We start from the raw sequence: 57,671 nt of genomic DNA, 5'->3' as shown, positions 1-57,671 counted from the left end.
AAGGACGTGAGGATGACATGTATCTTCTCCTGCGGGTTGAAACACCAGTGGTGTCCCCATCGTGCGACGACAGAACAGTGCGTGAACGAGGAAACTGTAGGTAAAAACTGTAGGCAATGGAACCTTTTTAAGGGCTTTACCGTATTTACTGTAACAATGCGAAATGTTGTGGTGCACTGAGCTGTATCGAGAAATCAGAAAACAGGGGTAGTCGATCACCGAGATACCCCCGTTGTCGTTAGTTACTCAACCGGAAGAACATGATGGCCGTGCCGATCGGTGGTAAGAGCCAGCGAGGAAATGTACTGCTTCTCACCTGTAGAAGAAGGAACAGCGGACGCGAGAACATCGGGACGTTCAACCATTTCTCCAGTGACGCAGCATCGGAAGAGCTCGTCCGACGGATTTCCGTGATCATCGAAAAGAGGGGAGTCCACGCCATCGTCGGTTCTACGAAGATAAAACTGTCCACGGGTGATGATGGCAATCAGTGGCGTTGCGACGACGGCAATGGCGGCTGCGAGGAGTGCCGAGTAAGGCTGAATGGTCGTGCCGAGCACGCCGAAATACGCAGCTATCGAGGTGATGGCAGAGAGTAATAGTGCCCCGATTCCCACAGGGTTGATCGGGAAGATCATTCCGCGCCGATATTCTGGATAACGGGGAGAAATGCCGAGTACATACTTATTTATTGCAATGTCAGAGGCCACCGTGAAAATCCATGCGATAGCGACATTGGAATAAAACCCAAGAATGGAGTTCAACATGGAGAACATATTGAATTCCATGAGAGACAGTGCAATACCGACATTGACAAAGACGAAAACGATCCTGCCTGGATAGCGACGAGTTAAGCGCGTATATGCATTGGTCCACGCCAGTGAACCGCTATATGCATTTGTGACGTTAATTTTGATTTGGCTCATGACGACGAGGATCACAGCTAGTGTGATAGCCAGCCAGGTTGGCATCATATTCGTGTACATGGCGAAGAATTGATGGACGGGCTCGCTGGCCGTTCCAGGAGAGTCATTGAGGACAGCCATGACGTACACTGCGAGGAAAACGCCGATGATTTGCTTGGTGGCTCCGAAGATAACCCAGCCGGGTCCTGAGAGGATGACCGCGGTCCACCATTTGCGTTTGTTTTCCGGGGTTTTGGGTGGCATAAAACGGATGTAATCGATGTTTTCGGCAATTTGTGCCGTCAGTGAGAGGCACACGCCGGCAGCCAACATCATGGACGCGAAATTCGCATGGCCGGGCCCATTTCCCGCGTAGTGAGCAAAAGTATGGACACTCGATGGATGCTGAATAATCAGAACGATGAGGGGCAGCACCATCATCACAATCCACAATGGATTTGTTGCTTTCTGAATCCTTGATAAGGACTTCATCCCGTACATAACCAGTGGGATGACGATCAACGAAGAGACCAAATACCCGGCCCATAGGGGGATGCCAAGACCCATTTTGAGTCCTTGCCCCATAATTGAACCTTCAGTAGCGAAGAAAATAAACGTGAACGAAGCGAAGATGATATTCGTGACGACCGAACCGTAATAGCCGAACCCGCTTCCACGGGTAATGAGGTCAAGGTCGAGATTGTATTTAGCCGCATAGACGGCGAGGGGAAAACTCGACAGAAAGATTAATATCGCTGCGATAAGAATTCCGCCGACTGCGTTCACTGTTCCGTGCGCAATTCCAATCCCGGCCCCGATAGAGAAATCAGCAAGATACGCGATGCCACCAAGTGCCGACGCTGCGACTGCCGATGTTGCCCAAGTCCGATAGTGCCGTGGTGCGAACCGGAGGGGATAGTCGTCGCCGAAATTGGATTGGGACTGGTGTGGCGTGGGAGTGCTCTGGTCGTTTTTCAAGCTCTGAGATTCATTGACCGGTGTCGCTGCGGGATTAACCGGGGGAGTGTCTGTCATCGTCATAGACACGTAAATTATGGGGTCAATGTCACGAATACGCTCCCGCTGTATGAATATTAGGTGACCTAGGTAAACAACGCGTTACCGCGCGGAAATGATCACCAGCGACCGGTGGGATAAAGACGTGTAAAGAATTAGTACTTCCGCAACCGTGGTGCTGGGGTTGAAAGAAGGGTTTCTCGCGCCGCGGTCCACACCCTGTCGCGAGCGATTTGTGCCTCATTAGCAGTGGCAGCAAGGATACGCACCCAGATCCCCGATTCGTAGGGAAGAGTAGATGTAGCCCACCGAACTGATGCCGGGAAATCGGAGTCCGGCAAGCGTCGGAGCACGCCGAGAAGTGTTTGAGCAGATTTCGACGAAGGCGCAACCATCCAGACATTTGACCATGCTCCGTAGTCGCGCATACCGAGCAGTCGACTGCCCGTACGCGGACGCAATAGCCCGCGATCGATAACGAGAGGCCTGCAGTCAGATTCCCCTAATCGCCCCAAGTCACGTAGTTGGCCGGCTCGCGGTTGGTCGATTCGTGTTTCCATGGACAACGCGTTGTAGCGGTGCCACTCACCGCGTCCCAGTCTCCCAGCCGCAATACAATCGCTGACGATGGCGCAGCTTTCGTGAGCAGCGGTTACTCTCATAGACAGATGAGCGCGCGAGCCCCCATAGGGGATCACGGGGTCAGGCATATATTCGACAGTGCTCCCCGGGCCAACAGTCAGGCTGACGTGTTGTATCGCTAGCCCCACATCCATTCGGTGTATAGGCGTCGCCGCCTGAGTGGTGATAAGAGCCGACGCTGGTCGTGTTTCGCCGACGCGAATATCAACAAGATGTCGATCATTGTGAGCAAGCCCGGCACCAGTGGTCATGATGTAGAGCAGTGGTGTGCCAGGCTGGTGCGGGTCCGTGTACAGCGGTCGCATGAGAGCAAGCGGAGCTTTCGCGATTTTTTCCACGACGACCGATCTACCCACCACGGACGTATCCCCAGGTGAGTCCACTCTGGCATACAGAAAACCGACTTTGCCAGGTGAACCGACCGGGAGTGGTCTGTGGTCACCGGATTGTGGCTGGCTGCGAAGCTCCCCGGCGATCCTTGGGGGGATGGGAAGCTCAGTCGCCGTGTCGTAGAGGGAGGCAAAGGTGGGGGAGGACGCGTTGCTTTCCACTGGGATCTGGGGTGTCACGCCCTACCCCTGGTGAGCTTTTCGCTGTGTCTCCACAAACTCAGCAAGCTCGGTGAGCCCGTCACACGTTAACGCGTTCGTCGGTAACACGGGGAGACCACCGCGCACCTCTTTCGCGTCAGCGACCATCTTGTCCAGATCACAACGGACATAGGGTGCAATATCTGTCTTGTTGATAATGAGGAGATCCGATTCCGTGACGCCCGGGCCCCGTTTCCGAGGCATTTTGTCACCTTCCGCAGTGTCAAGAATAAACACATATGTTTCCACGAGCGCCGGTGAAAAAGTAAGCGTTAAATTATCCCCGCCGGATTCGAACAACAAGGTATCGATATCGGGGAAACGCTCCACCATCTCCGCTGCCGCCATCAAATTCATTGTCGGATCGTCACGAACAGCCGTGTGTGGGCAGGACCCTGTTTCTACACCGACGATTCGCGCCGGGTCGATGATTCCATCTAATTCTCGACGGATGTGGTTCGCATCTTCTTGGGTGTAGATATCATTCGTGATGATTCCCACGCTATGACCATGCTCGATCAACGTGGGCACTAGGGCCTCGATAATTGCCGTCTTTCCTGAGCCGACTGGACCGCCAAAGCCGATGCGATAAATCGAATGTTGTTTTTGTCCTGGTCCGTTATGTGACATGGCGAAATCCTCACATTTCGTACTAGTAATGATTAATTAATGAATAGTCGTGCGGGGGCGGATTCATGTGCCGCACACGCAACATCCAAAGCAGGGCTTAATGTTCCTATATCGTCAATGGACGAATCACAACACCTATGTGCACATTCAGCGATGTCTGATCCCAGCTCACTCACGACCTGTTGCGCACTGATATGGTCAGCCACGCTTAAACGAACCGCCGCGGAACAGGCTCCAGCAGCGAAAGAAAATAGTTCACAGGACACAGCCATTTCCTGAGACAATCCGTTGTGATGATGAATGGCTCCAGCGACGATTGCCTGGTTACCTATTATATTTCCTTTGCGTACGTCGCTGATCAGTGTTCCTAGCGGTGTGTCTTCAGCGGGGTGCAACACATCGTCGGCCATCGACAATAGTTGTTTACCGACGCGCATACTTCCGCGTCGTGCATTGTCGCTGGGTTTTGTTGCCAGCAGAACTTCGTCGATCATTCGAAGTGTTGTTCCCGTTGCGGAGTGCGATGGGGTATTGGCGGTCATGATGACCGACGTAGGCTGCCGCCACTCCTGAGCCCAGTTCCACGCCAGGGCCGTCGCAATTCCGTCGGTAGGGGTGACGACGTCGGTTATAAGCTCGCGAACCGTCTCTGTGAGAGAGGGCCTGTCTAGCCAATGGCACTGAGATAGCCCTTCTAGCCCGTGCGAGAGCGTGTACATTCCCGAAGGGAACGCCGTGTCTGTCCATTGGAGGGCTGATAGGAACGCAGAAAACATGGATTGTTGTCTAGAACTATCAGTGCTGTTTATAGTCGCGTTGAGATTACTGGAAGAAGACATTGTTCAAAGCCGTCACCGGTGTGTCGTATTAAAACAAGTAGTGCAGTTGAGCTAAGGGAAGTTTGTCCGCGGGCGCTATGGTTAGCGGTTCGCCGTCTGCCCGAACCTCGTACGTATCGGGATCCACGGTTATCTTCGGTAGCCCGTGGTTTCTCACCATGTCTTTCTTTCCGATGTGTCGACAACCGTGAACGGGTAAAACTGTGCTAGTGAGACCCAGCTTCTCGGGCACACCGTTTTTAATAGCCTCGGAAGACATGAACGTGATCCGGCTGTGGGGAAGTGCGTGACCGCGATTGCCAAACATGGGTCGATACACCACCGGTTCCGGGGTTGGAAGAGAAGCATTGGGATCGCCCATTAAGGACCAGCAAATATGACCACTGCGAATAACGAGCTGGGGCTTTGCAGCAACCGACGCCACCGGCCACAAGACAATATCGGCGACTTTTCCGACTTCCAATGACCCGATGTAGTCGTTGACACCGGCGGCGATCGCGGGGTTGCACGTCACTTTAGCGACGTAGCGAAGAACCCGGTGGTTGTCATTACGCGACATGGACGTGGCGTCGGCCTCGGAGTCTGATGACTCAGTTGACGCTGATCGCTCAAAAGCTGGTTCCAGATCCTCGGGGAGGGGGCCGAGCTCTGCTTTGCAATGGTGTGCAGTTTGGAAAGCACGGGTCCAGGTTTCTCCAACACGGCCCATTGCTTGCGAATCCGAACTGAAAATTGAGATGACTCCTCGATCGTGAAGAACCGTCTCAGCAGCGATAGTTTCGGGTCTGACGCGAGACTCCGCGAAAGATACGTCTTCTGGAATGTCATGAGACAGATGGTGACAAACCATCACCATGTCGAGGAGCTCTTCGGCGCTATTGACCGTGTAGGGGAGAGTAGGGTTCGTTGACGCGGGGAGCACTGAGGGCATCCCCGTCACGCGGAGGATATCTGGTGCGTGGCCCCCACCAGCGCCTTCGGAGTGGAAGGTGTGAATGGTCCGGTCCCCAATGGCATCGCGTGTGTCCTCAAAGAAACCGCTTTCGTTCAGCGTGTCAGTATGGATTGCAAGCTGAACATCATGCTCGTCGCAAACGTTGAGAGCATTGTCGATCACTGCTGGTGTTGCTCCCCAGTCTTCATGAATTTTTAATCCTGCAGCCCCCGCTGCAATTTGTGACTCTAAAGCCTCGGGAAGTGATCCTGATCCCTTGCCAAGCACTCCTATATTGACCGGTATATCGTCGGCAGCTCGCAGCATCATGCTAATAGAACTCTCTCCCGGTGTGCAGGTAGTCCCTTTTGTTCCTTCTGCAGGCCCCGTTCCACCGCCGAAAAAGGTCGTAATTCCGTTTGATAATCCTTCTTCGGCTTGCTGAGGAGAAATAAAATGGATATGCGAATCAATCCCGCCGGCCGTTACAATTCGGTTTTCACCTGCGATAACTTCAGTGTTGGGTCCAATGATCAGTTGAGGGTCAACACCATCCTGGGTATGCGGGTTACCCGCCTTGCCAATTCCGACAATATGGCCATTTTTGATTCCGATATCGGCCTTAATGATCCCCGTCATCGCATCAACGATAAGTGCACTCGTAATTACTGTGTCGACGGATTCCGCATCAGGCGCTTGAGGGTCTTGCGCCATCCCATCACGAATAGCTTTGCCACCGCCATACACCGATTCGTCCCCATACGATTGCGAATTAGCATCAGCAGTTAATTCGATAATGAGGTTGGTGTCGGCAAGCTGAATGCGGTCGCCCATCGTCGGGCCATAAATGGAACCATATTCCGCTCTGGAAATGGAGTACGGACCCCGGTCGGCAGGCAAATGATCATCAGGTATAGATTCCGTTTTAAAACCGCGCTTCTGTGCGCGCTGGAAACCTCGCTCACGAATGGCAGGATCGTCGAGAGCGCCCTCCACCAAAGCACTAAAACCATGCAGGATTCTGCGCCCGCCGAAATCAACTAATTGCACTTCTTTCGAATCGCCAGGTTCGAATCGTACAGCTAATCCCGCTGGAATATTGAGGTGCATACCCCATGCCCGATGACGATCGAAGAGTAGCTCGCGATTCGCTTCGAAGAAGTGGAAATGGCTTCCCACTTGTACGGCCCGGTCCCCGGTATTGGTGACGCTTAGTGTTATTGTCCTTTTACCAGGGTTAATAGTGATTGTTCCGTCGTCGTAGATATATCTGTTTGCAGTGCTCATGATGTCCTCGTGATCGAGTGGTGGTTTATTGGTCTAATGGCCGTGAGATGAGTCCTCTTCGTGTTCGTGGAAGTAGTTGTGTGAGTGATCGTGAGCATGGGATTGCTCGACATGATGATGGTGGGCATGTCCATGGGAATGTGTGTGGGAGTGTGTATGGGGGTGAGAGTGGGTGTGTGAATGGTTGTGGCTGTGCGGATGACTATGTGAGGGGTTATGCCCACCCTCGGCATCATCCTCATCATGGGCATGGCTGTGGGCGAAGCCCGAATCGTGATCAGCCCACAGTGCTGCTTCCAACCCCACGACGGGGACGAACTGGTCGCTCTGGCGTGATGATGGATCGTTCAAATTTTGATTGCCACCAGTGTTATGAGTTGCATAGTTCTCTGCCGAGGAATTAAATACGTCGGCAGCAGCGTCGCGAGCACGAGCAACATTTGTCTCAATCAGCACTGCGAGTGCCGACGGCGACCATAACGCGACCTCGTGATAGCTTGGTCCATCGGCCCAATAACCATCCTTATTCGGCGGCAGAAGGTCTGCCCTAAGAATGACGATTCGCTCCATGTCGGACTCGTTCGTCTGGTCGTTTATCTGGTCTTCGAGGAGAATTTCCGCTCGGTGAATAGCCTCAGAAAGGCTCGGAGCTGCTCCATCAAAGGCCACAGAAGTCTCAGAATTGCTGTACTGCCATGCCAGCCGGGCATCACGGAACAGATCAGCGTCGAAAAAAGGATCTAAAGCCACTGAAACGACGACGTACGAATGTGCTGGATGGGAGCGCATGTTTGTCCGTAAAGCCGATACGCGTGTCGTTGAGTTCCCGATCGGTCCAGAAATAATCACTCGCGCCGAGGGCCGGCTGCGTTTCCACCATTGGATCGCTTGTGCTAATGCCGTAATACTATGGAGGTCTCGTCCCGCAGTCATAGGAATGATGACAGTGGGAAGCTGGTTGTCGGGTGAGGTCGACGATGATTGGCCCCCCTCGTCTGAAGGATTCTCGTGATGCGCGGCGGTGAGGGCTTGCACTAGTTCATTTGTTGAGTGAGCGAGAACAATCGGCTCGAGATTTTTACCGCGTGGTATCGAACCCTGGGCCACTGAGGCCGGTTCCGCTGCACCACTTTCAGTTACATCGACCAGACGGAACCGACGGAGGCGGGTGGTTGCTTCGCGAATGAGTTCGTCATTGTGGGCTTCGGTGCCACAAAAAAGAATGATCATCAGTAGTTCCCGGCGCGTTTAGTGTCGGATGGGGTCGTGGACGGAGACGAGTTTTGTTCCATCCGGAAAAGTGGCTTCTACCTGGACTAGCGAGACCATGTTTGGGACTTCGTCCAGTACGTCGTCGGCAGTGAGGACCGTCGTCCCGATGTGCATTGCTTCGGCTACGCTCTTCCCATCGCGTGCTGCTTCTATGACGGCGTCAGAAATTAAAGCAATCGCTTCAGGGTGGTTGAGTTTGACACCCCGTTCCCGTCGACGTTGAGCCACTTGAGCTGCAAGAAATACTAATAATTTATCTGTCTCACGAGGAGAGAGATTCATTGGTATGGCTCCTTACGTGCACAACAAATCTCTGGGTGTGGTGTGCACAACCCTGGCCTGGCATGATGGTCGCCCCTCACTCTGCCATCATGTGAAGAATGAATCGTTGATTGTATGTTGCGAGTATGTAAATCTTTATCGAAGAGCTGGATTGTATTTCAGTGAATTACGACGATACGTCAATTCCCCAGCGATACGAACTGAATCAGCCAGTCGACCTTCCTCGCGTAATTGGCTGAGCCTTGTTGACATGCGCTGCTGGATATTTTCCGGCGAAATGGTGTTCAGATATACCTTGGTCGATCCCTCGAAACCGGCGAGATTTGATGCTCGCCATTTGATCATTACTCGCCACGGCATAGGGATATCGAGGTCAATTGGTTTGTGGTGCCATTCCTCATTACACGGAACATCTGAGCCTGTCGCCGCGTGGCACGCGTGAATGAGGTCGCTCATGTCCCGCATCTCTTCTTCGCTGAGCTTCCACGGTTCACAGGTGGCTGATCGAGAGTAAATCTCGATAGTCGGGTAGCGGTGCCCAAACCCAGCGAACGCGATGGCGTGGGTGTTCTCGGCAATGACCAAGTTGTGATAGCCGGCATAATCAACGGCCCATTCGTTGTACATATTGGGGTTGGAGCGTAGCCGCGCGATCTCGAGTTCGGCCTGTGCTCCTCGCTCGTCGATAGCGACGAGTTGCTTGTGTAAGTGGTCAAAACTTGCTCCGGCCGGCTTCAGCCAGTTTTGGAATACGGCTACATATCGTGCGTAGCGGTTGCGTGTATAGAGATCACGCATTGCGTCGGCGGTGAAGTTGATGAATTGGTAGTGCTCTTCAGGCGTTAACGTGCCACTGGAAGCGAGTTGTCGGCTCGTTGTGGCGTCGTCCGTGTAGTGTCGACGAGCCACGATGACGTCGTGTCCACCGGCAAAGTAGGCAGGTGCACGCTTGAGAAGCTCGGTTTCCGGTGTGTCCTTAATTTCCGATTCAGGTGTTCCGGCAGAGCGGAGGCGAGTCGCGATAATGTTTAGCACATGTTGCCTTCCGGCAGGTGCGCTGAGGTAATCGTTCATGTGGGTTGAGGTTTCTGGATCCATCGCGAATCCGTGGTTCGCCCGCCAGTATTCATATCCGAGAATCTCGAAAAGATTGGGAACACGCCTGAATTCGGCGACTGTGTCATCCAGTTGCCTCTCTTTTAACCGGTAGAGGGTTGCCCACTTGTTGTCGTTGACGACAACTCGCGCTTTCTCCGGAGGAGTTTCTCTGTATCGGGCGGAACAAAAAGCACACGCGTGGTCGCGGTCGTACGCAGTGACTGGGTGCTCTTCTGGGGTCGGGTGCGCGATTGGTCGGTTCCCGCGCCCAGGTACCGTCCACACTTCGGTTCCTGTAAATGGGTTGACCTGCTTGATGGTTCCATCGGCAAGTGTTGTTAGAGGTGCGAGAGGCAGGGCGACAGGAGTACTCACGAGCGAAAACCTTAGCGGGTGGAGAGCACGATCGCGACCTTGGTTCCCCGGCAACGTGGCGAAGCGATTTCGGCACTCACGGGTGCGTCGGTGTTTAATGAGCACGGTTGCTAAAACATTGTTGGCCAGTGTTGGTCATTTCTTGTTTCGCCGGAAATAAGAAGAAGATAAGAAAACGGCACAAGACACAAAGGGCGATGGATAGTGGATACTGATGGTCAGCAGCTTATGCCCCACGAGCGTGACCCCCACATGGGGATTGATGCGGATGCTGTTTTACGTGTGGGTGAGATCTTGCTCTCTGCTGGAACCGACGTCTATCGAGTTATTAGGGCGATGAAACGCACGGCCCGTTCTTTGGGCTTCGATCGGTTTGATGCGTCGATCACGATGTCGAGTATCCGTTTTACCGGACGACGAGGAAATAACTTTCGAACGGAGATCAGCACACTCGATAAGTATGGCGTCGATTCTTCCCTGATTGAAGCTGTTGAAGATCTAACTCACCACCTTCCCTCGGAGATTACGGCAGAGTGGGTTCACGAAAGACTCGACAGGATAGAAAATAATCGACGAGCCAGGTGGGGCCGAGTCGCGCTGGCCTGTGCTGCAGCGGTTGCATGTTCGGCATTCGCGATTTTGAATCGGTTTAGTTTCGATTCAGCCGTAGCAGTTGCTTTTAGCGCCTTATGTGGTCAAACCGTAAGGATGTATTTTGCTCGTAAGCATTTCAATCAATTAGGGACAACAGCGGTTTCCGGGATAGTGGCGTGCCTGGTTTATTTCGGTTTGAGTCAGCTCTTCTTCGTGACTCCCTGGGGACGGTCAGAACAGACGCTTGGTCAGGGCTACGTGGCTGCTATGTTGTTCTTGATTCCAGGCTTTCCGCTATTTACCGCATTGGTTGACCTGGCTAGGTTAGATATCGCCGCGGGGCTGGAGCGTTTTGTTTATGCGTTCGAGATCATTGTTTCAGCAACGATGGCGGCGTGGATTGTCTCTGCATGCACCGGTCTTGAGCCATCGGTGCCAGCTCAAAGTGGGTCGACTGAGTGGTCATGGCTCATAGTCGCCGGAATAGCAAGCATTTGTGGTGTCGCAGGCTTCGCCATGCTTTTTAATTCATCACGACGAATGATTGCCATTGCGGCTGTCGTAGGTGCTATTGCGAACGTCGTGAAATTCATTTGTCTATTCGTAGGGATTCCAACGCAGGTTGCGGGATTAATTGGGGGACTATGTGTTGGTTTAATAGCTAATTTAATTCGCGATCGTTCGTACATTCCACGTATAACAGTGACGATCCCCGCAGTTGTTATTATGATTCCGGGGACAGAAATGTTCCGTGGAATTTATTACCTTAATTACGGGAATATTAACGACGCGCTCACCCACACGGTGACTGCATCGTTACAGGTCTTTGCGATTGCTGCGGGTTTGGTTATTGCGCGGCTCGCTGCCGACGATTCGTGGGCACGGCACAGGTACATCGATTTCGCGCGTCGCCCAGATCATTCGGCTGACTAAACACATGGAGCCATGGCGGACGACGACGCCATGGCAAGCTATGACGACATGGCACTAGAGGCAACGCAGATAGCGGGGGTGGATTGTCCTAATCGGAGGGGAGATGGTGCGCGAACGGTGACGGTTGTGGTAGCGCAGGTTGTAAAGCTGTTGATCTTTGTCATTTTTAATAACTATCGTGCCAGATGTTCTGTGATTTCTTTTCTGTAGTGGTACTATTTCGAAATTAGCCGTCCCTTGGAACCCCTGAAAGAAGTAAAATGAAGTCTCCGAAGAGGATTATTGGCTCTCTTACTATGGCTGTGTGTACAGCAGTGATGGGAGCGGTAGCATCGACACCAACAGCTAATGCCCTTGAACAGGGGGATAAGTACGTGGCTTTGGGGGATTCGTATGCGTCGGTAGGGTCATTGACTACTCCGCAGCTCAAGAGTCCGGGTTGTGTGGCGTCTACTGATAATTACGCTCACAAATTGGCCCAGCAGCGTGGGCTCCAATTGGATGACGCAACATGCGCCTGGGCATTTACTTTTAATTATGGGCTACCTCAAAATCATGCTTTGCCGTTTTCAGCGCTGACAGGTCAGCGTGCGCATGTGACGTCCGATACTAAGTTAGTGACTCTTACCCTTGGGGGTAACGACGCCGGTACGGCATTTGCCTTCCCAGCATGCTTCTCACGAGCCGTTACCGGGGTAGGAGTGGATTGTCGAACTAGCACCCAGGCCACTATGAAACAGTCGATTTATGGTCCTGGCCTTGACGGTCGTACTCTGTTGCAGCGTGAAGTTGCCATTATCAACGACATCAAGCACCGCGCCCCGAATGCAGAAGTAGTTGTAGCGGGATACATGAACGCTGCGAAACCAGACACGTGGTGCCCCAACGATGGTGTTCTCACCCGCGATGAGCGTGCTTACATCGCAGAGACCATCGACGAGGTGAATAACGTCATGCAAGAAGCTGCTCAGCAAACAGGTGTGAAGTATGTTGCACCTCCCAATGAGGAAAAGGGTTGGTGCGATGGCAGCATTGGTACTCAGTCAAGCAACTCTCTGCTCGGATTTACCGATAACACCCTGCCAATACATCCAACAGCTGCTGGACAGCAGCGTATGGCTGATGCCATCTCCGCTCAGGTCTAGCTCTGCTTAGGAGTAAAACCAGAGGGGGCATGACCCTTTGATCTCTCAGGCCGGCACCCACTCTGGGACTCAGTTCACAGCAGGGTGGGTGTCGATTGAGAGGATTAAAATTCCCATTCTGACCGGCCGATTTCTTTGTTGAAGTAGGGTCCCGTATACTTCTTCCTCGTGTTCGTCGGAGACGGTAGCAATCGCATCCGCCGGACTTTAGCCCCGGTAGCCCAATTGGCAGAGGCAACGGATTCAAAACCCGTCCAGTGTGAGTTCGAGTCTCACCCGGGGCACCAGTCTTTTTAGCCGTTTGATCAGCGGTTTTATATTGAAAAATTGGTTGAGATGGCTGTGGCCGCACGATCTTCGCCTTCGAGTTTATAGTTTTCTGAGATCGTCCAGAGCCAAAATAGAGCCACAGGAAGATCCGGCAATTCTAGCTACTGCTAACAAGCGAATTCTTCATCAGAGAATCTGGGAGTTCTGTTCACTGCTGTGGTGCCCCGAATAGTAGCTGCCGTAGCCTCAGCCCCGCGTTGGATCAGTAGCGCACAATTCAGTTCCATTTCGTACGATGGGACCATGAACAATGAGTTGCCTTGGGTCGTTTCCGTTCAGGAACTGCACAAGCTTCAGCACGACTCCGCGGCCCACGAGAATCAGCGGAAGGCCCGTCGAGAGGCCACTCGTCGGAAATCAGAGTGGATCGAGCGCGCTTTGGCTAATTCAGAAGACCTCTCCGGAGCAGAACGCCGTCGTCTCGAGCAATACCTTTGCGATGAGGATGAGGCGAAAGATTTACACCGATCACAACCCTTGGCCTCAAGTCCCGTGGTTGTTGCTGATGTGAGGTGGTACCTCGATGGGCGTTCAGGATATGACGCGTATAGAAAAGGGCATATTCCACATTCAGTATTCATTGACTTAGATAGCATGCTCGCCGGACCAGCTTCGGAAGAAGAAGGAAGACACCCACTGCCTTTGGAGGAGAGTTTTGCTGCGGCTATGGAAGTCAGTGGAATTGCCGACGATACCGTCGTTGTCGCATACGATGATTCAGGCGGAGCATCTGCGTCGAGATTAGTCTGGCTCCTACGGGCCAGTGGACACCGAGCCGCTGTCTTGGACGGAGGTCTCAATGCATGGACCGAGTACGGTGAACAGGCGGTTAAGATCGGCGAGACCGAGCAGAGGAGCGGACAATTGCCTGAACACGTCCTTGATTATGGTGATGATGTGACTGAGCCTGAGGAAGCGGGGGCTTTTACCGCAGAGTCTTTCAATGCCGAATGGATTGTTTCCATTGATGAGGCGGCAGCGTCCGCGAGGGAGGGAGTCGTTATTGATGCCCGCGCGCCTGAACGCTACCGAGGGGATAATGAACCGATGGATAGTCGCGCAGGGCATATTCCCGGGGCTGTCAACCTTTTTCACGGTGACCTTGTTGACGATAAAGGATATTTCCTTGACCCAGGCCACGTGGTGTCTCGTCTTTATGATGCTGGTATCGACAAGTGGGAGGGTCAATCGTTGGCGGAGTCGCCCATTGTGTACTGCGGATCCGGAGTCACCGCCACTCATGAGATTGTGGCGTTGGCTCATGCGGGGATTCAGGCTCGGTTATATCCCGGATCGTGGTCTCAGTACTCGGCAACCGATCGGCCGATCGCACAGGGGACTGCGCGGTAAGGATCTACGCGTACGTCGTCGCATGTAAAACCGCCGCGTTTCACGTCGTATTTTAAGAAGAATAACCACCGACCAGCCAGAGAAAATAAGAGTGAAGGAGTCTTAGTCCATGGTGTCTGCCAACGAGGTTGAGGATACGAAGAAGAAGTTGCTTCTTCTCGACGGTCACTCTCTGGCTTTCCGTGCCTTTTACGCGTTACCGGCCGACAAATTTACTGATTCGTCAGGTCAGCACACGAACGCTGTATATGGTTTTATATCCATGCTGGTGACCCTTCTTGAACAAGAAAAGCCTAGTCATATCGCTGCAGCTTTTGACCTGGCTGGTCCCACTTTTCGATCTGAAAAATTCGCCGACTATAAAGCCCAACGTCCGGAAACACCGCCCGAGTTTAAGGGGCAAATCGAGCTTATTCGTCAGTCATTACAAACGTTTGGGATCACTACGGTCGATTACAAGCGATACGAAGCCGATGACGTCATTGCGACGCTTGCTACACAGGGACACAAGCAGGGTTTTGATACCTATATCTGCACCGGTGACCGGGATTCACTGCAACTCGTTACCGATGATGTCACGGTGCTCTACACGCTCCGCGGCGTCAGCAATCTCGCTCGGTTTACTCCCGAAGCTGTTGAAGAAAAGTACGGTGTAACTCCGACACAATATCCGGACCTTGCAGCCTTACGGGGCGATACCTCTGACAATATGCCAGGAGTTCCAGGGGTAGGGCCTAAGACAGCCCAAAAATGGATAAATAAATACGGATCGCTTAATAACTTAATTGACAATATTGACGACATTGGTGGAAAAGTCGGAGATGCACTTCGGCGGGACATTGACACTGTAATCCAAGCCCGCGAGCTTACCGAGATGGTCCGTGACCTCCCCATCAATTGCAGTCCCGAGGACTGCGTAATTCGGCCGCCGGCGAGGAATGACGTGAACGACTTCTTCGATGGTCTTCAGTTCGGCACCAACCTCCGGGAGAGGGTGTTTTCCGTCATTCCGACACAAGGTGGATCAGCGGAGGGTGACAACCGCCATGAGCGAATGTCCTATGAACGTGTAGGTCTGCAAAAAGGGGAGATCCGTCAGTGGTTGGAGAAAGGTACCGATCACCAACCCGCAGGGGTCGCAGCGTGGGGAAGCAAGCTCCCATCTTCGCCAGACATGAAGGCCCTAGCTATCACACAGGGGAAACAAACGGCGATCGTCAACATGAGTCGGATAACGGATGATGACCGCGACGCACTGAAGGAATGGCTTCAGGATCCCGACCGTCCAATCGTGGTACACGATGGCAAGGGTCTTCTTCACATGTTAAGTAGCGAAGGGTTTACCGCTTCGAACATTGAACATGACACGAGGCTCGCCTCGTACTTAATTCGTCCTGACTTAGCGAGCTTCGATCTTCAGAGTGTTGTGCGACGCCATCTTGGACGAGACCTCTATGACAACGACGTCGTGTCATGGGAGGAAGAACACCGTTCCGGACGGCAAATGTCGTTAGAAGTGGAGGAACTGTCAGAGGGTGAGGACGACCGATCAGTTACCGGGATTTCGTGGCCTGAGTGGGCTAAGTTGGCCGATAATGCGGAAGCCCCTCTAGAGCTTGCCGTGGAACTGGCAAAGAAGCTCGATGATGCTGGCTTGTACTCGATTTACGAAAACCTTGAGATCCGACTCGTCCCTATCTTGTTCGGCATGGAGCATGCTGGAATTAAGGTCAACAGAGAGCGCATGACAGCGTTGAGGGATTCGACAGCCGAAAAATTGGCTAAAGAAGTTGAGGAAGCCCGTGCTCTTGTCGACATGCCTAAATTAAATCTAGGAAGTCCGAAACAATTACAAGAGGTTCTCTTCGGTAAATTGGAACTGCCTAAGACGAAGAAAACAAAGACGGGTTATTCGACAGCAGCGAAAGCCATCGAACAACTAGCTGAGAAGCACCCGCACCCGTTCCTCGACCATCTTCTGGCGCATCGGGAATATCAGAAAAGGGTTAGCACTCTCGATGGGTTAATTAAAGCGATTGCGTCGGATGAGCGTGTTCACACGACTTTCAACCAAACTGCTACTGCCACGGGGCGCTTGTCTTCGACTGACCCTAACCTTCAGAATATTCCGGTCCGCACGGAGGAAGGGCGTCAAATACGTGCGGCTTTTGTCCCAGGTGAAGGGTATGAAGCTTTATTAACTGCAGACTATTCGCAGATCGAAATGCGTGTTATGGCACATCTCTCGCAGGATCGAGGCCTTATTGAGGCTTATCGCAGTGGTGAAGATCTACACAATTTCGTCGGTTCGCAGGTTTTTGATGTGCCGGTCAACGAGGTAACCCCTGAGCTACGGCGTCGAGTAAAAGCGTTAAGCTACGGCCTTGTTTATGGACTCTCGGAATATGGCCTCTCGCAGCAGCTGGATATTTCTGTAAGAGAGGCTAAAAAAATTATGGTTAAGTACTTTGAACGGTTTGGGGGCGTGAGGCGATACCTGAATGAAGTTGTTGATCGCGCACGAAAAGATGGCTATACCTCGACAATGCTGGGGAGAAGGCGCTATCTCCCAGACCTCACTAGCATGAATCGGCAGGCCAGAGAGAATGCCGAACGCGCAGCCCTAAACGCTCCGATTCAGGGCACAGCAGCAGACATTATCAAGGTCGCGATGATCCGCGTTGATGCCGCGTTGAAGCAGGAGAAGTTGGCGTCGAGAGTGCTACTTCAGGTTCACGATGAGCTCGACGTCGAGGTCGCGAAAGGAGAGCTTGAGCAGGTGAGAGGCATTATTCAGAGAGAGATGGATGAGGCTATTGAACTTGCCGTCCCGCTCGAGGTTGGAATGGCAGCTGGCTCCGATTGGAATGAAGCGGGCCATTAGCAGTATCCCACCAGCGGAAAGTTTGCCAGTGCAGGGAAAATGAGATAAATTTTAGTACGCGCGTGTGTCCGCCTCTTATTTCCCTTTTCTTACCGACGTTGACTCGGTTGTATTTGGTCGCGGTATTCCAGCTGGTGGCCATGATACCGCCACGGGAACACACTGACGGTAGGAGAAGACAAGAGGTCAATCATCTGAAGAGCCTTCGCGAAACGGAATGGCTCTTTGCATGTGTGACGCGCTCGTTCCTGTCCGTTTTTCGATTACAATCCGTTTCGGAGCACTTAACATATGCCCACTTCTACAACCCCTCAGGTAGCCGTCAATGATATTGGCTCCACTGAGGATTTCCTCGCTGCCATCGACTCCACCATCAAGTACTTCAACGATGGTGACATCGTCGAGGGTACTGTGGTCAAAATTGATCACGATGAGGTTCTTCTTGATATTGGATACAAGACGGAAGGTGTCATTCCTTCACGTGAGCTGTCCATCAAGCACGAAATCGACCCCAACGAAGTTGTTGAGGTCGGCGACGAGATCGACGCTCTCGTTCTCACTAAAGAGGACAAAGAAGGTCGTCTGATCCTGTCGAAGAAGCGTGCACAATACGAGCGCGCTTGGGGCACCATCGAAGAACTTAAAGAGAAGGATGAGCCCGTCACCGGCACCGTTATTGAGGTCGTCAAGGGCGGCTTGATTCTCGATATTGGTCTTCGTGGATTCCTTCCCGCATCCTTGGTCGAAATGCGTCGCGTGCGGGATCTTCAGCCTTATATCGGCCAAGAGTTAGAAGCGAAGATTATCGAGCTCGACAAGCACCGCAACAATGTTGTGCTCTCGCGTCGTGCATGGCTTGAACAGACCCAGTCTGAGGTCCGCTCCGAGTTCCTGCACCAGCTCCAGAAGGGGCAGGTCCGCAAGGGCGTTGTCTCCTCTATCGTCAACTTCGGCGCATTCGTCGATCTTGGTGGCGTAGACGGTCTGGTTCACGTCTCCGAGCTGTCGTGGAAGCACATCGACCACCCGTCCGAGGTCGTCGCCGTTGGCGATGAGGTCACCGTCGAGGTGCTCGATGTCGACATGGATCGTGAGCGCGTCTCCCTGTCGCTCAAGGCCACCCAGGAAGACCCGTGGCGAGTCTTCGCCCGGACTCATGCCATTGGCCAGATTGTCCCAGGCAAGGTCACCAAGCTGGTTCCGTTCGGTGCATTCGTCCGCGTTGAAGAGGGCATCGAGGGCCTGGTCCACATTTCCGAGCTGGCAGAACGCCACGTGGAAGTTCCAGATCAGGTCGTCAATGTCGGCGAAGAGGTTATGGTCAAAGTCATCGACATCGACCTCGAGCGCCGTCGTATTTCGCTCTCTCTCAAGCAGGCTGACGAGGACTACACCGAAGAGTTCGATCCGTCGAAGTACGGAATGGCCGACTCTTACGACGAGCAGGGGAACTACATTTTCCCCGAAGGCTTCGATCCAGAGACCAACGAATGGCTCGAAGGGTTCGAGGAGCAGCGGGCCGAGTGGGAAGCTCGGTACGCAGAGTCGGAGCGTCGTCACGAGATGCACACTGCCCAGATCGAGCGTCACCGCGCCGGTGCCGCAGAGGCGAAGGAAGCTGCAGCCTCGGGTTACTCCTCCGAGTCGGAGGGTGAGTCCGCTCCAGCTGAGCAGAGCGCTGCAGACGACTCTGGCTCCTTGGCTTCGGACGAGCAGCTTGCTAAGTTGCGTGAGAAGCTTGCCGGTGGCGAAAACTAGTCCTGGATTGACAACAAGTTCGGAATAGAAACTAGGCTGTCAGGGCCACCCTCATGACCACAGACTAGTGATTGTGGCCTATCCCCCTATCCCAGTGTGGGTAGGGGGATTTTTGTCATCGGTAGTCATCATCAATCTCGATAGTGTGGTTTGTAACTAATTGCCACAATTTGTGGCGATCCTCACAAAGAATCTCTATTAAACCAAGCATATAGGGGGTACGATAATTTCGGACACAGTCCGAACAGACATAATCGGACATAAATGCGAAAGGATTGTGATGGCTTCGCAAACCGAAACCACCTCACGGTTCATCCTGGATAATATCGGTGGGGCGGACAACATAGCGTCAGTGACGCACTGTGCGACGCGCTTGCGGTTCCAGTTGAATGATCGGTCACAAGCGAATACGGAAGCCCTTGATGAGAATGGGTCAGTACTAGGTGTTGTTCCTCAGGGGGACAATGGGCTGCAGGTCGTCATGGGGGGTGCAGTTGCTAACTATTACCAGGAGCTAATCAAGCTCCCGGGCGTCGCAGATAATGCTGAAGGCGGGGGCAACAGGCAAAAATCCTCCAAAAAAGAATACGGAGGGGTTCGCGGAAAGTTCAGCTGGGTCGACTACGCATTCGAGTTCCTCTCTGACACCTTCCGACCAATTTTGTGGGCTCTTCTCGGCGCTTCACTGATTATCACCATCCTTGTTCTCCTCGACACGATGGGAATCCAGGATTTCCGTGCAGAACATCAACCACCGACGTACCAGTTCATGCACGCCATGTACCAGTCGGTGTTTTACTTCTTGCCCATCATGGTGGGTGCGACGGCTGCTCGAAAGCTAGGAGCCAACGAATGGGTTGGCGCAGCTATTCCTGCTGCTCTCATGAGCCCAGAGTTCATGAGCCTAGGTAACCGCGAAGACGTTGTACACGTCTTCGGCCTTCCGATGGTCTTGAACGAATACAGTGGTCAGGTTTTTCCGCCTTTGATCGCGGCAATCGCCTTGTACTGGGTTGAAAAGGGTCTGAAGAAGATCATTCCCGAAGCTGTCCAAATGGTATTCGTACCGTTCTTTTCGTTGATCATTATGATCCCAGCCACAGCATTCTTGCTTGGCCCCTTCGGTATTGGTCTGGGCAACGGAATTTCAAACGCTCTTAAAGCGATCAATGACTTTTCGCCGTTTATTTTGTCTGTCGTCGTCCCACTGTTGTACCCGTTCATTGTGCCCCTCGGGTTGCATTGGCCGCTGAACGCCGTCATGATCCAGAACATCAACTCCCTCGGCTATGACTTCATTCAAGGCCCCATGGGCGCCTGGAACTTTGCATGCTTCGGATTAGTTGCAGGCGTTCTCTATCGTTCGTTCCGCGAGCGCAATAAGGCCATGAAACAGGTGTCCCTCGGTGCTTTGATGGCCGGACTTCTTGGTGGTATTTCTGAACCGTCGTTGTATGGTATCGTTCTTCGCTTCAAGAAGACGTATCCGCGGTTACTCGCCGGTTGTTTTACAGGTGGCGTGGTCATGGGCATCTTCAACATTAAAGCCAATGCCTTCGTCTTCACATCGATCTTGACGATCCCGGCATTCCAACCGTGGCTCGGATACACCATTGGTATCCTAGTAGCATTCTTTACCTCATTCTTCATGGTTGTCTTCTTCGACTACCGCTCAAAGGAAGAGAAGGAAGAAGTTCGGGCGAAGATTGCCGCTGATGAAGCGGCAGACAACGCGGCTGCTGCTAACCAGACTGAGGGAGCCTCAACTTCTTCTGCAGCATCTTCTGTTCCAGCCGGGGCTGCAGCAGCGTCTGAAACGCAAACTGAATCATCACCGAAAGCCCAGACGACGTCTACCGCGACGAAGAAGAAGCGTCCAGTTCTCACAGAAACCTCAGTACTGGTTGCACCCCTCGACGGAACCATTGTGCCCTTGAAGGATGTACCTGATCCCGCTTTTGCAGCGGGAGCGGTAGGCCACGGGGTTGCTATCGAGCCGTCAGGCGACACCATTTATAGCCCCGGCGACGGAAAAATCCTCGCTGTCCAAGGACACGCGATTGGCGTCAAACTAGACCTCGGTGTGGACCTTCTCGTTCACGTCGGTGTCGATACGGTCGAGATGAAGGGCGAAGGCTTTGAGTCATTCGTTAAGCGCGGAGATCGGGTGTCGGCCGGGCAAAAACTCATGACCTTCGACAAAGAAAAGATTGCGAAGGCCGGTCACCCCGATGTCACTCCGGTTCTCATCACGAACTGGAAGAGGATAGGCGGAATCGACACAATTGCCACTGGCGAAGTCTCGCATGGAGAAGACCTCTTAAACCTGGTGCCAAAAGAAAGCGCATCTGACAAGCAATCGCACGAAGGGAAGAACCAAGAGGTAAAAGCGTGAGCGGTCCTCTCAGGCCGTCGCGTCTCAGGTCTTGATACAGGCCCCCGGCAAAGGATGTCCACGATCTGGTCGATTGTGGGAGCGTGTCGGGGGCCTTATGTGTGTCGTCGTTATAAGTGGGACCGCTCTAAATTTCTGCCAATTGAGCAGTCACATTGATCTTCGACGAATCCTTCGCACTGCAATAGCACAAATCCCATGAAACCTCGGTTGAGTCGTTTTGTGGGTGGCGGGAGGCATATGCTGCCAGGACCGCAGGAAGGATAATCGGCTTACCGAACTCCACAGTATAGCGTGCTCGAGAAGGGACCTCGCCTTCGACGATCCCTAAAAGCGAGGCAGCGCTCCACATCCCATGAGCGATGGTTGCGGGGAAGCCGAATGCCTTAGCTCCCAACCTGGAAACGTGAATCGGGTTTTTATCACCCGAAACATTGGCGTAGTTCTTAATGTCCGAAGCTGACACTCGAATGATCGTCGTAGGGTCCTCGGGGAGATCAACGGCCATTCGCTCATAGTTGTCATCAGGGAGTTGCGCCTTAGGGGCTTTACCCTTAGACAGCATGGTTGATCGTTGCCGCCAGATTACGTCGTCAGGTGCCGACGAGCGACGTACCTCGGTGATGATGTCTATCAGCAAACCTTGGCGGTGGCGTCGCAACGATTCCATGTAGACCGTCACATCGATGGTGTCCGTAACCGTGATGGGTGAATACTGCTCGATGACGTTGCGTATGTGAATAGTCCCGACTGCCGGAAATGGAAAATCTGGCGAGTTCATTGCTCTCATGACAAGGGGAAATGTCACCGCGTACGGAAACGTCAGTGGCACAGTGTTGCTGATACGAAGACCGCATGCAGTGCAGTATTCAGCAAGGTTAGCAGCATCGATGGTGACCCCCTTGACGCGAAATACGCGAGACGGGGCGGTAGTCACCGAATTCTTGCCACTCGACGAACGGTTCGAAAGGAATGGGACGGGGGGAAGAAGTCCGCGCAATGCTCGTCGATACTCATCCCCAAGCGATGGAATACTATCCAGTTCAACAATCGTTTTCTCTCTCAGAGAATCACTGTCGACGTTGTCGGTAGCCGTAGCTGGCTGGGAAGCGGTGCCGTGTGCCGCTCCGGTAGAGTATTCGTTATTTGGCGATGGGTTCATCTTGTTATGCTCCCAAGATCGACTGTCCACAGACTCGGATAACGTTGCCGTTGATCGCTTCCGAGGCAGGCGATGCGAAGTAGGCAATGGTTTCTGCGACGTCAATAGTGAGCCCGCCTTGCTGCAAAGAATTCAGCCGACGCCCTACCTCACGAGTAACGACTGGAATCGCCGCGGTCATCTGTGTTTCGATGAAACCAGGCGCGACTGCGTTTACGGTGATTCCATGGCCGGCGGACGCGGAAAGTGCATCAACGAAACCAATAACCCCTGCCTTGCTGTAGGCATAGTTGGTTTGTCCCCTGTTGCCGGCAATGCCAGCCATCGAAGAGACGCCTATGACTCGACCGTTGTCGTTAATGGCCTCGAGTTGAAGAAGACGTTCGGTGATTGTCAATGGAGCCGTGATATTAACGGCCATGACGGATTTCCATCGAGCGTCGTCCATCCCAGCCATCGTCTTGTCCCGGGTAATTCCGGCATTGTGGACGATGATGTCTATACCGGTCTTGTGCCGTTCTTTGACATGGTGCGCAAGAATATCCGCTGCGTCGGGCGCAGTCACGTCGAGGCTAAGAGATGTTCCGTTGACCTCATTTGCGGTCTCAGCCAGTGCTTCCCCTGCAGCGGGAATATCGACGCAAATCACATGAGCGCCATCGCGCGCGAGTATTTCGGCGATCGTTTTTCCAATACCCCGGGCTGCCCCAGTGACGACAGAGATTTTCCCTTTTAAGGGCTTGTCCCAGTCGACCGCGGGAGACGGAGCATCGTTCAGCCGGAACACTTGAGCATCGACGTACGCGGATTTTCCTGATAGCAGGAACCGTAACGTGGATTCGAGGCTGCTTAGTGGGGTGTTCGGGTCGGTGTAGACCAGTTGGACGGTTGCGCCTCTCCGCATTTCTTTAGCCAGAGAGCGAGTAAAACCTTCTAGTCCTCGCTGCGCGACGCGCGAGGAGGCGGTTGTTGTGCTCTCTGGGTTTTGCCCAATGACAATGATGCGCGCGCATGGAGCTAGCTTTCGAATTACTGGATTAACGGTTTCATACAACTCGAGCGAGTCTGCGGGGGCGGTGAAGCCCGTGGCGTCGATAACAAGGCCCGCGATTTTCCCATCCGTGGCGGGGGAGCCGTCGTCTCGAGTCTCGATGATGGTGTACGTGGGCTCGAGAAGGTCTCGGATGGAGGATGCCAGAGACCCGGATCCCGTGACGATGATGGGCTCGTTTACAGGGGGTTGGCCAGGTTCAAACCGGCGAAGTTTTTCGGGTTTGGGTAATCCAAGTTTCGATGCGAGCAGCGATCCTGCCCCTGAATTGACGAACTGTGTGTAACTGTCAGCCATGGAAAGATCCCTTCGTGGATACGTTTTACGAGTTTCTGTTCAATTAGCCTACGGTGAACATACACAATATGAGAGAGTTTTAGTGATATGAATCTCAGAGAGGGGCAAACTATGACTCGTAAGGTAGCAATTATCGGCGGAAACCGGATTCCGTTTGCGCGCTCAAATGGGCGCTACGCGAATGCGTCCAACCAGGATATGTTGACGTCCACTATTGATGGATTGGTGAGCAGGTACCACCTGCAGGATGAGCGTTTAGGAATGGTTGCTGCGGGAGCAGTACTTAAGCACTCGCGCGACTTCAATTTGACCAGAGAATGTGTCCTTGGGTCGCATTTGGCATCGGATACGCCAGCTTTTGATATCCAGCAAGCGTGTGGGACGGGACTAGCTGCAGCGATTCAAGTGGCGGATGCTATCGCGTTGGGACGCATCGATTCCGGCATAGCAGGCGGCGTTGATACGACCTCCGATGCGCCGATTGCGCTAAATGATGATCTTCGGAAGCTCTTGATTAAGGCTTCTACGGCCAAAACGACGGGGCAGAGGCTCAAGCTTGTGGGAAAGATTCGGCCACAACTACTTGTTCCCGAGCAGCCGCGCAATGGAGAGCCCCGAACGGGCCTGTCCATGGGAGACCATGCAGCCATCACGGCGCGTGAGATGGGAATTTCCCGCCAGCAGCAGGACGAGTTTGCCGCCTCAAGCCATCAGAAGCTTGCTGCTGCCTATGACGAAGGTTTCTTTGATGATCTCATCACACCGTACCTGGGGTTGAACCGGGATAATAACTTGAGGCCGGATTCCACGGTGGAAAAACTGTCAGCATTAAAGCCTGTGTTTGGTAAAAAAGATGCTGAACGCCACGGTGTGCGGGCAACCATGACTGCCGGAAACTCCACACCCCTTACGGATGGTGCATCTGCGGTCTTGTTAGCGTCCGAGGACTGGGCAGAACAGCATAATCTCCCTATCAGGGCACACCTTGTTGACTCTGAGACAGCTGCCGTCGATTTTGTTCATGGTCATGGTCGTTTAACGCCCGACGGGTTATTAATGGCGCCAACCTACGCGGTTCCACGTTTATTGAACCGTAATGGGTTGACGCTCCAAGATTTCGATTTCTATGAGATCCACGAAGCCTTCGCCTCCCAAGTTTTGGCAACGCTCGCGGCGTGGGAGTCTCCGGAATACTGCTCGCAACGTTTGGGATTAAAGAAGCCGTTGGGAGCCATCGATCGGTCCAAGTTGAACGTGAAGGGGTCCTCGTTGGCAGCTGGTCATCCGTTTGCAGCGACCGGCGGTCGTCTCTTAGCGACGGCGTCGAAGCTGTTGGAGCAGAAGGGATCTGGTCGCGCATTAGTGTCCATTTGCGCCGCGGGTGGTCAAGGTGTGACCGCGATTCTTGAACGGTAATCGTCGTCCTTGCTTGGTGTTTATCCAGCGAGGGCTGCGAATTCTATTTTCGGTCCTTGTGGTCATGTGCAGTCGTGGTAGACACGGTAGTGGTCTAGGCTGTCACGGAGAAGAAACGCATGAAAGAGTGAGCAAAAGTGGTTGTGGTCGGTCTTACGGGCGGTATCGGCTCAGGTAAATCCACGGTCGCACGGAGGTTATCTGATCACGGAGGGATTGTCGTCGATGGCGACAAAATAGCCCGTGAGATCGTGCAGCCAGGGAAACCCGCTTTATTGGAACTCTCTGAAGAGTTCGGTTCAGACATTGTCATGAGCGACGGGGCCTTGGATCGTAAAGAACTGGCCCGGCGAGCGTTTGTTTCTGAGGATCGCACGAAGGCGTTGAACGCTATCATGCATCCACGGATTCATGAGCGGGCATATGAGCTTTTTCGTGACTCTGCCGACAAGTCGATCGTCGTTTTTGATATGCCCTTGCTGATCGAGAACAACCTGGACCGAATGTGTGGATTGGTTGTGGTTGTGACTGCCGATGAAGACACGCGAGTCGAGCGGCTGGTGGCGCACCGTGGCTTCGACGAAGACGATGCACGGCGGCGAATCAGGACACAACTGTCGGACGCAGATCGAGTTACATCTGCCGATGTCATCGTGGATAACTCAGGTACACCCAATCAGCTTTTGGAGTCGGTGGATAGATTATGGGATTTTCGGTTGGCTCGATGGGGGTGCGTGACCGAACAGGGGGAGAGCAGCGGCCGTGAAGCTAATGGTCTCGTGTTGTCCCACCATCAGGGCCGGCAGCAACGGTTCCGACGACGAGTCGAATGGGTCTTCGGTTCTGAGGCAGACGTTGAGTTTGGTGGAGATACCGATAAGCCACTGGTTGCGTCAGTGCCTCGATATGCTCACGGTGGAGGGGGCGCTGATGGAGGGGACGAGAGCACTCGTGAAAAGCTTTCATGGTTAGGCTTTAGTCGCCAGTCGGTAAGCGACGACTGCGGTAGCGAAGCCTTCCGGAGCGAAGACTGTCATGTGGTAGATGACTCAGGGCGACCCTGTGAAGTATGGATTAGCGGAGACCCCATCGACCCAGCAACTATCTGCTTTTAACCACGGTGGATGCGTTAACCCCGCCCGGTGCTGCGCTATTTAGTCGGGATCATCAGTGATCGTTTCCACGGTCTAGTGTGAAACCGCGCCATTGTGGAATGAGGGTTACACTCGCGGTTATGGCATTCGCTGCAGAACACCCCATCCTTTCACAATCAGAGTTTCGCCCAGTCGGAGAAATCGAGCGTACTAGCAAACCTTTTGAGGTTGTTAGCGATTATGAGCCGGCGGGAGATCAACCCCAGGCCATTAAGGAAATTGATGAAAGGCTTCGCCGAGGTGAGCGCGATGTTGTTTTGATGGGGGCCACGGGCACAGGGAAGTCTGCGACGGCCGCATGGCTCATTGAGAAGCAACAGCGACCAACTTTAGTTATGGCACCGAACAAAACCTTGGCTGCTCAGTTAGCCAATGAGTTACGGCAATTGTTGCCAAATAACGCGGTCGAATACTTCGTCAGTTATTACGACTATTACCAGCCAGAAGCCTATATCGCGCAAACGGACACATATATCGAGAAAGATTCTTCGATTAACGAGGATGTTGAGCGCTTACGACATTCAGCCACGTCTAATCTCTTGTCGCGACGAGATGTCGTTGTTGTGAGCTCGGTGTCGTGTATCTATGGGTTAGGGACTCCGCAGTCATACTTAGATCGGTCTATTCCTCTCCGCGTGGGAGAGGAAGTTGACCGAGACCAATTCCTCCGATTGCTTGTCGATGTCCAATACACGCGTAATGACGTCGCGTTCACCCGCGGGACATTTAGGGTTAAGGGAGATGTCGTCGATATTATTCCCGCCTACGAAGAGGTGGGCGTTCGTGTGGAATTCTTTGGAGACGAGATCGATAGTCTTCATACGATTCATCCTTTGACGGGAGAAGTGATTGACACTCATGATCAATTAAGAATTTTCCCGGCTACTCACTATGTGGCTGGGCCTGAGCGTATGGCGAAGGCTGAGGAAGCTATTAAAGCGGAATTGAAAGATCGATTAGCAGATCTTGAAAATCGAGGGAAGCTTGTCGAAGCTCAGCGATTGCGAATGCGGACAGAGTTCGATCTGGAAATGATTGAACAAGTTGGATTCTGTTCAGGAATCGAGAACTACTCTCGCCATATCGATGGGCGCGAGGCGGGTAGCGCTCCAGCAACGCTGATCGACTACTTTCCGGAGGACTTCTTAACGATTATCGACGAGTCACACGTGACGGTCCCTCAAATCGGTGGAATGTTTGAGGGAGACGCATCGCGGAAGAGAAACCTCATTGATTTTGGTTTTCGCCTACCTAGCGCTATCGACAACCGGCCTTTGACATGGGATGAGTTCGATGCGCGAAAAGGCCAATGTGTCTACATGTCCGCTACACCCGGCGACTATGAGTTGGAAGCCGCTGGTGGTGAATATGTTGAACAGGTCATTCGCCCCACAGGCCTTGTCGATCCCAAAATCGTGGTTAAGCCCACCCGGGGCCAGATAGACGACCTCATGGAAGAAATCCGTCAACGGACAGACAAGGATGAACGCGTTCTCGTCACGACATTGACCAAGAAAATGGCTGAAGATCTGACAGATTACCTGGCGGACGCGGGAATTCGCGTTCGTTATCTCCATTCAGACATCGATACTTTACAGCGCGTTGAGCTTCTCCGTGACTTGAGGCTTGGAAAATACGATGTCCTCGTCGGAATTAACTTATTGCGTGAGGGGCTTGACCTCCCTGAGGTCAGCCTTGTTTCCATTCTAGATGCCGATAAAGAGGGCTTCCTTCGGTCCACGCGGTCCTTAATACAGACCATCGGACGTGCCGCCCGAAATGTCAGTGGCGAAGTCCATATGTACGCGGACGCTGTTACCGAATCCATGGCTCAGGCAATTGACGAAACTGAGCGACGTCGGGAGAAGCAGATCGCATTCAACAAAGAGCACAATATTGATCCTCAGCCTCTGCGGAAGAAAATTGCCGACATTCTCGATCAGGTCTATGACAACGAGAGTGACTCCGGAAATCAAGAGTCCGCTGGCACGACAACTGCCGGAGGTGACGCAGAGACATCTGCGAACGCGAATGGCCAAAAGGCTCGGTCAACCGCTTCATTAATGTCCGACGCTGCACTGGCCGGGGACCAAGAACCGGATTACGCTGAAATGACCCGTGATGATCTTATCCGTCTCCGCGATGATTTAACCCGACAAATGGGCGACGCCGCACGAGACCTGAAATTCGAATTGGCTGCCCGTCTCCGCGACGAACTCGTCGGCGTCAAGAAAGAACTCAAGGAAATCACTGAAGCCGGAATTGAATAGTGTCAATAGTGGTGCACAGTCGCAGCCACGACGCCTCGCGATGGCGACACCGATTGGACGTTCGCGTGTTCGATGATCACGACTTCGATGACCGCGACACATTAATAGCTGTTCTACCAATCGGGGGGGGCAAACAGTTCGGTCATTTCCCTAGGGCTGTCAGGCTGCACAATCTCACTGAGTGAAGTATGACGAAGTGACGTACCATAAAAACTAAGGTTACTGTCGACAACGTCGACAAATGAGGTTGGGAAGGTAGAAATGAGCAAATACTCGACAATCGTTGTTGGTACAGACGGATCTCAGTCGTCGCTTCTCGCAGTTGAGCGAGCAGCCGAAATCGCAGCGGCTTTGGGCGCCACAGTAACCATTGGTTGCGCCTACTATGAAAACCAAGAAGAAGCCTCGAAGACCCTCCGCCAAGATTCCGTTACTGTTCTTGGCGACGACCCTGCACGTAAAAACTTAGAAAGCGCGGTAGAAGCGGCGCGCCGGGTCGGTGCAACCAACATTGAAACGGCAGTTCGCAAGGGAACGCCGGTCGAAGCGCTCATGGCCATCGTGAAAGAGGTCGACGCCGATCTCCTGGTTGTGGGGAACCGAGGAATTAATTCTCTAACCGGACGATTGTTGGGATCGGTTCCAGCTGACGTGGCTCGTCAATCAAATTGCGATGTCATGATCGTGCATACGGTTGACTAAGACTTAGCTAATAACTGATGTAGATGAAGCTAGTGCGTCTTGACCGGCGCGTATTGCCCCCTAGTTCACTACACCTGATTGGGTGTCACGATGAAACATCCCCTCTTGTCGTGGGCTTTCTTCGGTATAAGATCGACGCATGCTCCCCATTGGATCATTGTGTAATATTCGTCGGCGTTTTTATGGTGTTGCTTTAGCAGCAGCGATGGTGTGCATGCCGGCTTTGCATGGACCGCAATTGTTGCCCCGGGCCTCAGCTGACCCAGCGGGCCAAGCATGTTCACCTTATGTGAATGCGGCTGTGAAATGCTCTGTTCATTCTGCCGCTATGAACCGAGACATTTCCGTAGTAATCCGGCCATTGCATACTGCGAATAATCCACGCGTGATCCAGTTCCTCGGTGGTATGGGCATTAAAAATGACACGAACGAGTGGCTGACCGATGGGCACGCTTTAGAGCACTTGGCTTCGGCGGATGCCACCTTGGTATTTCCAGCGGGCGATTCGGCAAGTCTCTATACCGACTGGGACCATCCCACTGCAGACGGCAGGGTATTTAAATATAAAACTTTTCTTTCTGAAGAATTACCTGCATACCTTGCTAACAATTTCGGCGTTCCAGGTGGAGGAGCCGGGCATACCTTAGTCACCGGCATTTCGGCGGGAGCCTGGGGCGCGATGAGCTTGGCAGCCCAACGTCCCGATTTCTACCGCAGCGTTCTCGCCATGTCCGGCTTCTACGATTCCAGGATGCCCGACCAGTGGTTAACCACCGACCTTCAGCCCCTCCTGACCGAGGGAGTCAACACGGTACCCTGGTTCAATCTTGCTAATAGACGGGCAGCCAACCCGTCGGAGAATCTCCAGAATTTGACGATGCCTATCATTGTCACGTCAGCTTCAGGTGTGATAAATCCCCTGGCGGACTATGGCGATAACCTGGTCGGCGTAGTAACCGAAGGAGTCCCCATGGAAGTTGGGGCAACCGCCCAAACAGCGGAATTCGTTGCCCAAGCGCGTGCAGTAGGGGTTGACATCGATTACCGCCTGGATCCTATAGGTGTTCATGGTTGGGACACCTGGTCACGGATGGCGTGGGATCAAGGTGTGATGGATCAGGCACTTTCGAAGATCGGGTGACCCGAGTACATAACGGTGAGCCCCTGTGTAGCTCGTGTAGCAGCCACATAGAGATCCTGAAATCCTTGAACCGCCGTGTACACAATATCCTCCGGTTCGACGATGATTACTTCGTCAAATTCCAACCCTTTCGTTTCGGATGGATTCAAGATACTTACAGATTGATCGGGGTCTAGTCGATGTACAGCTTCGTTGACGCAGAAATGAAGATCAGGGTTGTTTGCCGCTGTGACAATGGCAATGGTGCGCTCTGCTGATATTGCTCGTGCAACATCAGCAATAACGAGTTGTAATTTTTCTATAACAGGCGATTGTCCGCGGCCGCTATCCGAATCTACTAAGTCATGGTGCGTGGCTTCAGCGTTAGTGGCACGGCATGAGTCCAACTCGGGCACATAGACCATGGTGGGGTGTCGGCCATTGGAACGAATAGCAGTGTCCGACGAAGTATCAGGCGCCACATGATGGCGTATGTGGTCAACGACGTCGGTGATCTCTTTGGGAGTCCGGTAGTTAATCGTCAGCCGATGATGATGCCACCGCGACTGGACGAACGGTTCCAGCATGTCCGACCATGATTCCACCCCCGCTGGGCTTCCTGTTTGTGCGGTATCGCCCACCAAGGTCATCCAGTGATTGGGGCATCGACGCATCACCATCCGCCACTCCATCGCAGACAGCTCCTGGGCCTCGTCGACGACGACGTGCCCATAGGACCACAGCCGGTCTTCCTGAGCTCGCTCGGCCGTCGTCCGATCATCCCGGACACGCTGGCGTTCCGCGAGTGCAGCAGCATCGAGGATGTCATAAGCCATGAGTATTTCGGGATCAAACTGATCATCAACATCTTGGGACGCAGACCCGGCCAAAATATCGAGCGCGTCTTGCGCCTCAGCTATGCGTTTGGATCGCTCGCGCTCTTCCCTCTCTCTCTTTTCGTTAATATCTGCAAGGCCAATAATGGTTGCGAGCTCATCAAGAAGAGCCGCGTCTGACGCGGAAAAGCTCCGCCCGTCAGCTCTGCGAAGAGCCTCACGCGTGAGATCGTCATAATCATTGGTCGCTTCGTTCAATGCGCTCTCGTCACTCAAGAGGGTTGCGAGCACGTCGATAGGATCCAGTTCGGGCCACAGACTATCCATTAATTCGATGACCGCTGGCTCTTCTTCCAGGTCTTCTCGCAGTGCAACTCGGTCGCCGGCGTCAAGGAGGTTCTGCCCTCCTAATGGGTCTTCTCCGATCTGGTCTGCAAAGGCGTCAGCGAGAAGATCAAGGAATTTATCTTGAAAAATGCCACGAGCCTGGTTGTGTGGTTTCCGCGAACGGCGAGCCCGTGTTCGCGCAGCTCGAGCCATCGCAGGCGTGACGTCCAAGTGATGACCATCCACACTTAACGACGTTGTTTCCGCGGGAACGAGCTGATAGTTCCTCACGGCGTTAGTCAGGATCTCTACCATTTCAATGGATCCTTTGACTTCTCTACTGAGCTCAGGGTCGATTCGCGATGACGTTACTCCAGGGTAGAGATCACCGATGGTCGACAGAACAACGCCACCCTCTCCCAATGTCGGTAGAACGCGGGAAATATAGTCAATAAACGTCCTGTTGGGGCCGATGACTAACACCCCTGTGGGAGATAGGACGTCTCGCCATGTGTACAGCAGATATGCGACACGGTGGAGGGCTACTGCCGTTTTTCCAGTTCCGGGGCCACCTTCCACAACCGTGACTCCCCGGTAAGGATCGCGGATGATGGTGTCTTGCTCACGTTGAATTGTTGCGACGATGTCGGTCATATGCCCGGTTCGGGCTGCGTTGAGCGCTGAGAGCAGGGGGGATTCATCGCCAGCGCCACGTGGGGATGAGGTTGTGTCAAGGCCACCCGCGTTAAGCGCTTCAGCGTCAAGGTATTCGTCAGTGACTCCCGTTACCGTGCGCCCGTTCGTCCGTAAGTGTCGTCGCAGAGCAACACCTTCCGGGTGCGCAGTCGTCGCCAAGTAATAAGGCCGTGCCCCCGGGGCACGCCAATCCATGAGAAGAGTCCGATAATCGTCATCTTTATCGGATAATCCGATTCGCCCGATGTAGCGTCGATCCAGCTCAGGATTGTCAGGAGAGGGATTTTCCGGTTCCTCGCCATCACTTTCGACAACATCGATACGGCCGAAACATAAGCCAATTTCGGCTGAGGACAGCAGGGTAAGCCGGTCATGCAACGTGCTATATGCGGTTTCTCGTTCTACGAGGCCACGAGGATCATGAGTACGCCGGCGTAGGACTGAACTCATTTTCTCCTCGGCGAGTCGACGTTCATGGTCGACATAGGTGAAAAGTGAGTCAAGGACACGCTGCTCGTAAGCGATGGCGGATTGTTCAGAATCGGGTGTGGGGGTTCCCACATTTTCTCCAATAAACGTAGGGGCCTTTCGAAGTAATCATCTGTGCCGGATCTACCCCGTGGGCGTGAGAACTGTTCGCCCACGGGGTAGAACGTTGATCACCACCCACGCTCACGCCATTCAGCGAGATGAGGATATTCGGCACCGAGTGTCGTATCGTCCCCATGTCCCGGGTGGATGCAGGTTGACCCATCATACACATCGAAGAGCTTGTGGGTGACGTCGTCTAATAAATGGTTGAAGGCCTCCGATGACGACGTTTTTCCAACTCCTCCAGGGAAAAGGGAATCGCCGGTGAAAATGTGAACGGGCACCTTGACATCGAGCGAAGATTGCGGGTTAAAGGCTATGGCCAGGCCCTCACGCGTGTGACCATGGAGAGTTATGCCGGTCAAGTGAAGGCCGGCTAGCTTTTCACTGATGAGGTCTAGCTTGTCTCCATCCTTGACGACGCGGTCAGCATCGACAGGTAAATCAGGTGCATCCCCGGCGGACGCATGATGTCGTGCCCCGGTCTGCTGGAGGACCTCTTGAAGGGCTCCGACGTGATCATAATGTGAATGCGTAGTGATAACGTCCGTTATTTTCACGCCCGCGGCATCGGCGAGATCGAGGAGGAAAGGCGCATCAGTTGCAGCGTCAATGAGGACTGACTGGTCATCTACTGCTAGGAAATAGCAGGAATTGTCCATGGATCCCACGGAGGTTTTAATAATAGAAACGACGCTTGTCTCGGATGAGGTCTCCCGTTCATCATGGACTTGAGGCGGAGCTTCATATACCAATCGCTGAACTTGTCGAGGGCCGTCAATATGCCCTGTGTATGAGCCGAAAACTATACGTTCGTTGGTACGAGGTGCCGCGTTACCGTTGTTTGCAGGTGACGTTTCCGAGTTTTGTGGAGTGTTGCTGGAAGTGCTCATGCGTCCACCCTAGGTCTTTTTGTGACGTTGTGTGCGGGACGGCCGGTTCTGGTCGTAGAATAGCGCGGTATTCGTTTCACAAACCATTATGAACGGTATAAGAAGGGAAATCTGTGGCAGATCGACTGATCGTCCGGGGAGCCAGTGAACATAACTTAAAAGGTGTTGATATCGATTTACCCCGAGACGAACTCATCGTTTTCACGGGTTTATCCGGGTCAGGTAAATCATCCCTTGCATTCGATACGATTTTTGCTGAGGGGCAGCGTCGCTACGTCGAGTCATTGAGCTCTTATGCCCGTCAATTCCTCGGCCAAATGGAGAAACCAGCGGTCGATTTTATTGAAGGTCTCTCACCGGCTGTTTCTATTGACCAGAAGTCAACGAACCATAATCCGCGATCAACGGTGGGGACGATCACCGAGGTTTATGATTATCTCCGACTTCTCTATGCACGGATTGGCATCCCGCATTGCCCAACCTGTGGTGCAGTCATTGAGCGCCAGACACCGCAGCAAATTGTTGACCAGATTATGGATATGGAGCAAGGACTCCGATTCCAAATCTTGGCCCCGGTTGTGCGAACACGAAAAGGGGAGTTTGTTGATCTATTCGAGAATCTTTCAGCACAGGGATATGTTCGTGTTCGTGTAGATGGAACGACTTATCATATTTCCGATGTTCCTCAGTTGGAAAAACAGGTCAAACATAATATCGAAGTTGTTATTGACCGCTTGTCAGTGAAACCGACTCAGAAGCAACGGTTAACAGATTCTGTTGAAACAGCACTGAACCTTGCTGATGGAGTAGTCATCTTTGACTTTGTCTCCTTAGATGATGATCATCCTTATCGTTTCCGACGTTTTAGCGAGAAGATGGCATGCCCGAATGGTCATCCACTAGCCATTGATGAACTAGAACCGAGAACGTTCTCGTTCAACTCGCCATACGGAGCGTGTCCCGAATGTGATGGGTTAGGGAGCAAGCTGACCGTTGATGAATCGTTAGTGATTCCTGACGATACAAAGCCCCTCGTCGAAGCCATCGCACCGTGGGTGAGTAACCATTCAACGTTTTATTCAAAAATGGTGGAGGCGATAGCCCAGCAGTTGGGAGTATCTCCGAGCACGCCGTGGAAAGACCTGACCGCGTCCCAGAAGCGGACGATCATGCATGGATCGAATCATCAGATTTCCATTCGTTATCGCAATGCTTATCGGAGGGTAAGGAAATATAGCGCGCCGTTTGAAGGGGTCATGCCATTTCTTCATCGGCGGATAGACCAGGCAGAGTCTGATTCGCAAAAACAGCGGTTCACGGCATATATGCGTGAGGTACCGTGCCCGAAGTGCCATGGAGCTCGTTTAAAGCCCGAGGTTCTTTCGGTAAAGATTGCTGGAGACTCTTCGGATGGCACCAATCAGGAGTTATCCATCGCGGAGCTCGGTGAGTTATCTATTTCTGACGCTTCGGTGTTCTTAAATTCGTTAACGCTCTCCTCTCGCGAGGAAATGATTTCCGGCCGGGTGCTCAAGGAAGTACAGGCGCGACTGACCTTCCTTCTCGACGTCGGACTGGAGTACCTCTCGCTATCTCGTTCGGCTGGAACCCTTTCAGGTGGAGAAGCTCAACGTATTCGTTTAGCGACGCAGATCGGCTCAGGCCTTGCGGGTGTGCTCTACGTCCTTGATGAACCTTCGATTGGCCTCCATCAGCGCGATAATCAACGATTAATCGCCACTCTGGAACAGCTCCGTGATCTGGGGAATACTCTCATCGTTGTCGAGCACGATGAAGAGACGATTCGTACAGCGGATTGGCTGGTCGATATTGGTCCTCGTGCTGGTGAATATGGTGGGGAAGTGGTCTATCAAGGCCGCCCGGATGGTATCGAGAAGTGTAAGAACTCGTTAACGGGTGACTATTTATCTCGTCGGCGGGTTTTAGCCGTTCCGGATACGCGTCGTGATCTTGATCAAGACCGCCACATCACGGTCGTTGAGGCTAAAGAAAATAACCTAAAGAATATCGATGTGTCTTTCCCGCTCGGTGTTTTGACCGTTGTCACTGGGGTATCAGGGTCAGGTAAGTCGTCTTTGGTGAATGGCGTTCTCGCATCGACACTGCAGAGAGATTTGAATGGTGCCCGCGTCGTTCCCGGTCGTCACCGTCGGATCGAGGGCCTGGAGCAGCTGGACAAGTTGGTGCAGGTTGATCAGAGTCCAATCGGCCGGACACCTCGTTCAAATCCTGCGACGTATACGGGAGTGTTCGACAAGATACGTAATCTTTTCGCCGAAACGCAAGAGGCAAAAGTGCGCGGCTATAAAGCCGGTCGTTTTTCGTTCAATGTTAAAGGTGGTCGGTGCGAAGCATGTCGCGGCGACGGAACAATCAAGATTGAAATGAATTTCCTCCCCGACGTGTATGTTCCGTGTGAAGTCTGTCATGGTGCGCGATACAACAGGGAAACTCTTGAGGTTAAATATAAAGGTAAAAACATCGCCGAAGTTCTTGATATGCCCATTTCTGAGGCTGCCGACTTTTTTGAACCGATCACCTCTATCCACCGATATCTCGCGACTTTAGTTGACGTCGGTTTGGGTTATGTCCGTTTGGGGCAGTCGGCAACGACGCTGTCCGGTGGTGAAGCGCAACGCGTTAAATTAGCCTCCGAGTTGCAGAAACGCTCCCGTGGTCGGACGATGTATATCCTTGATGAGCCCACGACGGGGTTGCATTTTGAAGATATTCGTAAGCTCATGCTCGTGATTCAAGGTCTCGTTGATAAAGGGAATTCCGTTATCGTTATCGAGCACAATCTAGATGTCATCAAGATGGCAGATTGGGTTATAGATATGGGGCCAGAGGGCGGTGCCGGTGGGGGGCGTGTCGTCGATCAAGGAACGCCCGAAGATCTCGTGGACCGTCGGGAAGAAACTGGTTCCTATACTGCGAAATATTTGGCGGATATGCTTCCCGGAAAGAGTAAGTAATTACAGGTACATCCGATCTACAGACCGGTCGGTCTAACTGATCGGGATTGGGGTTTCTATACTCGATCCCATGAAACTGTTGAAACATATCACTGAGGCAGTTGGTGATACGCCTTTAGTGCAGCTGCAGTCTGTTGTTCCGGATGGAGCGGGCTTAGTTGCAGCCAAAATTGAATACCTTAACCCGGGCGGAAGTTCTAAGGACCGCATAGCGAAAAAGATTATCGATGCTGCGGAGAAAGAAGGAAAACTTAAGCCCGGCGGAACCATTATCGAACCGACGTCGGGAAATACCGGAGTCGGTTTAGCGATGGTTGCCCAAGAGCGCGGATACAAGTGCATTTTTGTCTGCCCTGACAAAGTGGGCAAAGACAAAATCGATGTTCTTCGCGCCTACGGTGCTGAAGTCGTTGTGTGCCCGACGGCCGTGGAGCCCGATAGTCCGGACTCTTATTATTCAGTGTCAGATCGCCTTGTTTCCGAAACACCCGGAGCCTTTAAACCCGATCAGTACTCCAACCCAAATGGGCCTGCTAGCCATTATGAATCCACCGGGCCAGAAATCTGGCGAGACACTGACGGGAAAATTACTCACTTCGTCGCAGGAGTGGGCACGGGTGGAACGATTACGGGCACCGGGCGTTTCCTCAAGGAGGTTTCGGACGGGGCAGTCAAAGTCATTGGTGCTGATCCCGAGGGCTCGGTCTATTCGGGTGGTTCCGGACGCCCGTATCTCATCGAAGGAGTCGGTGAGGATATGTGGCCTGACGCCTATGACCGTAACCTTCCTGATGAGATCATTTCTGTGACTGATGCTGAAGCTTTTACAATGACGCGTCGCCTGGCAAGGGAAGAAGGTCTTTTAGTTGGTGGATCGTCGGGGATGGCCGTTGTGGCTGCAATAAAGGTCGCTCAACGGGATCCGGACGCTAAAATTGTTGTTCTTTTGCCTGATGGTGGCCGTGGATACTTAGGCAAGATTTTTAATGACGAGTGGATGCTTTCGTATGGTTTTGATACCGGACGCCCACGTGAACAAGAAGAGCCAACCATAGCCGACATCCTCCGTCGCAAGAACGATTCAGCATCGCTTCCCGCTTTCGTTCACACTCACCCGAATGAAACCATCCGTGATGCCGTCAATATTTTGCGGGAATTCAATGTATCTCAGATGCCAGTGTTAGCGGCTGAGCCCCCGATCGTGGTGGGAGAAAGTCGTGGCGCTGTCACCGAAAGAGGCTTGCTACGGGCTGTGTACGAGGATGGTCATTCGTTGTCAGATTCGGTCTCATCCGTGATGGAGGACCCCATGCCCCTCGTCGGCGATCAAGAGCGAGCATCTGAGGCTATCAAGCAATTAGAGAGCGCGGATTCGCTGATGGTTCTCGCTGATGGCGTTCCGGTTGGAGTGGTGACTCGGCAAGACCTACTTGGTTTCGCCAAAAAGTAAAACATGAGAAGCGAAGCCTAGCGGGGTGAGTGATCATCCACTCTGAGTGAGTTGCGGCATCTTTGACCTGGATGGCAGTGACTGCGAGAGATAAAAATAAAACCAGTATGTTCTAGAGAAAGGGCAAACATGAGTGAAATAGAAAACGGAGACGCTCGAGACCGAGGATTGGAGACGTCTGCCGTTCACGCAGGGTGGACACCGGAGGCTGCAACTGGAGCAGTTAACCCACCAATTTATGCAACATCTACTTATGCTCAAGACGGGGTCGGTGGACTGCGCGGTGGTTACGAGTACTCCAGGACGGGAAACCCAACCCGCACTGCGTTGGAAAAAGCAATTGCTGAGCTAGAGCGGGGCAAGTATGGGCGTGCTTTCGGCTCAGGAATGGCGGCTAGTGATGCAGTTTTACGGGCCATGCTCAAACCCGGCGACCACATCATCATCCCCAATGACGCATATGGCGGAACTTTCCGACTCATTGACAAGATTTTTGCGAAGTGGGGGATCGATTACACGCCGGTGGCAATTAACGATCTCGACGAAGTGCAATCCGCGCTCACTGATCGAACGCGGCTGGTTTGGGCTGAGTCCCCAACCAATCCATTGTTGACTATTGCGGATATCCCTGCTTTGGCTAAAATTTCGCACAGCGTGAATGCTCGCTTAGCGGTGGACAATACATTTGCTACTCCAGCTTTGCAGCAACCGTTATCGCTCGGCGCGGACATCGTCGTCCATTCGACCACGAAATACATTGGTGGGCACTCTGATGTGGTAGGCGGAGCAGTAGTGACGGCTGACCAAGCAGTCGATGATGAGGTTGCTTTCTTGCAGAATTCTGCCGGTGCGATTGCCGGGCCCTTCGACTCATTCCTTACTCTGCGTGGGCTGAGGAGTCTGCCAGTCCGGATGGAGCGACACAGTACGAATGCCCAGGCCATAGCTAACCGATTAGTTGATCATCCAGCGGTTAAAGAGGTCATTTACCCAGGGCTGGAGAGCCACCCCGGGTACACGGTTGCGACAGCTCAAATGTCCAATTTTGGGGGCATGGTCTCTCTTCGACTTGCTGACCACGATGCGGCACAGCGTCTATGCAAGAACACATCAGTGTTTACCCTTGCTGAATCGCTCGGTGGAGTTGAATCACTGATCGAACATCCAGCAGCCATGACCCATGCGTCGACAGCGGGGTCGGTCTTGGAAGTCCCTGATGACTTGGTACGGCTTTCGGTTGGCCTGGAATCTGCCGAAGACCTTATCGCCGACCTATTGCAGGCCCTTGACTAGTTATCACGCCTGGCAATAGCGCACCTTCAATAGGCGCGTAAACGGGAGCGCTTAACCAAAGATTTGGTAGTAATCCCACGACCCTGCTATCGTGATCTACACGACCGTCCGACGTGGTGAAAATCCACGCGGGCTACAAGCGGAGGATGCTCCCACCACGTGACCGCCAAAAGGTTGGACTCTGGTAGAAGGTTACCCACTAGTTTTGGCTTACGCTTAAAGCTTAGATGTTGGGCCTTGGTGGCATCCCCGTCTTACAGAGTGGATCTGTAAAGCGGGGATTCTTTTATGGCGCAGCAAGGGAGCCTACTCCTCGGGTGTTGGCACCTGTGTGTTATACGCACGCGTGAAAGCGCCTGTGAGTCCGGTTCAAGGTTGATCCAGCGCTTGTAGCACGTCAGTGCGGCCAGACCAGTCAATGTTCATCCCTATTGAGGAGTCTCACATCAGCGCTGAAGCTCGCATCAATGAGCGAATTCGTGTCCCCGAAGTTCGACTCGTTGGCCCTAGTGGCGAACAAGTTGGAATCGTGCGTACCGACGATGCTCGCAAGCTCGCCTATGACGCCGATCTTGATCTTGTTGAGGTTGCGCCACGTGCAAAACCGCCTGTGGCCAAGATTATGGATTACGGCAAGTACAAGTACGAGCAGGCACAAAAGGCTCGCGAATCTCGCCGCAACCAGCAGCAGACCGTCGTCAAGGAGCAAAAGTTCCGGCCCAAGATCGACGATCATGATTATGAGACTAAGAAGGGCAATGTTGTCCGGTTCTTGGAGAAAGGCTCCAAGGTTAAGGTCACAATCATGTTCCGTGGTCGTGAGCAGTCTCGTCCGGAATTAGGTTTCCGGTTGCTCGAGCGCTTGGCTGATGACGTCGCCGATGCCGGCGTCGTTGAATCTCGGCCTAAGCAAGATGGTCGCAATATGACTATGGTTCTCGGTCCTGTGCGCCGAAAAGGGAAGAAGTAGTCCTTCTTCCAACCACAGGGCAGTGTATGAGCTACTGAGGGATTCCGGTGTGTTTCTTTCTGTGAGTGCTCTGCCCAGTGCGGCCTTAGCCGGGAAGGAGTAGATCGATTCACGACTATCTCGGCAGCGTGCAAGACCAACTCATTCAATTTGTGCAAAGGAAAATCGGCAGTGAAGCAGAAGACCCACAGCGGAATTAAGAAGCGCATCAAGAAGACGGGCTCCGGCAAACTCCGCCGCGAGCAGGCTAATCGCCGTCACCTTCTCGAGGGCAAGCCATCGACCCGCACCCGTCGTTTGAAGGGCGATACTTCCGTTTCCCGTAACGACACTAAGCGCGTTAAGCGGCTCCTGGGCGAGGGCTAGAAATCACCCGCTCGATAACACCCCCGACTAGATAGAAGGAAGTAACACTGTGGCTCGTGTGAAGCGTTCAGTTAATGCTAAGAAGAAGCGTCGCGAGGTCTTGAAGTCAGCGAAGGGCTACCGCGGACAGCGCTCCCGCCTGTACCGTAAGGCTAAGGAGCAGATGCTCCACTCGAAGACTTACGAGTTCCGGGATCGCCGTGCGAAGAAGGGTGATTTCCGCAAACTGTGGATCACTCGTATTAATGCAGCGGCTCGTCAGAACGACATGACCTACAACCGCCTCATCCAGGGTCTCCGACTCGCTGGTGTAGACATTGATCGTAAGAACCTCGCTGATCTCGCCGTTTCGGATGAGCAGGCATTCTCCGCATTGTGTGCGACTGCTAAAGACGCTTTGCCAGAGGACGTTAACGCTCCGGCGAAGTAGTTTTTAGCTTCTCTCGTCTCCACACCATCGGCGTGTGTCATCACAACTCCCTGTGGTGGTTACGGCTCGTACATGGTGGGGCACGGGATATATTTTGTCGTCGCTCCATTGAGAGCGACGTTTTCTTTATATTGAGTTAAGTCGGGTCAATCACAAGCGAATTTTTGTTCTTGTGGCCATTCTTTGGCTAGCTACATCGACCATGGCGGCCCGTCATATTCACAAGAATTGAAAAGAACTGCTGAGTGATGTGCGATCACGTGGATGACACTTCCGAAATATCTACCAACTATCCCCATCGTCGTTTAACCTATGATCGACCAGATCAGGTTTTTACGGTGAGAACTCCGAGGATTATCGCAGCCCGGAAGCTACTTAAGGCGGCTGGCCGACGAAAAGAAAAGAAGTTTCTTGTCGAGGGCTTTAATGGTGTAGAGGGGGCTTTATCGGCGGGTGTCGCTAGAGAAGTGTTGGTGGCCGATGCCACCTGGGAAAAGTTTTCTACGCTAATAGAGTTGGGCCGTGAAGAGCGTATTCCGGTGAGCTTAATCGATGATAAAGCTGCTTCAGCCTTGTCGGAGACAGTTAGCGATAGCGGAGTATTCGCTACGTGCCAATTACTCTCCACGTCAGTGGAATCATGTATCAAGCGGGCGCGAAGGGGGCGTGGCCTCGTCGCCGTCGGAATTGATATGTCTGATCCAGGTAACGCCGGGACGTTTATCCGAACGGCCGATGCCGTTGGCGCGGACTGTGTTGTGTTCCTTGGAAATTCGGTCGATATTCACAATGGCAAAACTGTCAGATCAGCAGCAGGATCGGTATTTCGTATACCGATTGGGCGTGAACGAGACATAAAAAGCTCCCTCGACGATTTATCCTCAGCAGGATTCCAGATAGTAGCGACGACTATTGACGGTGAAACCTCCCTCGACGAGGCTGCCGATGAAGCTGCTCAATGGCGTATTCAGCGTGCGCGAACAGCAGAAGATATGGGGGAGCTAGAAGACGTAGGAGCTGGTTTACCGCAGATGGACGCAAAACCCCCGATGATGACTCATCCCAGTGCCTGGCTTTTTGGCAATGAAGCCCATGGCCTTTCACCGGATATCGCAGACTTTGCCGACGTCAGGGTCCGCATTCCAATCAGAGGAAACGCTGAGTCGTTTAATGTCGCTGGTGCTGCTGCGATTACGCTTTACGAGGCTTCACGCGCTCTTAGTTCGTCCCAACGTATTGATAGACTCTGAATCAGATTATCGACGCAAGTCAGTAGTTACTCGTGAAAGGTTTCGCCCCCGTGTCAGAAATTGATGTGTCCGAAGCATCACTGAATGCCGCCGCTGATGCTGCGATTAGCGCATTTGACCAAGCGACGACGCTAGACGATTTAGCACAAGCACGAAAAGAGCATCTCGGGGATTCTGCTCCCATCCCTCTGGCACGACGATCGCTAGGTTCCCTGCCGAAATCGGAACGAAAAGACGCCGGCAGGGCAGTCAATAAGGCTCGAGGGCGTGTCGAGAAGAGTTTTGCAGAGCGTAAGGCTGTGCTTGAGGAAGAGCGCAACCAGGCTGTACTTCGTTCGGAGCGCCTGGATGTCACGATTCCGTCAACGCGTCGGCCCATTGGTGCGATGCACCCGATTACCCAAATTTCTGAGCATATACAGGATATTTTCGTAGGCATGGGGTGGGAAATCGCCGACGGTCCCGAGGTTGAGGCCGAGTATTTCAATTTCGATGCATTGAATTTCGTGCCTGATCATCCTGCGCGAACGCTGCAGGATACATTCCACATCGCTCCGGAAGGTTCGGGCCAAGTGCTTCGTACGCACACTAGCCCGGTGCAGATGCGGACCATGTTGTCCCGTGATTTGCCTATCTACATTGCTTGCCCTGGACGTACATTCCGTACTGATGAACTCGACGCTACTCACACACCAGTTTTCCACCAGGTTGAAGGTCTAGCGGTGGATAAGGGCCTTACGATGGCGCACCTTCACGGAACGCTGGATCATTTAGCAAAAGTCCTTTTTGGCGAGAACACTAAGACGCGTTTCCGGACCAATTATTTCCCCTTCACCGAGCCTTCCGCGGAGGTCGACGTCTGGTTCCCAGAGAAGAAAGGCGGAGCAGGCTGGATTGAGTGGGGCGGTTGTGGAATGGTGAATCCGAACGTTCTGCAAGCTGCCGGCATAGATTCAGACGAATATACAGGTTTTGCATTCGGTATGGGCTTAGAGCGGACATTGCAGTTTAGAAATAACCTTCCGGACATGCGTGACATGGTTGAAGGAGATATCAGGTTCACCGGGCCTTTCGGGATTCGGGCATAGCCTCCACACCACTACTTCGTCTGCTATTTATCTTTCTTCTGTAAGGAGTCTTCCATGTTCATGCCCCAACGCTGGATTACTGAAATCCTGAACTATGCAAATCCCGGTTGGTCAGTCACATCAGAAGAGCTTGATTCTGCCTACGTTCGTGTTGGGTTTGAAACCGAGGGGTATGAGACAATCCCCGAGACGACGGGTCCACTTGTCTTAGGACGGGTGGAAAAAATCGAGGAACTTGAAGGTTTTAAGAAACCTATTCGTTACTGTGATGTCAACGTTGGTAAAGCGAATGGCTCGGGCGAACTCCAACACATTATTTGTGGAGCGCGAAACTTTGCCGAGGGAGACATCGTTGTGGTGGCCTTGCCCGGCACAGTTCTTCCTGGCGATTTTTCGATCAGTGCCCGCAAAACGTACGGCAAAATATCCGAGGGAATGTTGTGCTCCGCGATGGAGCTGGGGCTGTCACGAACTCAGAACAAGGGCATCATCACTCTGCCGACTAAGGCGGGGCAACCCGGCAACGATCCCCGGCCTTTCCTGAGATTGTCCGACACTATCTTTGATGTCAACATCACCCCAGACCGTGGCTATGCCCTGTCGGCCCGTGGATTAGCACGAGAAATTGCATCCAGTTTCAACCTCACGTACGTCGATCCCGCTGACGATCCTGCAGCCGCAGAACTACGTGTTCAGGTGCCCGACGTGTCCGGGGACGCTATTCCGGTTGATGTTCGTAATACAACTGATGTCAAACGCTTTGGGATCCGCGAGGTTCGTGGAATTGATCCGTCGGCGACGACCCCATTTTGGATGGAACGCCAACTCATGTTGTGTGGCCAAAGGCCAGTGAATGTGCCGACCGACGTCACCAACTACGTCATGTTCCTGTACGGCCAGCCCATGCACGCGTTCGATGCTGACAAGATCGATGGCGGCTTGACCGTACGTGATGCGCAGCAAGGCGAAACGCTGACCACGTTGGACGGGGTCGAAAGGAATTTGGATCCTGAGGACCTCGTCATCGCGGACGAGACCGGAATTCAGTCCATGGCTGGGGTGATGGGCGGTTCTACGTCGGAAATCAGTGATTCGACGACGTCTGTCTACCTCGAAGCTGCGAACTTTGATGCCATGACCATTGCTCGGACATCGCGGCGTCACAAACTGTCGTCCGAGGCTTCCCGACGCTTCGAACGTGGTGTCGATCCCGCATTGGTAGAAGTTGCTCTTGATACCGCGGCGGCGCTCATCGCTGGGATCGCTGGGGGCGAGATCGCGTCCGGACGGACCCTCATTGGCGACGTTCCCACTATGCCGACGATCCAGATGGACGACGATTATCCGTCACAGATGGCGGGCGTCGATTATCCGAGGGGGACTGCGGAGAAGCGCCTGAAGGAAATCGGATGTGCGGTGACTCAAGCCCAGGAAGGCGAGGGCGCGGCTCCGCTGCTCTCCGTTACTCCGCCGACCTGGCGTCCTGACCTCACGATGAAAGCTGACCTGGTCGAAGAGGTTCTGCGACTCGAAGGCATTGAGGACATTCCATCCGTCGTTCCTCAGTCGCCGGCAGGTCGTGGGCTCACCCCTCGGCAACGGCGGCGCCGTGCAGTAGGACATGCCTTGGCGTGGAGTGGATACACCGAGACTCTGCCCAGCCCCTTTATCGCAGATGACACCTTTGATGTCTGGGGTCTGGAGAAGAACGATCCACGGCGGAATGTCGTTAAGGTTCTTAATCCGCTGGAATCGGGGTACAGTTCACTGGGAACAACGCTGCTTCCGTCGTTGCTGGACTCATTGAAACGCAATATCGACCGTGGTCAAGCCGATGTTTCTCTGTATGGTGTCGAGCAGGTTTCCTTTGATGAGGGCAATGGTCCATCACCCATGTTGGATGTGTCGGCCCGACCTAGCGAGTCTGAGGTTCACGCACTTATCCATTCGTTACCGAGCCAGCCATTGCATGTAGGCACTGTCTCGTCAGGATTGTGGACGAGTAATGGTCCATGGGGCGCGGGCCGTCCGGTGGGCACGATGGACGCAATCGAGTCCGTACGCGTGGTCGGACGTGCCGTGGGTATTAACTTCGAGTTCGTGAATGTGGACCATCTACCCTGGCATCCGGGCCGTTGTGCTGGAGTTTTCTTGCAGGGATCTCCTAATCACGAGCCTGAAAGCGCCATTGGTTTTGCAGGAGAGCTTCATCCTCAAGTGTGCGAACGGTTGGGAATTCCGGCCAGGACTGTCGCCGCGGAAATCAACCTGGATGCCATCCCATTTGTACGTGAGGCAGTCTCTCCTCAACTTTCTCCATTCCCGGCAGTGCTCCAAGATGTCGCGGTTGTCGTCGATGAGTCGGTGCCTGCGGAAGAGCTGCGTCGATCGTTGATGACGGGTGCAGGGGAGCTGCTGGAATCGATTGACCTGTTTGATATCTACCGCTCCGAGGCATTGGGCGAGAACAAGGTTTCTATGACCTTTGCGCTGAAGTTTAGAGCATCGGATCGGACCTTGACGGAAGAGGAGTGTAACGAGGCCCGCCAATCGGCAGTGGCTCATGCTAATGAGGAATTAGGGGCCGTTCTCCGTAGCTGAATAATTTGCACGCAAGTGCATATATAAGTACTGTCCACCATATGACAGTTTCAGTGGCAGTAGCCGGAGCGACGGGATACGCTGGCAGCGAAATCCTCAGGCTCCTTCTCTCCCATCCTCAGTATCGGGCCGGTTCTATGATCATTGGGGCATTGACGGGTGCTTCTCACGCAGGTCAAAGTGTTGAAGCCTTGATGCCTCACTTGGTGGAATTACACGGACGCACCATTGAAAAGACCGAGCCCTCGCGCCTGGCTGAGCATGACATCGTTTTTCTGGCACTGCCACACGGTCATTCAGCGAAGATCGCACAATCCTTACCTGATGAAACGCTAATCATCGATTGTGGAGCTGATTTCCGTCTCGCAGATGGAGAGCAATGGGCAGCGTTTTATGACTCTCCTTATGCGGGATCATGGCCGTATGGAATTCCCGAGATGCCCGGGCATAGGAAGCAAATAGCCAGTGCTCGGCGCATTGCCGTTCCCGGGTGTTTCCCAACCGGCGCGACGCTGGCTGTACTTCCAGCATTGACTTCGAAGCTCATCACTCCAGAAATCTCTATTGTCTCTGTGTCGGGTGTGTCTGGTGCTGGTAAGAAGCCCTCAGTGGGCATGTTGGGGTCAGAAACGATGGGGTCGGCTAGGGCGTATAAGACGGGTGGGAAACATCGTCATACCCCGGAGATCATTCAGAATTTACAAGAAGCGTGTGACGAGCCTGTTCAGGTATCTTTCACTCCTGTTCTCGCGCCGATGCAGCGGGGAATTTTGACGACGGCATCTGCTCCGGCGTCGGACGAATTGATAGCCCTTACTGAAAAAGATCCTGAGGCAGCTCGGGACGCAGTCAAAGCGGCATATCGGTCGTTTTATAGCGACGAGAAATTCGTCGTTGTCTTAAACGGTGACCAGCAGCCAGCAACACAATCCGTGCTGGGATCGAACGCGGTTCATATCCAGGCCGAATATGATGTCGCAGCGCGACGAGTAGTTGTGACCTCAGCTATTGACAATTTGGTGAAGGGAACTGCCGGAGCTGCTATCCAATGCATGAATATTGCGCAAGGGTGGCCGGAAGATTCTGCACTGAGCATTAATGGCGTTGCGCCGTAATGGTGGGTTCTTGCTCTCATGAGTTACTCATGAGTTTTCTTACTCCACATTGTCGGGTTTCGTTCAACCCTTTTACATTTTTAGCACCGTGTTATTTATTTTTAAGGAATCGTTGTGTCATTACTGGGGATCACCGGGCCGATGGGGTTTCGGGCAGCATCGACCACGGCAGGTATTAAGGCGTCGGGCAAACCCGACATGTGTCTCGTCGTCAATGACGGGCCGCGTGATGTAGCAGCAGGAGTCTTCACACGAAATAAAATACGGGCTGCGCCTGTCGAGGTGACGACTGCCAACATCAGTGACGGCCATCTGCGTGCCGTGGTTTTTAATGCTGGTAACGCGAATGCGTGTACAGGTGAGCAGGGAATTGAGGACGCGCGCGATATGGCTTCCGCTGTGTCCTCATATGTTAATTGTGATCCTCACGATGTGGCTGTGTGCTCGACTGGCATCATCGGTGATCATCTCCCTATGGAGTGTGTCAACGCAGGTATTGATGCATTAAGCCGTGGCATTGATTCGACGAATGCGTCGTCGGACGACGCTGGTACGGCCGCCGCAGAAGCGATTATGACGACCGATACTGTCCCCAAACAGGCAGGTTATGTAGGGGAGGGCTGGCGGATCGGAGCAATGGTTAAAGGAGTGGGAATGATTTCCCCCTCTTTGGCTACGATGCTGTGCTGCATCACTACCGACGCAGTCGTGGACGCAGACACAGCCCGCGATGCACTGCGTGCAGCAGCCTTAACAACGTTTGATCGCTTAGATATTGATGGATCGACCTCGACGAATGACACGGCGTTGCTGTTGTCGTCGGGCGCCAGTGGTGTTTCGCCTAGTCAGGAAGAGTTTGCTGATGCGCTCTGTCAGGTTTGCAATGACCTTGCTTCACAGATGCAAGGCGATGCTGAGGGCGTGACCAAGCGGGTGTCTATTAAGGTCACCGGCGCTGCTAACGACTCTGAAGCGCTCCTCGCGGCGCGAACTATCGGGCGGGACAATTTAACGAAGTGCGCCATGTTTGGTTCTGATCCCAACTGGGGCCGTGTGCTGGCTGCCGTAGGAATAGCCGACGTGGAGATGGATCCGCATGGTATCTCGGTGTCATTTAACGATCATGTGGTGTGCAGGAATTCTGCGGCTGTCGAGGGGAGTCGGGACGTTGATATCTCAGGTCCAGACATCTCCGTGGCTGTCGATTTGAGTACGGGGCGGCAAGGCGAGGCCACTGTTCGCACCACAGATCTTTCTTTCTCATACGTTGAAATCAATTCAGCTTATACAACGTAGGCGCGCAGTGACGTAGAACAATGTGAGGTCGATTTTTATGTTGACTTATTTGTGATGCGCTTCATGATGTTGGACTTAGCGGTGATAAAAATTAATAGATACGAGTGAGGGATAATATTCATGGTGAGGTCATTAACTGCCGCTTTAACCCCAGAAATGCGGGCGCATACTTTAGCTGAAGCTCTTCCGTGGCTCACCCATTATCGGGACACCATCGTCGTTATTAAATATGGCGGCAATGCCATGATCGACGACGAGTTAAAGCGCGCGTTTGCCGAGGACATGGTTTTTCTTCGGACTGTCGGTGTTAAGCCAGTCGTCGTCCACGGTGGGGGACCGCAGATTAATGATATGCTTTCACGTTTAGGTCTCGAAGGCGAGTTTAAAGGCGGATATCGGGTCACTACCCCTGAGGTGTTGGAAGTTGCCCGCATGGTCTTATTCGGGAAAGTGGGCAGAGAACTCGTTAACCTCATCAATCAATTTGGTCCTTATGCCGTAGGTACATCAGGTGAAGATGCGAGCTTATTTACTGCTCGGCAGCGGTATGCTGTCGTGGATGGAGTTCGGGAAGACATAGGATTAGTCGGGGATATTGTTGACGTCGAACCATCGACGATTTTGGATTTAATCCAGGCCGGACGAATTCCAGTGGTATCGACCATTGCGCCAGGCAACGATGGACACGTGTATAACGTCAACGCGGATTCCGCAGCCGCCGCATTGGCACAAGCCTTGGGTGCTGAGAGGTTACTGGTCTTAACGAATGTGGAAGGACTGTATACCGAATGGCCTGACAAGGAGTCCCTGGTTTCAAAGATCACTATCTCTGGTGCTCGTTCTGTGTTTCCCCGCTTGGAATCTGGCATGATTCCAAAAATAGAATCTGCAGTTGAAGCAGTTGATCACGGTGTCAAAGCAGCAAGCATTATCGACGGCCGTATTGCTCACAGCGTGCTTCTAGAGTTATTGACCTCGGGTGGAATCGGTACCATGATTATCCCTGATGACGAGGACCCTGTCGTTCGTGCTGACCACCTCATTTATCGCCATTCTTACGGGATGGATGAAGAAGGAATAGTTTATGGTGCGGATCGTCGTCCCTACACGGGGGATACTACGCAGAAGCCAACGCACCCTGATTCCGCTCAATGACCCCAAGTCTTTTTCAAAGTTCTGTTTCGTGACACACCCGGTGCGCTCCAAAAAAATCGATATATCGAAAGTTGTGACATGAATAATTCTTTAGAATTTTCTGGTTCTGCCCTAGAAAAATCCTGGAAGGAACGTTGGTCCTCGACAATGATGAATAATTATGGCGAGCCGCCATTGCAATTGATCAGCGGTCGTGGCGCACGAGTAAGGGATTCCCAGGGGAAGGATTATATTGATTTTCTTGCGGGTATCGCGGTCAATTCACTTGGGTATGGCAATAGTGAATTAGCAAAAGCGATTGCCGCCCAAGCGAATAATCTTACCCACACTTCAAATTTGTTTTCTAATGAGCCATCGTTGCTTTTAGCTGAAAAGTTGAAGGAACGGTTGTGGGAAGGTCGTCATGATCAGGAGGATCACAACGCAGATAGTGGTCGCACTGTGTCGACCACGCGCGTAGCTTTCTGCAATTCGGGAACCGAAGCCAATGAAATGGCCTTTAAGTTAGCTAGGCTTACGGGTAAGCGGCGTATTTTAGCCGCGCTGAATGGATTTCATGGTCGAACAATGGGGTCATTGGCCATGACAGGTCAGCCGGCCAAACGTGATATTTTTGCTCCGCTTCCAGGGGGAGTGGAATTTTTCCACTACAACGACACGCCTTATCTAGAAAAACTCGTTGAGATCCAGCCCGATGAGGTCGCCGCTATTATCGTCGAGCCGATTCAGGGCGAAACCGGCGTGATTCCCGCGTCGAGGGAATTTTTGAGAGATATCCGTCGTATCGCGGACCACGTCGGTGCTCTCATGATCTGTGACGAGGTGCAGACGGGTAATGGCCGTACCGGAGACTACTTCGCGTTTCAGGATGCTGGAATTATTCCCGACGTGGTGACAACGGCTAAGGGATTGTCGGCAGGGCTTCCGATAGGTGCGTGCGCGGCGACGGGGGGAGCCTCCTCTTTCTTTACTCCAGGGGCTCACGGTTCGACGTTTGCTGGCAACCCGGTCGCGGCATCCGCCGGGTTAGTGGTCCAACAATACTGCGACGACGGCCTTGTCCACCATGTCAAGAGCATTGGCCGCCGTTTACGTTCAGCATTGTCGTCATTGCCTCATGTCGTTCAGGTGCGGGGACGTGGTCTCATGCTGGGGGTTGTTTTAGATTCGCCTATCGCCAAAGAAGTTGTTTCAGATGCGCGTGACCGTGGAGTAATCCTCAATGCCCCCGCGGAGTCGGTATTGCGTATTACTCCACCCCTGGTTCTTAGCGATGAAGAATGCGACGAAGGCGTAAGCCGACTGAAAAAATCGTTCGAGAGCGTAGTGCGAGAACAATGATGCTTCACTGCCAGTTAAAACGGTGTCTCCGTGGGGAAAGACTCAGTTAATGGCAGACGCATCAAGATCGGTTGTTATACAGTTAAAATTTGCTATTTATATGTAGACGTAATTACGAGGTGTGAGTGATGGAAAAGATCCGGCATTTTTTAAAAGATGATGATTTATCCTCATTAGAGCAAGCCGAGGTGTTATCACTAGCTCTTGAAATGAAAAAGGATCCTTTCAGATTCCGTCCACTAGAAGGACCACAATCCGTCGCAGTTCTGTTCGATAAGACATCGACACGCACGAGATTTTCCTTCGATGCGGGAATCGCACAGCTGGGTGGAAACGCTATTGTTGTTAACTCTGGGAGTTCCCAAATCGGTAAGAAGGAAACGTTCGAGGATACGGGGGCAGTGCTTTCTCGTTTCGTTACAGCGATCGTGTGGCGAACATACGAACACAGTAATCTCGAACGTATAGCCTCAACAGCGACTGTTCCTGTGGTCAATGCACTCTGTGATGACTATCATCCGTGCCAAATCTTAGCGGATCTCCTTACAATTATTGAGCATTGCACTCCTCACAGTAAAGTGAGCGAATTACGTGGTTTAAACGCAGTGTATCTGGGGGATGGAAATAATAACATGGCAAATTCGTATCTTCTCGGATTTGCCTTAGCGGGTATCAACATAACGATTTGTTCTCCCAATGGCTTTCAACCGCGCTCCGCCATTGTGAAGCGAGCCCAAGGTCTTGCTGCGGACACGGGGGCATCCGTCGCGGTGACCGACGATGTCGACGCAGTAGCTGGAGCGGATGTCGTTATTACTGATACGTGGGTTTCCATGGGCTTTGAAAATGATGGTCTCGATCGTCGAACACCGCTCCTGCCATACCAGGTCAATGATGACGTGATGGGTCGGGCGAAAGAGACGGCGATTTTCCTCCATTGCCTTCCGGCCTACCGGGGTAGCGAGGTGACGTCGTCAGTCATCGATGGCCCTCAATCGCGCGTTTTTGATGAAGCAGAAAACCGTCTTCACGCGCAAAAAGCACTCTTGTCGTGGGTTATAGAGCATAATCCTTATTCGTGATTGTCGTGGGAGACGTCGTGGTTATCGTCGGTTTGAGAGAGGTTGATTAATGTCGAAACATGCGCCATCGACTCGCACTGCCCGTCAGGCTCGAGTTTTAGAGATCCTGCAATCGCATCATGTCTCTAATCAATCGCAGATCATCGAGTTGTTGGCACGGGATGGGGTGGAAGTCACTCAGGCGACGTTGTCACGGGATCTCGATGAAATGGGAGCGCGGAAGGTCCGTTCCTCCGACGGGGCGAGTTTTTATACCGTCGACGGACCCGACGCGGAGCCCGATTCGGACGGCCGAATGGATAAGCTACGTCGAACCTTGGCAGAGCTTTTGGTCTCGACGGACTTCTCTGGAAACTTCGCGGTGCTTCGCACGCCTCCGGGAGGGGCCCAGTACCTCGCTAGTGTTATTGACCGTGCTCCTTTGACACAGGTGGTCGGCACAGTTGCTGGTGACGACACCATTTTCGTTCTGTCACGTGAACCGATGAATGGTGAGCAACTCGCCCGGTACTTTGCTGGAGTTTCGTCATACTCGTCTCGATGACTAAACTTATCCGCATATTTGAATAATACTCACAAGTGGCCGTAGCTATCGGCCGCTGACCTTGAGTTATCTACTTTTCGTTTACTCAATTTTCAAGGAGAGTCTTGTGACTAATCGTGTTGTTCTCGCCTACTCCGGTGGCCTGGATACATCGGTAGCTATCCCTTATTTGGCGAAAATGACGGGTGGCGAGGTCGTCGCAGTGTCCATTGATCTGGGCCAAGGCGGCGAGGACATGGAATCGGTGCGTCAACGTGCTCTCGCCTGTGGTGCGGTAGAAGCCATCGTCGTCGATGCAAAAGATGAATTCGCTGAGCAGTATTGTTTGCCAGCCATCAAGGCTAACGGCTTGTATATGAAGCAATACCCGCTGGTATCTGCGCTTTCTCGGCCGTTGATCGTGAAGCACCTCGTGGAAGCCGCCAAGGAACATGGCGGTACCCACGTTGCCCACGGCTGCACGGGCAAAGGAAACGACCAGGTCCGGTTTGAAGTAGGTTTTGCCGACACCGCGCCTGATCTAAAGATTATTGCTCCGGCACGTGATTACGCCTGGACCCGGGATAAGGCCATTGCCTTTGCTGAAGAGATTGATTTGCCCATTGAACAATCGGCAAGTTCGCCTTTTTCCATTGATCAAAACGTGTGGGGCCGGGCAGTCGAAACGGGATTCCTCGAGGATTTGTGGAACCCGCCGACGAAGGATCTGTACGCATACACAGAAGAACCGTCGCTGGGAAATGCCCCTGACGAAGTCGTAATTTCGTTCGAAGGCGGTAAGCCCGTCGCTATCGACGGCCGGCCTGTCTCAGTACTTGAAGCGATCGAAGAGATGAATCGTCGTGGTGGGGCTCAGGGTGTTGGCCGGCTCGATATGGTCGAAGACCGCCTCGTCGGAATTAAGTCCCGTGAGGTCTATGAAGCTCCGGGTGCAATGGTTCTCATTCGGGCTCATGAGGCGTTGGAAGACATCACGGTTGAAAGAGAGCTGGCCCGGTATAAGCGGGGCATTGATGCTCGGTGGTCTGAAGAAGTTTATGACGGACTATGGTTCGCGCCGTTAAAACGTTCGCTTGACGCCTTCATTAACTCGACGCAGGAAAATGTCTCGGGCGATATCCGTCTCGTCCTTCACGAAGGCCGGATCACTGTGAACGGCCGTAGGTCAGATAAATCGCTTTATGATTTCAATTTAGCAACGTACGACACTGGAGATACTTTTGACCAGACGCTGTCGCGTGGCTTCGTGGAGCTGCACGGCTTATCTTCGAAGATCGCCTGCAAACGAGATCGTGAACAATAGTCACGATATTTTCTTCGCACATTTGGCATAGTGTCTTTTCTGGAAGTAAAGCTCACTGTGTCTGAAATAATGGGTCTGAGGTAGTGGGGCATCTAAGGAGAAACAATGGGAATTGCGGCGCATAAAACGAATCAGGGCTCTTTGTGGGGAGGTCGGTTCTCCGGCGGCCCGAGTGATGCGATGTTCGCCTTGTCCGTATCCACCCATTTTGATTGGGTTCTGGCACCATACGACGTTTTAGCTTCAAAGGCTCACGCCAGGGTGTTGCACAGCCGAGGCCTTCTTAGCGACGAAGACTTCGAAGCGATGATTAGCGGCTTGAATCAACTCGGTGACGACGTCGCGTCGGGCGCCTTTAAACCGGACCCCACCGATGAAGATGTCCATGGCGCCATGGAACGTGGCCTTATTGAGCGCGTGGGTGCCGAGGTCGGTGGACGCCTTCGCGCAGGGCGCTCGCGTAACGATCAAGTCGCCGCTCTCTTTCGGATGTGGGTGCGGGATGCTGTTCGAAACGTTGCAGCAGAGGTCATCGAATTAGTTAAGGCCCTGGCCGATCAAGCTGAGGCGCATTCCCATGACATTATGCCTGGTAAAACTCACTCGCAGGCTGCTCAGCCCATCCTTGTTGCCCATCAGCTTTTGGCCCATGCGCATCCGCTCGTGAGAGATGTCGACCGGCTTAAGGATTTGGACAAGCGGTTGGCAGTGAGCCCGTATGGTTCAGGTGCTCTTGCAGGGTCCACTCTACATTTGGACCCAGAAGCTATTGCGCAAGAGTTAGGGTTTGATTCCTCGTCGGAGAATTCGATTGACGGAACGAGTTCCCGAGATTTTGCGACAGAAACTGCTTATGTGCTGGCACAAATTGGTGTCGATATGTCGCGTCTTGCTGAAGAGATTATTTCTTGGTGCACACCGGAATACGGTTATGTCACTCTTGATGATTCGTGGTCAACGGGATCGTCGATCATGCCGCAAAAGAAAAACCCTGATGTTGCTGAATTGACTCGCGGTAAAAGTGGACGCCTGATCGGTAATCTTGCGGGTCTTATGGCGACCTGTAAGGCACTCCCATTGGCCTATGACCGTGATCTACAGGAAGATAAAGAGCCCATAGTTGACTCGGTTAATCAACTTCTTTTGCTCTTGCCTGCCATGACCGGTTTGGTAAAGACGTTAACGTTCCATACTGACCGGATGCGTGAATTAGCGCCTCGTGGATTCACCCTAGCAACAGATCTTGCGGAATGGCTCGTTCGCCGGGGCGTCCCGTTTAGGGAAGCACACGAGGCATCGGGATCATGTGTCCGCATGGCCGAGGCCCGCGAAGTCAGCCTTAAAGACTTGACTGACGAGGAATTGCGCTCGGCTCATCCGTCGTTAACGCCAGAGGTGAGGGAAGTGCTCACCGTGGAAGGGTCGGTCGCATCTCGTGACACCAAGGGAGGTACCGCGAGACCACGTGTGATGGAGCAACTTGAGCGGTTGAGAAAAGTCGCGTCTCAGGATTCCGAGTGGGCGGCTCATTCGCCCATTCCGGGTAGCGTTTAATCTTCGTGCTGGCCCGTCAGCTTTGATCAGCTGGTTCGCCGACGTCTTTACAACGACGTCGCTACGCCGGCGTCCGTATGTCGGCGCTCTTTACTGCCGGTGCATCATTCCCAGCACATCGTGGCGCCGTGGGGTAGCGCTCAATGACAGAAGATGCTGTGAGCGTCGGGTTTGAGCAGCAAGGTAGGCTAGGCGTTTATGAGCCTAAATGAAGAGCTACTGTCACTTCTGGTGTGCCCACAAGACAAGGGGCCACTGGAGTATCACGAGGACGAGCAGCTTTTGGTTAATCCGCGTTTGCATATTGCATATCCCATTGACGACGGAATCCCCGTCCTTCTTGAGGACGAGGCCCTCGCTTACCAAGGCAAATAAAGAAAAATTGCGCGTAATAGCGGGAAATCCGTCGCCAAACTGATTAATTATTCTCAGTCGAGTGTGTAGTAGAGGAGCACGTACTAAATGAACAACGGAGCGGATAGCGGCGTGTCAGAAGGATCTGACGCTCGAGCAGCTGTCATTGACGACCTTCAGTGGCGAGGTCTTATTAATCAATCGACGGATCTTGACCTGCTTAAGCAAGTGGCTCGTGAGGGGATGCTGACGCTATATACGGGCTTTGATCCCACCGGTCCGTCGCTTCATGCCGGTCATTTAGTTCCGTTGCTGATGCTTAAGCGGTTCCAGCAGGCCGGGCACCGCCCGATCGTCTTAGCTGGCGGCGCGACGGGGATGATCGGTGATCCCCGTGAAGTGGGGGAACGGGCGATGCTTGCCGCAGATACGGTCTCTGAGTGGGCCCAGAATATTTCGTCACAGCTTCGACGCTTCGTCTCATTTGAAGGCGACCCTGATTTCTCAGGGAGCAATGGTGCGATTCTCGAAAATAACTACACGTGGACATCGCAAATGTCTGCCATCGAGTACCTGCGTGATTTAGGCAAGAATTTTTCGCTTAACACCATGTTGTCAAGAGATACCGTGAAACGCCGGCTAGAGGGCGACGGCATCTCTTACACAGAGTTTTCTTACATGCTCTTACAAGCGAATGACTTCGTTGAACTTCGACGACGCTACGATTGCCGGGTTCAAATCGGTGGATCGGATCAGTGGGGAAACATCGTCGGAGGCGTCGACCTCAATCGGCGTGTCGATAACGAGGTTGTCCATGGAATAACCGTTCCACTCGTAACCGATTCTGAAGGGAAAAAATTCGGAAAGTCCACTGGCGGTGGGAAGTTGTGGCTCGATCCAGAAATGACTAGCCCGTACTCGTGGTATCAATACTTCCTCAACTCGGCAGACGCCGATGTTATCCGTTACCTACGGTGGTTTACTTTCCTTGACCGGGAAGAGCTCAAAGACTTAGAAACTGAAACGCAGGAGCGTCCGCATAAGCGTGCAGCGCAGAAACGCTTAGCTCAAGAAATGACGACGTTGGTCCACGGGGAGGAAGCGACGAAGTCTGTGGAACTTGCTTCGCAGGCACTCTTCGGTCGTGGAGAGCTGCGTGACCTGGACAATTTGACTTTGAAGGGTGCACTGTCGGAGACAGAGATTGCGGAGTTTCCCCAAGGGGCAGAGCCGACGATTGTTGACCTGCTCGTCGAGTCGAAGCTTGCACCTTCAAAGGGCGCTGCTCGCCGCACCATTAAAGAGGGTGGCGCGTATGTGAACAATGAGCGGGTCGCGGACATGGATTGGACCCCACGTGCGGACGATCTCCTCCACGGACAGTGGTTGGTTTTGCGACGGGGCAAGAAGTCGTTCGCGGGAGCTAAGTTCGCAGAGAAGTGATCTGTAGTTTTCCGTGTCGGGAGTGGGATCTGAAGTCAGAATCCCATGCAAACCTCCAAAGCTGTAGTTGAATACTTGTCAGGGGCCGCGTCTGCGGCCCCTTTTCCGATAGTGGAGAAGCGTCGATCGCCCAACAACTCTTTCCTCCACCATTTCACTGGTAACCGGTTCCACGCGGGTAACTCACTGCATTCATCATTTCATTGCCGACGGTGGTCTCGCTTGGTGAGTGTTCGTTGTTGTTTTGTGATCGACAACCTTTGTT

Annotated in this window: 43 protein-coding genes and 1 tRNA gene (1 of these 44 only partly in view); 31 read left to right on the top strand and 13 right to left on the bottom strand. The window is 53.0% G+C overall.

The window, feature by feature from the left end; translation table 11 throughout:
* The 9 genes from I6J23_RS09645 to I6J23_RS09605 form a co-directional block, all read right to left on the bottom strand.
* Nucleotides 1–19 carry the 5' portion of a hypothetical protein gene (locus tag I6J23_RS09645; protein WP_204581875.1) on the bottom strand. 1,775 nt of this gene lie to the left of the window's left edge, so only the first 19 of its 1,794 coding nucleotides appear in the window; it begins with the start codon at nt 17–19; its stop codon lies beyond the left edge, outside the window.
* A gap of 223 nt (nt 20–242) precedes the next feature.
* Entirely contained in the window at nt 243–1,940 is a 1,698-nt protein-coding gene (locus I6J23_RS09640; RefSeq protein WP_430516402.1) for a purine-cytosine permease family protein, read from the bottom strand.
* Nucleotides 1,941–2,077: 137 nt separating this feature from the next.
* Nucleotides 2,078–3,133: an urease accessory protein UreD gene (locus tag I6J23_RS09635; protein ID WP_204581873.1), complete on the bottom strand. Its 1,056-nt coding sequence runs from the start codon at nt 3,131–3,133 to the stop codon at nt 2,078–2,080.
* 3 nt (nt 3,134–3,136) lie between these two features.
* Complete coding sequence (gene ureG, locus I6J23_RS09630; RefSeq protein WP_204581872.1) at nt 3,137–3,784, bottom strand: urease accessory protein UreG; 648 nt, start codon at nt 3,782–3,784, stop codon at nt 3,137–3,139.
* A gap of 32 nt (nt 3,785–3,816) precedes the next feature.
* Nucleotides 3,817–4,560: an urease accessory protein UreF gene (locus tag I6J23_RS09625; protein ID WP_204581871.1), complete on the bottom strand. Its 744-nt coding sequence runs from the start codon at nt 4,558–4,560 to the stop codon at nt 3,817–3,819.
* Nucleotides 4,561–4,651: 91 nt separating this feature from the next.
* On the bottom strand, nt 4,652–6,844 hold the full coding sequence (gene ureC, locus I6J23_RS09620; RefSeq protein ID WP_204581870.1) for an urease subunit alpha: 2,193 nt from the start codon (nt 6,842–6,844) through the stop codon (nt 4,652–4,654).
* A 33-nt stretch (nt 6,845–6,877) separates the two neighbouring features.
* A complete protein-coding gene (locus I6J23_RS09615) occupies nt 6,878–8,074 on the bottom strand; it encodes a hypothetical protein (protein ID WP_204581869.1) in 1,197 nt (398 codons plus the stop codon).
* 18 nt (nt 8,075–8,092) lie between these two features.
* The gene (locus I6J23_RS09610) at nt 8,093–8,398 is read right to left on the bottom strand and encodes an urease subunit gamma (protein WP_204581868.1); all 306 of its coding nucleotides are present in this window, start codon (nt 8,396–8,398) and stop codon (nt 8,093–8,095) included.
* Between the two features lie 135 nt (nt 8,399–8,533).
* Nucleotides 8,534–9,871 (bottom strand): DUF4921 family protein, encoded by a 1,338-nt coding sequence (locus I6J23_RS09605; protein WP_204581867.1) that lies wholly within the window; start codon nt 9,869–9,871, stop codon nt 8,534–8,536.
* 204 nt (nt 9,872–10,075) lie between these two features.
* Here I6J23_RS09605 and I6J23_RS09600 point away from each other — a divergent pair, with 204 nt between their 5' ends.
* From I6J23_RS09600 to I6J23_RS09570, 7 genes are all read left to right on the top strand, one after another.
* A complete protein-coding gene (locus I6J23_RS09600) occupies nt 10,076–11,398 on the top strand; it encodes a threonine/serine ThrE exporter family protein (RefSeq protein ID WP_204581866.1) in 1,323 nt (440 codons plus the stop codon).
* 260 nt (nt 11,399–11,658) lie between these two features.
* Entirely contained in the window at nt 11,659–12,543 is an 885-nt protein-coding gene (locus I6J23_RS09595) for an SGNH/GDSL hydrolase family protein (protein WP_204581865.1), read from the top strand.
* 210 nt (nt 12,544–12,753) lie between these two features.
* A tRNA-Leu gene (locus I6J23_RS09590) sits at nt 12,754–12,830 on the top strand.
* A 286-nt stretch (nt 12,831–13,116) separates the two neighbouring features.
* Complete coding sequence (locus I6J23_RS09585; RefSeq protein ID WP_204581864.1) at nt 13,117–14,223, top strand: sulfurtransferase; 1,107 nt, start codon at nt 13,117–13,119, stop codon at nt 14,221–14,223.
* A 109-nt stretch (nt 14,224–14,332) separates the two neighbouring features.
* Nucleotides 14,333–17,107: a DNA polymerase I gene (polA, locus tag I6J23_RS09580; RefSeq protein ID WP_204581863.1), complete on the top strand. Its 2,775-nt coding sequence runs from the start codon at nt 14,333–14,335 to the stop codon at nt 17,105–17,107.
* Nucleotides 17,108–17,398: 291 nt separating this feature from the next.
* Entirely contained in the window at nt 17,399–18,865 is a 1,467-nt protein-coding gene (gene rpsA / locus I6J23_RS09575) for a 30S ribosomal protein S1 (protein WP_204581862.1), read from the top strand.
* Between the two features lie 280 nt (nt 18,866–19,145).
* Nucleotides 19,146–21,260, top strand: coding sequence for a glucose PTS transporter subunit IIA (locus tag I6J23_RS09570; RefSeq protein WP_204581861.1), 2,115 nt, complete (start codon nt 19,146–19,148; stop codon nt 21,258–21,260).
* Between the two features lie 127 nt (nt 21,261–21,387).
* Here the strand turns inward: I6J23_RS09570 and I6J23_RS09565 are convergent, their stop codons facing one another.
* Nucleotides 21,388–22,422 carry a MaoC/PaaZ C-terminal domain-containing protein gene (locus tag I6J23_RS09565; protein WP_204581860.1) on the bottom strand — a complete coding sequence of 345 codons (1,035 nt, stop codon included), beginning with the start codon at nt 22,420–22,422 and terminating at the stop codon, nt 21,388–21,390.
* 4 nt (nt 22,423–22,426) lie between these two features.
* Nucleotides 22,427–23,770, bottom strand: coding sequence for a 3-oxoacyl-ACP reductase (locus I6J23_RS09560; protein WP_204581859.1), 1,344 nt, complete (start codon nt 23,768–23,770; stop codon nt 22,427–22,429).
* Between the two features lie 111 nt (nt 23,771–23,881).
* Here I6J23_RS09560 and I6J23_RS09555 point away from each other — a divergent pair, with 111 nt between their 5' ends.
* The 5 genes from I6J23_RS09555 (at nt 23,882) to I6J23_RS09535 (ending at nt 30,453) form a co-directional block, all read left to right on the top strand.
* Nucleotides 23,882–25,186 carry an acetyl-CoA C-acetyltransferase gene (locus I6J23_RS09555; protein WP_204581858.1) on the top strand — a complete coding sequence of 435 codons (1,305 nt, stop codon included), beginning with the start codon at nt 23,882–23,884 and terminating at the stop codon, nt 25,184–25,186.
* Between the two features lie 137 nt (nt 25,187–25,323).
* Nucleotides 25,324–26,301, top strand: coding sequence for a dephospho-CoA kinase (gene coaE, locus I6J23_RS09550; RefSeq protein ID WP_204581857.1), 978 nt, complete (start codon nt 25,324–25,326; stop codon nt 26,299–26,301).
* A 119-nt stretch (nt 26,302–26,420) separates the two neighbouring features.
* The gene (uvrB, locus tag I6J23_RS09545; RefSeq protein WP_204581856.1) at nt 26,421–28,610 is read left to right on the top strand and encodes an excinuclease ABC subunit UvrB; all 2,190 of its coding nucleotides are present in this window, start codon (nt 26,421–26,423) and stop codon (nt 28,608–28,610) included.
* A 261-nt stretch (nt 28,611–28,871) separates the two neighbouring features.
* Nucleotides 28,872–29,312: a universal stress protein gene (locus I6J23_RS09540; protein ID WP_204581855.1), complete on the top strand. Its 441-nt coding sequence runs from the start codon at nt 28,872–28,874 to the stop codon at nt 29,310–29,312.
* Between the two features lie 139 nt (nt 29,313–29,451).
* Nucleotides 29,452–30,453, top strand: a complete 1,002-nt coding sequence (locus I6J23_RS09535; protein ID WP_204581854.1) for an alpha/beta hydrolase — start codon at nt 29,452–29,454, stop codon at nt 30,451–30,453.
* On the opposite strand, the gene I6J23_RS09530 is transcribed toward I6J23_RS09535, so the two are convergent.
* Both I6J23_RS09530 and I6J23_RS09525 read right to left on the bottom strand, forming a co-directional pair.
* On the bottom strand, nt 30,429–32,852 hold the full coding sequence (locus tag I6J23_RS09530; protein WP_204581853.1) for a HelD family protein: 2,424 nt from the start codon (nt 32,850–32,852) through the stop codon (nt 30,429–30,431). The two genes, I6J23_RS09535 and I6J23_RS09530, sit on opposite strands and share 25 nt — an antisense overlap.
* Nucleotides 32,853–32,950: 98 nt before the next feature.
* Nucleotides 32,951–33,544 carry an MBL fold metallo-hydrolase gene (locus tag I6J23_RS09525; protein WP_204583059.1) on the bottom strand — a complete coding sequence of 198 codons (594 nt, stop codon included), beginning with the start codon at nt 33,542–33,544 and terminating at the stop codon, nt 32,951–32,953.
* 344 nt (nt 33,545–33,888) lie between these two features.
* On the opposite strand from I6J23_RS09525, the gene uvrA reads away from it, so the two are divergent.
* From uvrA to tyrS, 19 genes are all read left to right on the top strand, one after another.
* Nucleotides 33,889–36,771, top strand: a complete 2,883-nt coding sequence (gene uvrA / locus I6J23_RS09520; RefSeq protein ID WP_204581852.1) for an excinuclease ABC subunit UvrA — start codon at nt 33,889–33,891, stop codon at nt 36,769–36,771.
* 70 nt (nt 36,772–36,841) lie between these two features.
* Nucleotides 36,842–38,221 (top strand): cystathionine beta-synthase, encoded by a 1,380-nt coding sequence (locus I6J23_RS09515; protein WP_204581851.1) that lies wholly within the window; start codon nt 36,842–36,844, stop codon nt 38,219–38,221.
* A gap of 129 nt (nt 38,222–38,350) precedes the next feature.
* Nucleotides 38,351–39,514 (top strand): cystathionine gamma-synthase, encoded by a 1,164-nt coding sequence (locus I6J23_RS09510; protein WP_204581850.1) that lies wholly within the window; start codon nt 38,351–38,353, stop codon nt 39,512–39,514.
* Between the two features lie 418 nt (nt 39,515–39,932).
* A complete protein-coding gene (gene infC, locus I6J23_RS09505) occupies nt 39,933–40,484 on the top strand; it encodes a translation initiation factor IF-3 (RefSeq protein ID WP_012731471.1) in 552 nt (183 codons plus the stop codon).
* Between the two features lie 171 nt (nt 40,485–40,655).
* Nucleotides 40,656–40,850, top strand: a complete 195-nt coding sequence (rpmI, locus tag I6J23_RS09500) for a 50S ribosomal protein L35 (RefSeq protein ID WP_046202952.1) — start codon at nt 40,656–40,658, stop codon at nt 40,848–40,850.
* 49 nt (nt 40,851–40,899) lie between these two features.
* Complete coding sequence (rplT, locus tag I6J23_RS09495; RefSeq protein ID WP_204581849.1) at nt 40,900–41,280, top strand: 50S ribosomal protein L20; 381 nt, start codon at nt 40,900–40,902, stop codon at nt 41,278–41,280.
* Between the two features lie 260 nt (nt 41,281–41,540).
* The gene (locus I6J23_RS09490) at nt 41,541–42,530 is read left to right on the top strand and encodes a TrmH family RNA methyltransferase (RefSeq protein ID WP_239454907.1); all 990 of its coding nucleotides are present in this window, start codon (nt 41,541–41,543) and stop codon (nt 42,528–42,530) included.
* 50 nt (nt 42,531–42,580) lie between these two features.
* Entirely contained in the window at nt 42,581–43,618 is a 1,038-nt protein-coding gene (gene pheS, locus I6J23_RS09485) for a phenylalanine--tRNA ligase subunit alpha (RefSeq protein WP_204581848.1), read from the top strand.
* A 54-nt stretch (nt 43,619–43,672) separates the two neighbouring features.
* Nucleotides 43,673–46,219: a phenylalanine--tRNA ligase subunit beta gene (gene pheT / locus I6J23_RS09480; protein WP_204581847.1), complete on the top strand. Its 2,547-nt coding sequence runs from the start codon at nt 43,673–43,675 to the stop codon at nt 46,217–46,219.
* Between the two features lie 41 nt (nt 46,220–46,260).
* Nucleotides 46,261–47,334: an N-acetyl-gamma-glutamyl-phosphate reductase gene (argC, locus tag I6J23_RS09475; protein ID WP_204581846.1), complete on the top strand. Its 1,074-nt coding sequence runs from the start codon at nt 46,261–46,263 to the stop codon at nt 47,332–47,334.
* A 114-nt stretch (nt 47,335–47,448) separates the two neighbouring features.
* Nucleotides 47,449–48,630 carry a bifunctional glutamate N-acetyltransferase/amino-acid acetyltransferase ArgJ gene (gene argJ / locus I6J23_RS09470; protein ID WP_204581845.1) on the top strand — a complete coding sequence of 394 codons (1,182 nt, stop codon included), beginning with the start codon at nt 47,449–47,451 and terminating at the stop codon, nt 48,628–48,630.
* 120 nt (nt 48,631–48,750) lie between these two features.
* Nucleotides 48,751–49,785, top strand: coding sequence for an acetylglutamate kinase (gene argB / locus I6J23_RS09465; protein ID WP_204581844.1), 1,035 nt, complete (start codon nt 48,751–48,753; stop codon nt 49,783–49,785).
* A 78-nt stretch (nt 49,786–49,863) separates the two neighbouring features.
* A complete protein-coding gene (locus I6J23_RS09460; protein WP_204581843.1) occupies nt 49,864–51,126 on the top strand; it encodes an acetylornithine transaminase in 1,263 nt (420 codons plus the stop codon).
* Between the two features lie 128 nt (nt 51,127–51,254).
* Nucleotides 51,255–52,208 (top strand): ornithine carbamoyltransferase, encoded by a 954-nt coding sequence (argF, locus tag I6J23_RS09455; RefSeq protein ID WP_204583057.1) that lies wholly within the window; start codon nt 51,255–51,257, stop codon nt 52,206–52,208.
* Nucleotides 52,209–52,257: 49 nt separating this feature from the next.
* Nucleotides 52,258–52,752, top strand: a complete 495-nt coding sequence (locus I6J23_RS09450; protein ID WP_012731482.1) for an arginine repressor — start codon at nt 52,258–52,260, stop codon at nt 52,750–52,752.
* Nucleotides 52,753–52,858: 106 nt separating this feature from the next.
* Nucleotides 52,859–54,055: an argininosuccinate synthase gene (locus I6J23_RS09445; protein WP_204581842.1), complete on the top strand. Its 1,197-nt coding sequence runs from the start codon at nt 52,859–52,861 to the stop codon at nt 54,053–54,055.
* 105 nt (nt 54,056–54,160) lie between these two features.
* Entirely contained in the window at nt 54,161–55,609 is a 1,449-nt protein-coding gene (argH, locus tag I6J23_RS09440; RefSeq protein ID WP_204581841.1) for an argininosuccinate lyase, read from the top strand.
* Nucleotides 55,610–55,807: 198 nt separating this feature from the next.
* The gene (locus tag I6J23_RS09435) at nt 55,808–55,984 is read left to right on the top strand and encodes a Trm112 family protein (RefSeq protein WP_012731485.1); all 177 of its coding nucleotides are present in this window, start codon (nt 55,808–55,810) and stop codon (nt 55,982–55,984) included.
* Between the two features lie 87 nt (nt 55,985–56,071).
* The gene (gene tyrS, locus I6J23_RS09430) at nt 56,072–57,406 is read left to right on the top strand and encodes a tyrosine--tRNA ligase (protein WP_204581840.1); all 1,335 of its coding nucleotides are present in this window, start codon (nt 56,072–56,074) and stop codon (nt 57,404–57,406) included.
* Nucleotides 57,407–57,671 lie beyond the last annotated feature (265 nt).

It is taken from the genome of Corynebacterium kroppenstedtii, assembly GCF_016894245.1.
Classification (GTDB): domain Bacteria; phylum Actinomycetota; class Actinomycetes; order Mycobacteriales; family Mycobacteriaceae; genus Corynebacterium.
Note: the sequence above shows the minus strand (reverse complement) of the source record. Positions and strands in the feature narration are given on the sequence as shown.

What these genes read in the sequence shown, in the direction of transcription:
- I6J23_RS09525 (WP_204583059.1), bottom strand. Translation starts at nt 33,544, where the DNA reads ATGGACAATTCCTGCTATTTCCTAGCAGTAGATGACCAGTCAGTCCTC.
- I6J23_RS09585 (WP_204581864.1), top strand. Translation starts at nt 13,117, where the DNA reads ATGAACAATGAGTTGCCTTGGGTCGTTTCCGTTCAGGAACTGCACAAG.
- I6J23_RS09450 (WP_012731482.1), top strand. Translation starts at nt 52,258, where the DNA reads ATGTCGAAACATGCGCCATCGACTCGCACTGCCCGTCAGGCTCGAGTT.
- I6J23_RS09515 (WP_204581851.1), top strand. Translation starts at nt 36,842, where the DNA reads ATGAAACTGTTGAAACATATCACTGAGGCAGTTGGTGATACGCCTTTA.
- I6J23_RS09510 (WP_204581850.1), top strand. Translation starts at nt 38,351, where the DNA reads ATGAGTGAAATAGAAAACGGAGACGCTCGAGACCGAGGATTGGAGACG.
- ureC (WP_204581870.1), bottom strand. Translation starts at nt 6,844, where the DNA reads ATGAGCACTGCAAACAGATATATCTACGACGACGGAACAATCACTATT.
- I6J23_RS09460 (WP_204581843.1), top strand. Translation starts at nt 49,864, where the DNA reads ATGAATAATTCTTTAGAATTTTCTGGTTCTGCCCTAGAAAAATCCTGG.
- I6J23_RS09565 (WP_204581860.1), bottom strand. Translation starts at nt 22,422, where the DNA reads ATGAACCCATCGCCAAATAACGAATACTCTACCGGAGCGGCACACGGC.
- I6J23_RS09570 (WP_204581861.1), top strand. Translation starts at nt 19,146, where the DNA reads ATGGCTTCGCAAACCGAAACCACCTCACGGTTCATCCTGGATAATATC.
- I6J23_RS09540 (WP_204581855.1), top strand. Translation starts at nt 28,872, where the DNA reads ATGAGCAAATACTCGACAATCGTTGTTGGTACAGACGGATCTCAGTCG.
- I6J23_RS09435 (WP_012731485.1), top strand. Translation starts at nt 55,808, where the DNA reads ATGAGCCTAAATGAAGAGCTACTGTCACTTCTGGTGTGCCCACAAGAC.
- I6J23_RS09610 (WP_204581868.1), bottom strand. Translation starts at nt 8,398, where the DNA reads ATGAATCTCTCTCCTCGTGAGACAGATAAATTATTAGTATTTCTTGCA.
- pheT (WP_204581847.1), top strand. Translation starts at nt 43,673, where the DNA reads ATGTTCATGCCCCAACGCTGGATTACTGAAATCCTGAACTATGCAAAT.
- I6J23_RS09615 (WP_204581869.1), bottom strand. Translation starts at nt 8,074, where the DNA reads ATGATCATTCTTTTTTGTGGCACCGAAGCCCACAATGACGAACTCATT.
- infC (WP_012731471.1), top strand. Translation starts at nt 39,933, where the DNA reads ATGTTCATCCCTATTGAGGAGTCTCACATCAGCGCTGAAGCTCGCATC.
- ureG (WP_204581872.1), bottom strand. Translation starts at nt 3,784, where the DNA reads ATGTCACATAACGGACCAGGACAAAAACAACATTCGATTTATCGCATC.
- I6J23_RS09535 (WP_204581854.1), top strand. Translation starts at nt 29,452, where the DNA reads ATGCTCCCCATTGGATCATTGTGTAATATTCGTCGGCGTTTTTATGGT.
- argC (WP_204581846.1), top strand. Translation starts at nt 46,261, where the DNA reads ATGACAGTTTCAGTGGCAGTAGCCGGAGCGACGGGATACGCTGGCAGC.
- argH (WP_204581841.1), top strand. Translation starts at nt 54,161, where the DNA reads ATGGGAATTGCGGCGCATAAAACGAATCAGGGCTCTTTGTGGGGAGGT.
- I6J23_RS09555 (WP_204581858.1), top strand. Translation starts at nt 23,882, where the DNA reads ATGACTCGTAAGGTAGCAATTATCGGCGGAAACCGGATTCCGTTTGCG.
- argB (WP_204581844.1), top strand. Translation starts at nt 48,751, where the DNA reads ATGGTGAGGTCATTAACTGCCGCTTTAACCCCAGAAATGCGGGCGCAT.
- rpsA (WP_204581862.1), top strand. Translation starts at nt 17,399, where the DNA reads ATGCCCACTTCTACAACCCCTCAGGTAGCCGTCAATGATATTGGCTCC.
- I6J23_RS09595 (WP_204581865.1), top strand. Translation starts at nt 11,659, where the DNA reads ATGAAGTCTCCGAAGAGGATTATTGGCTCTCTTACTATGGCTGTGTGT.
- argF (WP_204583057.1), top strand. Translation starts at nt 51,255, where the DNA reads ATGGAAAAGATCCGGCATTTTTTAAAAGATGATGATTTATCCTCATTA.
- I6J23_RS09625 (WP_204581871.1), bottom strand. Translation starts at nt 4,560, where the DNA reads ATGTTTTCTGCGTTCCTATCAGCCCTCCAATGGACAGACACGGCGTTC.
- I6J23_RS09640 (WP_430516402.1), bottom strand. Translation starts at nt 1,940, where the DNA reads ATGACAGACACTCCCCCGGTTAATCCCGCAGCGACACCGGTCAATGAA.
- I6J23_RS09560 (WP_204581859.1), bottom strand. Translation starts at nt 23,770, where the DNA reads ATGGCTGACAGTTACACACAGTTCGTCAATTCAGGGGCAGGATCGCTG.
- polA (WP_204581863.1), top strand. Translation starts at nt 14,333, where the DNA reads ATGGTGTCTGCCAACGAGGTTGAGGATACGAAGAAGAAGTTGCTTCTT.
- uvrB (WP_204581856.1), top strand. Translation starts at nt 26,421, where the DNA reads ATGGCATTCGCTGCAGAACACCCCATCCTTTCACAATCAGAGTTTCGC.
- tyrS (WP_204581840.1), top strand. Translation starts at nt 56,072, where the DNA reads ATGAACAACGGAGCGGATAGCGGCGTGTCAGAAGGATCTGACGCTCGA.